Genomic DNA, 56,511 nt, shown 5'->3' with positions numbered 1-56,511 from the left:
TTTCGACCTGGCCAAGCGCTGGCAGGAGCACCTGGACCGCTTCGAGCAGGACCGCTTCACGGCTAAGTCTTTGGTGCGAATCTCGCCAGGCCTGGTCGGCCGCCTGGCCGATCTCTCCGCGACCCTGCTGCTGAAGGCGATCGCGGACACCGGCGCGGAGCCGGCCGAGGACGGCAGCATCACGGTCGCCGTGCCGATCGAGTCGATCGGCAACGCGGCGACCCAGCTGATCCGCTACGGCAAGTCGCTGGAGGTGCTGGAACCGCCCGAGCTCCGCGCCGAACTCAAACAGCTGGCCGAGGAAGTTGCCGGGCTCTATTCGTAATCAGTTCATGCGGTACTGCGTACTGCGTGTTGCCGCCGTAGCCGGTCACGGTCGACGCCATCGTCAAGGAATTGAGTAAGGCTTCTTCCACGGCTTCGATACAAGCCGTGAAGACCGCCTTCAAATCGTACTCCCGCATCGGCGCTGCCCGACTGGTGCTGAAAGCGATCGCGTAGTCACCGCTGCCCGGCGAGAAGTCCGACCCCACCCGCCCCAGCGCGAACACAGCCCGCCGAGCCACCCGCCCGAGCTGCCGGGCGTCCAACGGCAGGTCGGTGGCGACCACGATCATGCACGAGTTCCCCTCGGGAACAGGTGTCTCCGCAGGCGCTGGAATCGGCGCTCCGAGCACGGTCAACACCCCGGAGAAATTCGCCTGCACCAGCACCCCGACCACTCCATCCACACTCCTGCCACCAGCGGGCGCATCGACCGATCCCACCACGCGTGAGGCTGTGCCTATCCCGGCCTTGAAGCCGAGGGCGACCGTCCCGGTGCCTGCGCCGACGTTGCCTTCGGCGGGGAGGTCCGCGGAGGCCGTGTCGAGGGCGGCGAAGACGTGGGCGGGGGTGATCGGTCGGGCGCGGATGTCCGAGAGGTAGCCGTCGTTGGTTTCGCCGACTACTGGGTTGAGGCTGGTGGCCGACGGGTCGCGGTCGAGGAGCCAGGTGAGCAGGGCGTCGGCGACGCGGAAGACCGAGAGGGTGCCGGTCAGCAGGATCGGCGTCTCCAGCACGCCGAGCTCGTCCACCTGGGTCGACCCGACGAGCTTCCCGTAGCCGTTGCCGACCGCAATCGCCGCGGGCAGCCCGGCCTCGAACCCGGGCACCCCGGCCTCGAACCCGGGCGGCACGATCGCGGTGACACCGGTGTTCACCCCATCGCCGGTCAGTGTGGTCTGGCCGACCAGCACCCCCGGTACGTCGGTGATCGCATTCAGACGACCAGTCGGCAAGGTGCCCGGCGCCACTCCCAGGGAACGGATTCTCATACCGTCCATCCTCGGCCAGACCCGCCCGGCTTGTTACCGTTCGCCGCGGGCGCCGCCGAGACCGGGAGGGCAATGGACGCGCAACTCATCAGCAGCGCCTTCGACCTAGGTGCAGTGGACGGGGAGTTGACACCGGTACAGCACACCGTGAGCCGGACCTGGCGACTGAACACCGGTACTGGCTCATACCTGGTCAAGGAGTTGTGGCCGGCCGAGGCGCCGTTCTGGGCGGACTGGCTGAGTTTCGGAGTACAGCATCAGCGCGCCTGGGCCGACCCCGCAGCGGACGCACTGGGCGACATCCTGCGGCTGACCGAGGTCCTGACCACGGCGTACGAACAAGCGCCCGATCGGGTCATCACCCATGGCGACTTCATGCCGTCCAATGTCATCTACGGGATGCCCGGGCCGGTACTGATCGACTGGGACTCAGTGGGCGCGGAGTCAGCGCTCCACGAGACCGGCGACACGCTGTACCACTTCACCGACGGTGATGTCACAAGACTGCGCGAAACAGTCAAGGCCTACCTCGACGCGACCGGCTCGGAGGTCGGGGCGCGGCACGCGGAGCTGTTCGACAAGACGATCGGTACCCGGCTGGCCGGCCTGACCGAACTGCTGATCGCCGACGCAGCCGGGGGAGAGGTCACCGGGTGGAAGGCCAAGATCGGCGACCGGGAGGAACGGGTGGCGAGCGAGTTCCGGGCTTTGCCGTCCTTCGTCCAAGACCTGCGCCGGCTCAGCCGATCGATCCTCAGCGGCTGACCACCAGAGACCCCGGGAACGCGGCAGCCGCAGTACCGGAAAGTCCGTGGAGCGAGACCTGATCGCAACCGGCTCACGGCCGACCTTTAGGGTGGAGGCGCGATGAAGACCTTTGACGAACTCTTCGCCGAGCTGGGCGAGAAGGCGCTGACCCGACCGGAGGGCTCCGGCACGGTGGCCGCGCTGGATGCGGGCGTGCACACGATCGGCAAGAAGCTGGTCGAGGAGGCCGCCGAGTCCTGGATGGCCGCCGAGCACGAGGGCAAGGAACGGGCCGCGGAGGAGCTGAGCCAGCTGCTCTACCACGCGCAGGTGATGATGCATGCGCTCGGCCTGAGCCTCGACGACGTGTACCGACATCTGTAGGAGCGCCCCGACAGACCCGGTTCACCTCAACAGATTGGCCGTTCCATGCTGCGCGTCGCAGTACCCAACAAGGGCTCGCTGAGCGAGGCCGCCATCTCCATCCTGTCCGAGGCGGGCTACCGCCAGCGCCGGACCACCAAAGACCTGTCGCTGACCGACCCGGACAACGGCGTCGAGTTCTACTACCTCCGTCCGCGCGACATCGCCGTGTACGTCGGTGAGGGGACCCTCGACGTCGGTATCTCCGGCCGCGACCTGGTGCTCGACTCGCACGCCGACGCCGAGACCATCCTGGAGCTCGGCTTCGGCGGTTCGACCTTCCGGTTCGCCGGCCGCCCGGGCGTCGCCCAGTCGGTCAAGGACCTGCAGGGCAAGCGCATCGCCACTTCCTTCGCCGGTGTCCTCACCGACCACCTGGCCGAGAACGGCGTCGAGGCGTCCGTGGTCAAGCTGGACGGCGCGGTCGAGTCCGCGGTCCAGCTCGGCGTCGCCGACGTGATCGCCGACGTCGTCGAGACCGGTACGACATTGCGCCAGGCGGGCCTGGAGGTGTTCGGCGACGTGATCCTCAAGTCGCAGGCCGTGCTGATCACCCGGCACGGCGTCGACAAGCCGGCCGGGCTCGATCAGCTCGTCCGCCGGCTCGAGGGCGTTCTGGTCGCGCGCAACTACGTGATGATGGACTACGACATCCGCGCCGAGGCGGTGGAGGCCGCGAACGCGGTCGCGCCCGGGCTGGAGTCGCCGACGGTCTCGCCGCTTCATCGCGAAGGCTGGGTCGCCGTCCGGGTGATGGTGGTCCGGGCCGACGCACAGCGGATCATGGACCAGCTCTGGGAGGTCGGGGCGCGCGCGATCCTGACCACCGACATCCACGCCTGCCGGATCTGAGCGACGACCCGATGACCCCGAAGGCGCTGTGGACGTTCCATCCGTGGGCGATCGCGATGATGGCCGGTGTGATGGGCCTGTCGATCGTCGCCGTCTTCGGGGTGATCTGGTTCCGGCTGTCGGCCGACGCGCGTGACACGTTCACCCTGTTCCAGCGGCTCACGCTGCTGGCGTTCTTCGGGACCGTGCTCTACCTGCTCTACCGGATGGCGACGGTGCGCGTCACGGCGTACGAGGACAACTTGCGGGTGCGGAACGTTTTCCGCACCTACCGGTACGCCTGGAGCGACGTGAAGGCGCTCCGCTTCCGCGCGGGCGACCCGTGGCTGCAACTCTTCGATGCCGAGGGCAACAGACTCGGCGTACTGGCGGTGCAGGCGTCCGAAGGCGCCCGAGCAGGCCGGGCTGCCAAGGAACTGGCAGCCGTGGCCCGCTCGCACGGTGCAGGCTAGATACTGACCTTGAAGCTGGTGGTGTGGCTGTCACCGGGCTTCAGTACGACGAGGTCGTCGCCGCTGATGAACGCGTCCGGCGGGCAGGTCATCGGCTCGACGGCCAGACCGACGCGGCCGAGCGCGTTCGCCGTGTAGAGCTGCATCCACCTGGTATCGCTGGTGAGGCGTGCCGAGTTGCCCGTCGCCGGGTCGGTCAGGCGGACCTCCCAGGTCGGGGGCAGCTCGGTGAACGCGTTGTCGATGTCGAGATCCTGCAGCTTGCGCGCCTGCCCGAAGTCGTACTGCGAACCGGCGACCTGCGCCAGCCCGACGGGACTCAACCGATCCGGAGTGACCTCGAGCCAACTGCCGGCGGTGAACTCCAGCTCGCACTCGTCGATCTGCCGCCCGACGGTTAGGTACGGATGCGTGCCATACCCGTACGGCGCGTCGCCCGCGCCCACGTTGACCGCACCGGCCGTGACGGTGAGCCCATTGGTCGCATCGAGCCGGTAGCTGAGGGTCAGGTCGAGCTGATGCGGATACCCCGGCTGCCCGTGCAACCGGTACGCGACCTCGACGACCGACTCGTCGCTGCCGTCGTCCACCCGCTCCCAGTTGGCCCACCGGGTCAGCCCATGGATCGCGTTACTCCGCGCCGGCTCGGTCAGATAGAGCTGCTGCTCGACGCCCTGAAACCTGTACTTCCCATCGGTGATCCGGTTGGGCCACGGGAACAGATGCTGCCCGATCCCGGCCCGCGCGGGCGCGTTCTCGGCGTACCCGATCAGCACCTCGCGCCCGCCGTACGAGAGCCCCCGCAACCCACCTCCCACGCTCACGACGGTCCCGGAGTACTCCCCGGCGCGAATACTCCACTGCTCACCCGACGGCAACACGCTCATCCCTCCATCCTCACCCACCCCGGCGCGCAAACGGCACCCACCCCGGCGCGCAAAGGATCACTTTGTGCACGACCTGAGCGAATCCGCCGCGCCAGGATGCTCAGGTGGTGCACAAAGTGGCCCTCAGCAGGCGCCCTCAGCTGGCGCCCTCAGCTGGCGCCCTCAGCTGGCGCCCTCGGCTGGCGGGCTCGGCTGGGCTGGGCGGGCTGTGCTGGGCGGGCTCGGCTGGGCGGGCTGGGCTGGGCTGGTGGGTTTAGCTGGCGGCGGAGTTGTGGGGGAGGGTGAGGGACTTGGGGACGAGTTCGGTGGCTGGGTCGTGGGGGACGGCGGGGTTGCCGTCGACGATCAGGTTGGCTCGGGTGCGGGTGTTCTCGGTGGCGAAGTGGTCGCGTTCCCAGCGCATCCACTCGAGCCAGTGGTCGCGGAGGGCCTCGCCGTCGCGCTCGATGCCGCGGCCGAGGCGGACCTCGTTGGTCGTCTCGATCCAGATCTGCAGCGACTGCCACGCGTCGGCGTCGCGGTCGCAGGAGGTGACGCCCTCGACGATCAACAGCTCGACGGTCGCCGGTACCAGGTGGAGCTCGGCGTAGGCGCCGGCGCTCCAGTCGTAGCGGCGGTAGCGCCCTTCGCGGCCGTCGGCGAGCCGGGTCAGCACGTGGTCTCGCAGGAGCGCGAAACCACGGACGGCACCGTCCCAGCCGTCGTACAGGTCGTCCATGTGCAGGACCCGGGTCCGCAGGCCGCGCGCCTCCGCACGCGCGGCGAAGCGGTCGGCCAGGGTGCTCTTCCCGGATCCGGCCGGGCCGTCGATGCTGATCAGCCGGGTCTTGCCGAGCCGGGCGGGGGCCGCCTGGACGTGCTCGAGCAGGCTGTCGATGGTCAGCGGCCGGTCGGCCAGCGGCTGACTGGTCAGGGGTTGGCCGACCGGCGGTTGGTCGGTCAGGGGCTGGCTGGTCAGGGGCTCGCTGGTCAGGGGTTGGGTGCTCAGGGGGTCGCTGGTCAGGCGATTAGTTGATTCCATGGCGTTTCAGGATGTCCTCGATGTCGTCGAACTCCGACGATTCCTGACCCTTCGCCGCCTTGGCGGCCTTGGAGCGGCTCTGTGGAGTCCTGGTGGGCTGGCCGGCACTGGCCGGGGCGGGGCCGCCGGCGGTCAGTTCACCGATCGCGTCAGAGGCCGGCCGGCTGGCCGGCGCGGGCTTGGTTGCCTTCTCTCTGCTCCCACCCCGGCCCTTGGCCAGGCCGGAGACGACGTAGAGGACGACCGAGACGCCGAACAGCGCCACGCCGGCCCACACGGTCGGGGAGAAGATCAGATGCGTGACCCAGCTGCTGACGGACTTCACCACGTCCCAGAGCAACTCGAGCAGCCCGGTCATGTACAGCGAGACCGGGAGTAGCGACCAAGCCAGGCCGCGAACCCCGGAAGCGAGCCCCCGGCGCCGCCAGGCGGCCCAGGAGCCGATCAGGCCGAGCAGCGTGAGGCCGACACAGAACGGCAGCAGCGTCAGATCGTTGAAGTCAGGCACATACCCAGGCTCGCACAAGTCCGCCGGGAACCAAGGGGGGAAAGGCCCTGGTACCACCCTGAAACCCCACTCCGGGGAGGCTGAGCGGACAATGGGCTCCGTGCAACCAGAACGCCGCTTGGCCTTTACCGGATTCGACGACGATGACGGGTCTGCTGACCCCGCGCTCGCCGAGGCGTTGGCGCAGCGGGACCAGGGGGCGATTCTGGCTGCCCTGACCAAGGCGTCTAAAGGGGCGCGACTGCTGGTGCCGGTGGTGGCGATGCTGGGCGAGGTCGAGTACGACGAGCGTGGGCTCGCGCACGACAAGACCTCCGACATGGCGGTCGCGTTACTGCAGGGGCAGGACGGGCGGAAGGCGCTCCTCGCCTTCACGAGCACCGAGAACCTCCAGCGCTGGAGCCCCGAGGCGCGGCCGATGCCCGCCCAGGCGAACCTGGTCGCCACGGCCGCGATCCAGGAGGGTGCCGCCGCCATCGTCATCGACGTGGCCGGTCCGGCACCCGCTGTCATCGAGACAGACGACGTACGCCGGGTAGCCGCCGGCCTCCAGGTGGTCAGGCTGGAAGACGGCGGCTACGGGTGGATCTCCACCGGCGACTGAGGTCGTCGGCGGAGGCGGTCAGCCGAGAGGAGAGGCTGACCGCGGCGGTCACCCGGCAGGGGAGTTGACCGCGTCCATGGGCCTAGTACCCATGGCTAGGCGGCCCGCGATGCCGGTGACGGGCGGGACCAGCAGCAGGACGAGCACGATCCAGCCGAGCAGGACCCAGATCGGCCCGGACGGGATCGGCAGGCCGCGGGTGGCGATGGCGATCGGGAAGATGCTGAAACAGGCGGCGACCAGGCCCAGTACGAGCCCGAAGGCCGCGATCACCAGGTTCTCCAGGTAGAGCATCTTCGAGACCTGCTTGCGGGTCGAACCGGTCAGCCGCTGCAGCCCGAACTCCCGCCGCCGGTCCAGGACCGCGACGGCGATCGTGTTGATCGAGGCGATCGCGGTGTAGGCGATCGCGATCGCCGCGAGCAGGTAGCCGATCCAGGCGTCGATCCCGAGTCCGGCGTCGTACTCGGCCGAGAGCAGGTCGCGGTCGCCGATCGTTGTCCCCGGCCACTTCCCGAGATCGATTGCCTTCGGCGACGAAGTCTTCAGCAGGATCTGCGTCGGCAGCCCGGCCGTCGTGTGTGCCGCCAGCAGGGCCGAGGGCAACAAGATCGACTCGTACCCCGAAGTACCGTCGACCAGTGCGACGATCTTCAGCTTGACCAGCGCGTCGTCGCCCAGTCGTACGCCGAGCTGATCGCCGACACCGACCTTCAGCTTCTTGGCCGCTCCGGGTGGCAGAGCGACCGTGTCGCCGGTGAGCTGATCAAGTGAGCCCTCGCGGACTTTCCCCTTGTGAACAGGGCCGTTCAGACCGAGCTGGGCTCGTCCAGCCCGGCGGCGCAGTGCAGCAGCGTGCTCTTGCCGGAGCCGGACGGTCCCATCACCGCGGTGAAGGTGCCTTGGGCAAAGGAGTAGCTGACCCCGCCCAGCGCGGTGACCGCGCTGGGCCCGGTGCCGTAAACCTTCTGTACTTCGGTCAGCTGGAGGGGCACGCTCATCGGCTCGTCCCCGGATCCAGCTGGGACTTGCGGTGGTACGACTCGTGCGTCCACCACAGGATGCCGACCGCGAGGCCGAGGCCGACGTCGGACCACAGCCACCACGGCCAGTCGAGGTGCCCGAAGGCGGCGAGCGCGAGCCAGATCACGAACTGGATCACGCAGACCGCGAGCCAGCCGACTGCCGCGATCCGCAGCGCCAGGGTGAGCCCGGACGGCGGTACGGCGTCGTGCAGACCGGCCAGTACTTCGCGCAGATGGCCGCGCCGGTGGGACTCGTTGAGCACCCGGTGCCGGTCGGCGGCCTGCTGGGCGGACAATACTCCCAGCCGGGCCGCGCTCTCGATCTTCGCGTGCGCTGCCTGCTTGTCGGTGTAGCTGAGCTCCTGCTCGTCGGGGGAGACCAGCGGGCCGAGGGTGGCGTTCAGGGTGTTCATGAGGGATTCCTTCTTCTCCTGGGCCCGCTTGGCCGCGGTACCTGACGAGAAATAGCGTATGGGTTGAACAGTTTCATCTTGAAGGGTCCTGCAGCCCGTTTCGGGGGTAGGGCTAAGTCCCCCGCACCGGGGGTGGCAGGCCTTCCTGCGCTATCGGGCAAACGTGCGGAAGGATGGGGGCATGAGTGAGGAGCCGGCGCAGCTACCGCCCGGCCTCGCCCTGTCCTGGGGCGTCCAGCCGGTCCAGCGGCGCGGACCGAAGCCGGCCCTCACGGTCGACCAGATCGTCGCCACCGGGATCGAGTTCGGTGACGCCCAGGGTTTCGAGGCCATCTCGCTGCAGAAGATCGCGGCGCAGCTCGGCGTCTCCACCAATGCGATGTACCGCTACGTCAGCTCGAAGGACGAGCTGATCGTGCTGGTCGCGGAGACAGCTTGGGGGCGCGCTCCGGCCTACATCCTGGAGGCCGACGGCTGGCGTGCAGGCGCACGCGCGTGGGTGAAGGCCCAGGTCGACCAGTACGCCGAACGCCCGTGGCTGCTCGAGGTGCCCATCCGTGGCGCCCCGGTCACGCCCAACCTGCTGCACTGGGTGGAGACGCTGCTGGGGGTAATGGCCGATACCGGGTTGAGCCAGCACGACGCCCTCGGCTGTGCCGTCCTCTTCGACGGCTATGCCCGCAGCTACGCGAACCTTGCCCGCCAACTAGCAGCCAGCGACTCGGCCCCGGTCGAGTCGGCGGCGGTCGGCACGTTCCTGGTGCCGCGGCTGCAGTCGGCCGGCTATGACCGACTCCTGGCGATGTACACCAACCAGGAGTACGAAGACACTCTCGACGACGACTTCGACTTCGGCCTGGACCGCATCCTCGACGGTATCCAGGTTCTGATCGACGGTTTGGCTGTCCCGACCGACAGGACATAGTCCGCCGTTCGGTCAGGCGCCACGCTCACAGCGGCGATCGCCGTCTGCTGTACAGGCGCTATGTCCTGTCGTTAGGGACACGGATGCGGACCGGCCCGTTGGCGCGGGCTTCCACCCAGCTGCGGTGGAAGTCGCTGCCGGGGGACAACTCAGCGCGGCGGGATGGTTCGGTGCGCGGGTTGAGCGGCGCGTCGAGAACCGCGGCCGGTCGGGGGTGTACGCCGTTGGCGCGCACCTCCGCGATCACGTCGGCCAGGGCCTGGGCGGCGGGCTTGCGGTGGTGGTCGACGGTGAAGAGGCCGAGGTCGTACTCGCGGTCGGGGAAGTCGAGGAGGCGCCGGTCGATGTCGTGGGAGGACCACCAGGTGACACCCCAGAGGGCGGGGTTGTCGATGACCAGCTCGACGGTACGGCGGGTGAACTCCGCCTGCAGGTCCGTCGGGATATCCGGGCCCGGTACGCCGATCTCCTGCAGCCATACAGGTCGTGAACTATCCAGTGAAGTGGCGGCGGCGAGCTCGACCAGGTAGTCGGCGTGCGTCAGGGTTGCCGGACCGAGCGGGCCGTCCACCCGAGAGACCCCGTTGAAAACCCACGAGTGGACGGTGCTCAGATCACCCAGGTCGACAACGTCGGCCGGGAGAAAGGGGTGGTCTGGCTTGTACCAGGCATCGTCGAAGACCGAGTGCAGGGCGAGGACGTCGGGCGCGGCTTTCTTCAGCGTGAGCAACAAGTCGTGAGCCCAGCGGGTGGACGCCTCCGGGGTGGTCGAGCTGTCCGGCCAGAGGTTGTTCACCTCGTTGCCGAGGGTGATCGCGAAGACATTGGGCTTGGTCGCCACTGCGCGCGCCACGGCATCGACGTAGGCCGTCAGCCCGTCGCGGACCGTCCCGCTCTCGAACAGGCTGCTCTTGTGCCAGGTGAGCACCCACGCCGGCAGGAAGTCGAAGCTCGACAGGTGTCCCTGGATCAGGTCGACCGCCACTGTCAGGTCGTGCTCGGCGGCGGCGTCGATCAGATCGAGCAGGTCGTCGATCGCGCGCTCGCGGATGATCGCCCGGTTCGGCTGGATCCAGGGCCAGATCGGGAACACCCGGACGTGGTCCAGGCCGAGCCCGGCCAGGTCGGCGAAGTCCCGGCGGACCGCCGCCGGGTCGTAGTCGAGCCAGCTGTAGAACCACCCGGACGACGGGACGTAGTTCGCGCCGAACCTGGGCGTGGCGGGATCCGAGAGCATGACAGCGATGCTAAATCGGTTTAGCGAATTACGCCAGTTGCTCGGTCGGGGCTGGGTCAGGAGCTGGGCGGGGCGGTGGACTCGCGGACGGTCAGGACCGGGTCCGCGGTCCGGAGGTTGATCACCTTGGTGGGGTCGGCGATCACTTCGAGTAGCACTTCGGCCGCCTGCCGCCCGAATTCGAAGGTGTCCCGGGACAGCGCGGTCAGCGCGGGATGCATCAACTGGGTCAGGATCGAGTCGTCGAAGGCGACGATCGAGAGGTCGCCGGGGACCGAGACGCCCATCTCCATCGCGACGCCTAGGCCGGCCACCGCCATCACGTCGCTGTCGTAGACGATCGCAGTCGGCCGGTCCGGCTGGGAGAGCAGTTTGCGGGTGGTGGCGGCGCCCTCGGCGTCGCTGAAGTCGGTGGTCAGCGAGGGCGCGTCGATCAGGCCGAGCCGGGGTGCGGCGTCGCGGACGGCGCGGATCCGGCGCTGGGTGTGCTGGAAGTTCGGCGTACCGGCGACGTGGGCGATCCGGCGGTGCCCTAGCGCGGCCAGGTAGTCCACGATCGAGAGCATCGCGTCGCGGTCGTCGGCCCAGACGGAGGCGAGCGCACCCTTGCCACCGCGCCCACCGATCACCACCGCGGGCAGTTCGAGCGCCCGGAGCGCTTCGATCCGCGCGTCCTTCACGGTCAGGTCGACCAGGATCACGCCGTCCACGCGGTGTTCGGAGGCCCAGCGCTTGTAGACCTCGATCTCCGCCTCGGTGTTCTCGACGATCAGCAGTTGCAGCGAGATCGAGTGCGTGGACAGCCCGGACTGCAGACCGGACAGCAGATGCGCGAAGAACGGTTCGACGCCGAGCGTGCGGGCCGGACGGGCGATCACCAGCCCGACGGAGTCCACCCGGGAGGCGCCCAGCGCGCGGGCGGCGCTGTGCGGGCGCCAGCTCATCTGGTCGGCGATCTGCAGGATCCTGGCCCGGGTCGCGTCGCTCACGCCGGGCCGCCCGTTCAGCGCGAACGACACCGCGCCTTTGGAGACCCCCGCCTTGTCGGCGATGTCCGCAATGGTCGGTCGCGCCATCGGATCCCCTCCCTCACGTCACCGTGCCTGATCGATGTGGCCCTTGACAGCGGATTCTACGATGTGGATAGTGCAGGAGCTATACCGGTTTATCACCTCAGGAGAATTCCATGCGTAGTCGTCGTCTTTCCGGAGTGGCAGCTCTTGCCGTCGTGGCACTTACTCTCGCTGGTTGTGGCCTCGGTTCCTCGGACGACACGTCGTCCGGCAGCAAGCCCACCGTCGACGCGAACGCCCAGGTGACGGGCGAGGTCAGCTTCCAGACCTGGGCGCTCAAGCCTAAGTTCACGTCCTACGTCGAAGGCGTGATCAAAGCCTTCGAGGCGAAATACCCGGGTACCAAGGTGACCTGGCTCGACCAGCCGGGTGACGGCTACGACAAGAAGGTGCTGAGCCAGGCGTCCGCCGGTCAGCTGCCCGACGTGGTCAACCTGCCGCCGGACTTCGCGCTCCCGCTGGCCAAGCAGTCGATGCTGCTCGACGTCGGCGCGGCCGACCCGAAGATCGCCGAGGAGTACGTCGAGGGCGGCGTCGCCGCGTACAAGTACCAGGGCCAGGACGGCACCTTCGGCTACCCGTGGTACCTGAACACCGACATCGACTACTGGAACGCGACCAAGTTCGCCGCCGTCGGGCTCGACGTGAAGAACCCGCCGAAGACCTTCGACGAGTTGCTCGCCGCCGCCAAGGTGATGCACGACAAGTCGGGCGGCAAGGAGTACATGATGAGCCGGCTGCCCGGCATCGGTGACTTCACCAACGCCGGCGTCAAGATCCAGTCCGACGACGGCAAGTCCTTCACCTTCAACACCCCCGAGGCCGCCGCACTGCTGGACAAGTACGCCGCCGCTTACAAGGCCGGCTACCTGCCGCGCGACATCCTGACCCAGGAGTACCTGGGCAACTCCAAGCTCTTCACCCAGAACAAGGTCGCCTGGACCACCGGTGGTGGCGCCGCGATCCAGGACTTCACCAAGGACAACCCGTCGCTGAAGGGCAAGGTCGTCCCGTCGCCGGCGCTGGACACCCCGCCGCTGTACGTGCAGGGGCTATCGGTCTCGGCCAAGACCAAGAACCAGGCCGCCGCGATCGCGCTGGCGCGGTTCGTCACCAACGCCGAGAACCAGGCCGCGTTCGCGAAGATCGTCAACATCTTCCCGTCCACCAAGGCCTCGGCCCAGGACCCGTACTTCTCCAAGAGCGACGGGACTCCGGAGTCCGACGCCAAGGTGCTCGCGTTCGAGTCGCTGGCCAAGGCGAAGGTGCTGCAGCCGCCGGTGATCAGCGGTGCCACCCAGGACTTCATCAACCAGCAGATCTCGCTCGCGATCTCCGGCAAGGTGACCTCCAAGCAGGCCCTCGACGCCGCGGTGGCCAAGGCCAACCAGCTGCTCGCCTCCTGATCGATGCGCTACCACCGCTGGTTCACGCCGTGGGTGCTGGTGATCCCGGCCCTCACCTGGTTGCTGGTGTTCAACCTCTGGCCGTCGATCAACACCGTCATCTTGTCGTTCACCAACGCCAAGCCGATCGGCGGCGGTACCTTCGTCGGGCTGAAGAACTTCGAGGCCCTGCTGCACGACGAGCAGTTGCGCTGGGCGCTGCTCAACAGCGTCATCTACATGGTGGTCTGCCTGCCGTTCCTGACCATCCTGCCGCTGCTGCTCGCCGTGCTGGTGGAGAAGAAGCTGCCCGGGATCACCTTCTTCCGGACCGCTTTCTACACCCCTGTGGTCGCCTCCGCGGTGGTGGTGGCGCTGATCTGGCAGTGGATCCTGGACGATCGCGGCCTGGTCAACGGCCTGGCCGAGAAGCTCGGCGTGATCTCCGGGCCGCTGCCGTTCCTCAGCGACCAGTGGCTGTTGCTGCTCAGCGCCATCAGCCTGACGATCTGGAAGGGGCTCGGGTACTACATGATCATCTACCTGGCCGCCCTCGGGAACGTCGGCCGTGAGCTGCACGAGGCCGCCGCGGTCGACGGCGCGTCGGCCTTCCGCCGGTTCCTCAATGTGACGATCCCCGGCGTCCGGGGAACGATGATCCTGATCTCGATCCTGATCTCGGTATCGGCCCTGCGGGTCTTCTCCGAGCTGTTCATCCTCAGCGGTGGAAAGGGCGGTCCGGGTGGCCGGGACAACTCCGTGGTGATGCTGATCCAGCAGTACAGCCAGGGCTTCGAGGGCAACCTCGGTTACGCGTCCGCGCTGTCCATCGTGCTGTTCTTCGTCACCGTCGTCCCGATGCTCGTACTGGCCCGGCTGAACCGGAAGGCGGCGGACGCATGAGCGTCGTGACGGATCCGGCCCGACCGGTGGCGATACCGGATGCTTCCGGTACCGGCGACCGCGGGCGGCGCAAGCGGGGGACCTTCGGGTTCAATTCCTTGTCGCCGACGGAGAAGGTGGTCCGGTACCTGCTGCTGGTGTTCGTGCTGATCATCACGATCGGCCCGTTCCTGTGGCAGTTGTCCACCTCGCTGAAGGGGTCGGGGGAAGACATCTACACCCGGATCCCGCGGTTGCTGCCGTCCCAGCCGACCTTGTCGCACTACGCCGAGGTGGCCGACACCATCCCGGTCTGGGACTACATGCGCAACTCGCTCCAGGTCGCGGTACTGGTTGTCGGCGGCAACATCGTCGGGTCGTCGCTGGCCGGATTCGCCTTGTCCCGCTTGGAGTTCCGGTTCCGGCGGATCGTTCTCGGGCTGTTCCTGGCGACGCTGGTACTGCCTGGTGAGGTGACGATCATTTCGCAGTATGTGACGGTGCGCGAGCTCGGGCTGGCGAACACGCTGTTCGGGGTGGCGCTGCCCGGTATGGTCGGCGCGCTCAACGTGCTGCTGATGTACAACGCGTTCCGGTCGTTGCCGGTCGAGGTGGATCAGGCGGCGGTCGTGGACGGTGCGAACGTCTGGCAGCGGTTCGTCTACATCGGGCTGCCGTCGGTGCGGGGGACGATCAGCGTGGTGGCGATCTTCGCCTTCATCGGCGCCTGGGACGACTTCCTCTGGCCGCTGATCGTGCTGACCGACCCCGACAAGTACACCTTGACCGTCGGGCTGCAGTACCTGTCCGGCACCTTCAGCAACAACCCCCGGCTGATCGCCGCGGGCACTATGATCGCGTTCATCCCGATCGTGATCGTGTTCGCCGTCTGCCAGCGATTCTTCTTCAAAGGCGTCGAGGAAGGCGCCGTGAAGGGGTAGCCCACACCATTGCAATCCGCCCATTGCAAGGAGTTCCATCATGTTGCGTAAGGCAATCACCTTTGCGGCCGCTGCGCTGCTCGGCGCCGCGCTGCTGCCCGTCGGCACGGCGCAAGCCAGTACGACGGCAGACAGCAAGCGGGTCGTCGTGTACTACCAGACGCAGTACGTCAACGGTGTCTACGTCTCGCCGAAGGCGCTGACCGACAACACCACCGGCGTCACCAACGTGCTGGTCGGCGCGATCCACCTCGACCGGGATGTCGTGCACCTCAACGACGACCCGCCGGAGGCCGCGAAGTTCACCCAGATGTGGGCCGACCTGCACGCGATGCAGGCGGCCGGCGTCAAGGTCTCCGCGTTCGTCGGCGGCGCCGCGCAGGGGAGTTTCCAGCGGCTCGACACCGAGTTCGACAAGTACTACCCGCGGCTGAAGAGCCTCGTCACGACGTACGGGTTGGACGGTCTCGACCTGGACGTCGAGGAGTCCATGTCGCAGGCCGGGATCAACCGGCTGATCGACCAGCTGACCACCGACTTCGGCACCGGCTTCATCATCACGCTGGCGCCGGTCGCGCCCGCGCTGAGTGGTGGCGGCAACCTGTCCGGCTTCAACTACGAGACGCTCGAGCGCGATCGTGGCACGAAGATCGACTGGTACAACGCGCAGTTCTACTGCGGCTGGGGCTCGATGGCGAACACCAGCGGCTACGACAACATCATCAACCGCGGGCTGTTCACGCCGGCGAAGGTGGTGGCGGGCGTGGTGACGAACTCGGCCAACTGCGGCGGGTACGTCGCGCTGCCGACGCTGAAGAGCACGCTGGCGGCGCTGGTCGCGAAGTACCCGACCTTCGGCGGCGTCGACGGCTGGGAGTACTTCAACTCGGACCCGGGCGGTACCGCGGCGCCGTGGCAGTGGGCGCGTGAGATGACGTCGGCGATGTCGGGCGGCAGCGGTGGCCCGGCCAATCTTGCTCTGAACAAGCCGGCCACTGGCTCAGCCGCCTGCGCTTCCACGGAAGGCCCGGCGAAGGCCTTCAACGGCAGCGTCTCCGGCGGTAACGCCGACAAGTTCTGCTCACTGGTCGCCACGAAGTTCCTGCAGGTCGACCTCGGTACGTCGCAGGCGCTCGGCTCGGTCGAGATCTCCCACGCCTCGGCCGGTGGCGAGTCAGCCTCCTTCAACACCCGAGCCTTCACCCTGCAAACCTCCACCAACGGCACCACCTGGACCACCCGAGCCACCATCACCAACAACACCGCCGCCGTCACCACCCACTCGGTCACCGGCGTCTCGGCCCGCTACGTGCGCCTCAACATCACCACCCCGACCCAGGGCACCGACCCTGCGGCCCGCATCTACGAGCTCAAGGTCTTCGCGTAGATCCCTGATCCGAGAGCGGCCGCGCCCAATCCCCCCGGGCGGGCCGCTCTCTTGTCCGGATCAGGTCATTCGGCGCGGCAGTGCTTCGTGTCGGGATCGGCGTGCGTCTTCGATGGCCAGGGCGTATAGGTGCCCTTCTGATACTCCGCTTCCGGCTTGATACTGGCGACTCCCTTGGTCCCGAACAACTTGCCGAGGACGCCGCTGACTGTGCTGGAGACGTTGGCGCCGACGCCCCAGCTGACGGTGAAGCTCTCTGTCAGCGACGAGCAGGGCACCGCTCCCATCAAGCCCGCGTTGGCATAGCCGAGGGACACGATCGCCTTGACGTACGGTCCGGCGTTCATGCCCGGCAACCCCAGTCCGATCATGATCTTGACCTCGAACGCGGCCACGATTCCGAACGGCGCCATCGAGGCGGACGTCCACAGTTTGACCGGGTTGAGGCCGGCCGGCTTGACCGTCGTGGCTGCCGAGGTCCCGAGGTCGCCGCCGATCGTGTAGGCGATCGTCCCTGAGACGGTGGTGTTCTTGGAACTGAAGCCGAGCTTGATGATCAGCTTGAATTTGATCGACGGCTGGAAACCCAGCTCGGCGACCGGCGTCGCCTTGAGCGGGATGTCGAGCGGAATCTCGATCCGGCCCCGCGAGTTGTCGGCCAGGCCTTCACCGCTGCCCATCTTGAGGTCGACCGCGATCTGTTTGAGGCCGTTGAGGGCCACGGTCGAGTTCTGCACCCGGCCTCCCGCGATCGGCACCTTTGCCTTCGCGCGCAGGTTCTCGATGTCCATCCGGAGGGTGAATCCACCCTTGAGCCCGGGCTTCGCGTTCTTACTGCCCTTGCCGGCCGTCGCCCGCAGACCGAGTTCGGACTGCCGCGAGTTGGACCGGGAGTAGTACTCGAAGTCCCAGTTGCCGATCGATACCTTGACCTTGCCGTTGTCCTGCTGCATGTCGGGTGGCGGCAGCTGGCCGCCGGTCCCGGCCCGTGCTCCCGCTTGCTGTGCCGGAATCTTCAGCTCCGGAGCGATCACGATCTGCTCGGGCCCACTCTGCTTCTGCGAGCTCTGCCGAACCGCGGTCTGCCGTGCCAGGCTCTGCTTCAGCAGGCCCTGCTGCGGTAGTGAGGCACCCATCGGCGCGGATCCGCCACCCTCCTCGGGTCCGAAGACTCCGTCGAGATCGGTCTCCTCCGGCTCGGTGGGCTCCTCGGTCGCCGGGGGCGGGTCCGACTCCTCGGCAGCGGGTGGTTCGGTGGCCTCGTCCGTCGGCGTGGAGCTGGTCGGCTGCGGCTCAGTCGCCTCGGGTTCTGTCGCCTCGGGGTTCGTCGGCTCCGGCTCGGTCGGCTCGGTGGTGCCGTCGCTGTCGGGATCCTTCGGCAGGTCGGTATAGGCGCCCGGCGCGTCCGGGATCTGCTGTACGCCCGCGGCTCCGACGTCCAGCGGCTCGTCGAATTCGAGGGTGCCGTCCTTGATCAGGTCGGTCAGCTCGATCGGAGCCAGCAAGACGGCGACATCGTCCCCGGCCGGCTCGACCTTCACCACCTTGCCGAGTGCCTTCGAGCTGGCGTACATCACCTTGCCCGGGGCCAGGTCGGACATTCCGCTCGCCGACTTGTCCATGGTCCAGGTCAGCCCGTCGGAGCTGACGTGCCGGATCGCCTTCGGCCCGCCGCCGATGATGACGACGCCCGGCTGGTACGTCATGTCCTTCGGGCTCTTGACCGGGGCCTTCCCGTACCGCTGCTCCAGCGTGACTTTCCCGCTGGAGCTGGTGTCGGCGCTGTCCTTCGGCCCGCTGCCACAGGCGGTCAGTGTGGTGAGTGTGACGACCAGCATGGCGGCCAGACCGCGATGCAGCTTCATGAATGCTCCCCCAAGTCGGCGTGTCTGCCGATCACTGTCCGGGGTCGGCGTTTCACCGCGGTCTCACCGGTATCTCAGCAACGATGGCTGTGGATGAGATCAGGGAGCCGGCAGCGACAGGCGGCTTGGGGGAGCGAGCCGGTCAGCTCGAAGGCGTGAAGCGGGTTTGGGAGTCAGGGTGTCTGCCGAAGGCGAGCACCTTCACCGGCCGCACTTCGAAGACGGGGATCTCCATGTCGTGGTGGTCGTGATTGATGAAGACGCCGTCGCCGGCTGAGTAGTTCCAGTCGAGCTTCTTCTTCCAGAGGCGAGCCAGCGCGCGCAGCGTCTCCGTATCGGTGACCTGGCGGGCCTGTCCTTCCAGGACGACGCCAGTAGCTTGGTACTCCCGGGTAACGGTGGTGAGCGCGCAGTTCTGGTTGTGCTCGAGGTTCTTGGCCTTCTGCTCGGCCGGGCCGGTGCCGAAGTGCAACGCGCCGTCGAGCCAGATGGCGGGCAGCGGCGCCACGTGCGGCCGCCCGTCGCGGCGTACGGTCGACAGCCAGAACATCTCCGTGGTCTCGATCACCTCGAGGACGTCGGACCACTGCAGGGCCTCGGCCTTGTCGTCACTGAAGTTCTCGACCAGTTGCGGTTCCATCGACACTCCGCCTTCCGTGGCTCTTTGGTCGGCTCGGCGTGATGGTCGGGTGCGCAACCGTCTGCCGGCCAGGTCCCGTCCCGCCGTTCGGCGGGTGCAAAAGCCTATCGGCTCAGCCGGCTCAGCGGCGGGAAGCTGACGGGTGGACGGCGCCGGTGTATTTCTCGCCCGGGCCGGCGCCGGGCTCGTCCGGGATGGTCGAGGCTTCCTTGAAGGCCAGCTGCAGGGAGCGGAGGCCGTCGCGCAGGGGAGCGGCGTGGTGGTGGCCGAGTGACGGGGCGGAGGCGTCGAGGAGCCCGGCCAGGGAGTCGATCAGGGAGCGGGCCTCGTCGAGGTCGCGGTGTTCGGGCAGGTCCTCGGCCAGGCCGAGGTGGACGGCTGCCGCGCTCATCAGGTGCAGGGCGGCGGTCGAGATGATCTCCACGCTCGGTACTTCGGCGATGTCGCGCGAAACCGTCGACAGCGGATCGACCGATGACTGCTCGGCAGCCTCCGGCGCGGGGGTGGTGGCAGGCGGAGTGGAGACTTGGTCGCTCATGCTGTTACTCTTACATGGCGACCGACCCGGTCCGACGGTGACCCCTGAGCGGAATACTCGAGGGACTCCAGCGGTTCAGGTCTAAGCGGAGGGCCACCTCCCACCCAGCTGATGGACAGTCAGCGGGTCCCGGTCACGCTGCGGTTCCGAGGCTCCGGCCGAGGTGCCACGGCGAATCGTACGGCCTGTGTTCCCGGTGACGGGATTGCGGAGCCGTCGATCTGGGAATTGGGCCTTCGTGTGAACGCACGGGGGCCTTTTGTGATTTCTGGCCCCGGGCGGCACAGAGGTGGAACCATTGAACGAACAACCCAGGAGGACCCATCACCATTGAACTGCGCGTCAACGAGCGCATCCGCGTACCTGAGGTGCGCCTGGTCGGACCGAACGGTGAGCAGGTAGGCATCGTCCGGATCGAGGACGCACTTCGGTTGGCACAGGAAGCCGATCTCGACCTGGTCGAGGTTGCGGCCACGGCACGCCCGCCGGTCTGCAAGCTGATGGATTTCGGCAAGTACAAGTACGAAACCGCGCAGAAGGCGCGTGAGTCTCGCCGGAACCAGACCAACACCGTCATCAAAGAGATGAAGCTGCGGCCGAAGATCGACCCGCACGACTACGAGACCAAAAAGGGTCACGTCGTCCGGTTCCTGCGCGGCGGTGACAAGGTCAAGATCACCATCATGTTCCGCGGACGTGAGCAGTCCCGGCCCGAGCTCGGGTTCCGGTTGCTGCAGCGGCTGGCCGAAGATGTCAGCGAGCTCGGCTTCGTCGAGTCCTCGCCGCGTCAGGACGGCCGGAACATGATCATGGTGCTCGGACCGCACAAGAAGAAGTCCGAAGCACGCGTCGACGTCGAGGCCGAGAAGGCCAAGAAGGTCGCCGAGCACGAGGCCGAGCAAGAGGCTGAGCGTCAGGAGCGTGCTGCGCAGCTGAAGCAGTACGAGGCCGAGCAGGCCGCCGGCGCCACCAAGAAGCCGAAGGGTCCGGCAGACAACCTCGACCCGGAGTGAGGTGCTGCTCCGGTCGTGACGGCCGGAGCAGCACCCGATCGAGTCAACGAAGAAAACCAGGAGTTCATAGCCATGCCGAAGATGAAGACCCACTCGGGGATGAAGAAGCGCGTCCGGATCACGGGTTCGGGCAAGCTGCGTCGCGAGCAGACCGGCAAGCGTCACCTCGCCGAGGCGAAGTCGACCAAGCGCAAGCGTCGCCTGTCCGGCACCGTCGAGGTCGCCTCGTCGCACGTGAAGAAGGCCAAGAAGCTCCTCGGTATCTGAGTAGCCCACCCCCCGAACACCCCGCCGGGTGGACCACCTTCACCGGCGCAGATATACAAGGAGTAACACCTCATGGCACGCGTGAAGCGGGCAGTGAACGCCCACAAGAAGCGTCGCGTCGTACTCGAGCAGGCCAGCGGTTACCGCGGCCAGCGCTCGAGGCTGTACCGCAAGGCCAAGGAGCAGGTCACCCACTCGCTCGTCTACGCCTACCGCGACCGCAAGGCGCGCAAGGGTGACTTCCGCAAGCTGTGGATCCAGCGGATCAACGCCGCGTCCCGCGCGGAGGGCCTGACCTACAACCGTCTCATCCAGGGTCTTCGCCTGGCCGAGATCGAGGTCGACCGCAAGATCCTCGCCGACCTGGCTGTCAACGACCCGGCGGCCTTCTCGGCCCTGCTGGCGCTGGCGAAGGCGGCCCTGCCGGCCGACGTGAACGCGAAGAGCGACGCCGCAGCCTGAGCTGCGACGTTTAGCTAGAGCGATATCGCACCCGAAGTGGCGAGCCCAGGTCTGCTGACCGCGCAATCCGTGCGGATCAAGCAGGCCCGCAGGCTCGCCACTCGTGCGTTCCGGCGCAAGTCCGGCCGCTTCCTGGCCGAGGGCCCGCAGGCTGTCCGCGAAGCCCTCGAGCACCGCGAGCTGGTGGTCGAGGTGTATGCCGAGCCCGACGTCGCCACCCGGCACCGGGATCTGCGCGACCTGGCCCAGCTCGCCGACGTCCCCTGGTACGACGTGAACCGGGCCGCGATCGAGGAACTGAGCGAGACCGTCACATCGCAAGGCGTCGTCGCGGTCTGCCAGCTGGTCGACGTACCGCTGGCAGACGCCGTACTACCTACCGCGCGCCTGGTGGCCGTCGGCGTCCAGGTACGCGACCCGGGCAACGTCGGCACCTTGATTCGTACTGCCGACGCGGCCGGCGCCGATGCCGTCGTACTGTCGGCCGAGTCGGTCGATCCGCATAATCCCAAGGCCGTCCGGGCCAGTGTGGGCAGCCTTTTCCACCTGCCGATCGCGGTCGAGGCCGATGTCGTGACAGCCGCCAAGTCGTGGCGTGAGCAGGGGCTGCAGGTCCTCGCCGCTGATGGCTATGGCAGCTCCGACCTCGACGAGTGCATCGGCGACGGCACCCTCGCGAAGCCGTCCGTCTGGCTGTTCGGCAACGAGGCCCACGGCCTGCCCGACGGTTTCGACGCGATCGTCGACCGGTCGGTGAAGGTTCCGATCTACGGTCGTGCCGAGTCGCTCAATCTGGCCACCGCGGCCGCCGTCTGCCTCTACGCCTCCGCCCGCGCGCAGCGGCGTACCGAGTGACTGGCCGAGTGACTGATCTTCCTTTCGATCGGCCCGGCCGCTTCTGGCGGGGCAACCTGCATACGCACTCGAACGAGTCCGACGGCGCGTTGTCGCCCGCGGAGACGCTGCGGCACTACCGGGACGCCGGCTACGACTTCGTCGCGCTCACCGACCACTTCCGGGCGGAATTCAACTTTCCGCTGACGGATACCACGGCGTTGCGCTCGCCGGGCTTCACCACCTTGCTGGGGGCCGAGTTGCACGCGCCGCGGACCGAGGCCGGCCCGTCCTGGCACATCGTCGCGGTCGGGCTGCCGCTGGATTTCCGGCCGCCGGAGCCTGGTGAGAGTGGGCCCGAGCTGGCGCGCCGGGCGCGGGCCGCGGGGGCGTTCGTCGGGATGGCGCATCCGTCGGCGTCGCTGCTCACCGCTGCGGATGCCGAGAGTCTGGATGCTGCTCATTCGGTGGAGGTCTACAACGCGCTCGCGGATCGCGAGAACCGTGGCGACAGCTGGCACCTCACCGATGTGCTGCTCAACCGGGGGCGTCGGCTGACCGCCTACGCCGCCGATGACGCGCACTTCCAGCCGCAGGACCCGGCGCCTTGCGTCGCGTGGGTCCAGGTGCGGGCCGAATCGCTGGAGCCGGGGGCTCTACTCTCGGCGCTCAAGGCGGGTCACTTCTACTCAAGTACCGGTCCTGAGTTGCACGATGTCCGCCTCGACGACGGGCTGGTCACGGTGTGCTGCTCGCCTGCACGCAAGGTGCTCCTCACGGGTGGCGCGCCGGGTGCCCAGGTGGTTCAGGGCAGTTCGTTGACGGAGTGCTCGTTGCCTGTGGAGATGTTCGGCGACGGGTACTGCCGGGTCACGGTCGAGGACGCCGATGGCGGCCGGGCCTGGACCAACCCGATCCACCTGACCTGAGAGTCGGCCGCCGCTTCCAGGCGTCTCCTCGGCTCAACCTGGTACAGCGTGCGATATTGTCGTACGGTGTGTGAGTGACTAGTGCAACGTTCGAGTCAAACTCCACGGGACACCCGCGCCGCTGGTGGATCCTGCTGATTCTGTGTCTGAGCCTGATGGTGCTGGTGGTCGACAACACCGTCCTCAACCTCGCGATCCCGTCGCTGATGCGCGACCTGGCCGCGACTCCGGCGGATATCCAATGGGTGATCGACGCCTACATCCTGGCCTTCGCCGGTCTGCTGCTGACGGCCGGAAGCCTGTCCGACCGGTTCGGCCGGCGGAAGATGCTGCTACTGGGTCTGGTGGTCTTCGGCGCGGCATCGCTGCTCGCCACGCTCGCCTCGAATCCGGCGCAGCTGATCGCTTGCCGCGGCCTGATGGGCGTCGGGGGATCGCTGCTGATGCCGAGCACCTTGTCGTTGCTGTTCACCGTCTTCCCACCGGAGGAGCAGCGCAAGGCGATGGCCGGCTGGTCCGCGGTCGCGATGCTCGGCGTCATCGCCGGGCCGACCGTCGGCGGCGTCCTGCTCAACCACTTCTGGTGGGGCTCGATCTTCTGGTTGAACGTGCCGATCGCGATCCTGGCGATCATCGGCACGCTCGCGTTCATCCCCGAGTCGCGGGGTCCGGCGCGCGACGTTGACCCGGTCGGCGCGGTGCTGTCGATCATCGGGATGGCCGCGGTGGTCTGGGCGATCATCTCGATCCCGGGCGACGGGTTGGGCTCGGGTCGTGTGCTCGGCGGACTGGCGGTCGGGGTTGCCGGGCTGGTCGGCTTTGCTCTGTGGGAGAAGCGGAGTGCGCATCCGATGGTGCCGCTCGCGCTGTTCCGGGACCGCAATTTCAGTGGGACGAGCTTCTCGATCGTGCTGCTGTCCTTCACGGCCGGCGGGTTACTGCTCGCGCTGACGCAGTACCTGCAGTTCGTCTTGGGGTACAGCCCGTTGAAGGCCGGGCTCGCGCTCATCCCGTACGCCGTGGCCGCGACGGTGTTCAACGGGCTCGGGGCAACGCTGGGCAAGAAGCTGGCTGATCGGACGCTGATCGTGATCGGGCTGGCGGTCATCGCGGCGAGCTTCGGGATCTTGTCGCAGGTCTCGCCGTCGACCGGGTATGGGCTGCTGATCATCGGCTTGCTGGTGATGGGCGTCGGTGGCGGATTGGCCGGCCCGGCGGCGTACACGTTGCTGATGCAGGCAGTGCCGGCGGAGCATCGCGGGGTCGGGTCGGCGATGAACGACACCGTGCAGCAGACGGGTGCGGCGCTGTCGGTCGCAGTGCTGGGGAGTGTGCTGGCGGCGGCCTACACGGCCGCGTTGCCGGACTCAGTACCTTCGGCTGGGCGGGACTCCATTGCGTCGACGCTTGCTCTCGGGCCGTCCTTCGCGGGTGCCGCCCGCGAGGCGTTCACGGACGCGATGTCGATCGCGATGACCGTCGGGCTGGTGGGGGCATTGGCAGGTGCGGTGGTCGCGCTGCTCGTACTGCCGCGCAATGGACCGGCCGTCGCAGGCGGAGTAGCGGTGGCGGCAGGCGGAGTACCGGTGGCGGCTGACGGAGTACCGGGTGATGTTGACGGCGGCGAGCGTGGCGTGTCAGCGTAGGCGCAGCGCGCGCCAGGGCGCCTCCTCTCCGCGGCAAGCACCGAGTGCACCTGGATACTCTGTTGTGAGCGATGGCCGGTGACCCCTTCGGGACGGCCTGGTTCAGCGGAGCGGGCTGCCTGGAAGGATCCGTCGATGTCCACCGAACTGCCCACCAAAGCAAGCCTCAGCCAGCTCCGCACCCGCGCGAAGGACCTCCGCAAAGCCGTCGCCAAGTCCCGCCCGGACGCGATCGCGCGAGTGCGGGCGCACCACCCGGAGTACCGGGGCAACTCCGTCGACCCAACAGCCTTCACCCTCCGCGACGCGCAACTGACGATCGCCCGCGAACACGGGATGACAAGCTGGAGCGACCTGACGGAAAAGGTCGCCACCGAACTGATCGAGGGCCGCGAGCTCCACCGCTACTTCGGCGTCGAACTCAACAACGAGACCTGGGACCTGATGGACCAGATCGACGAAACCAGCCCGCTGGCCGACCAGGAACGCCTCCTGTACGGCGCCTACGCAGCCTGCCTCCACTGGCTGGAAGCCGGCAACGAGGCCAACCACGCCCGAGGCGAGTACATGATCGCCCGAGCGTCTCTCCGCATCGGCCGGGTCTCCCTCGGCTTGGAGCACGCTCAACGCTGCCTGGAACTGGTGCTCGCGCATCCCGACCAGATGGCCGACTGGGACGCCCCCTTCGCCCGGGAAGCCCTCGCCCGCGCGTTGGCCGCCACCGGCTCGCCGGGAGCCGCAGAGATCGAGCTTGAACGCGCGGCGGAGCTGAGCGCACTCGTCGCCGACCCAGGAGACCAGGAAGTACTGCAGCGTGAACTGGCCAAGGAACCCTGGTTCGGCCTCCGCAAGTAGTCCCGGACCGCCACCACACACCAACCCTGTGCTGCGAAGTGGTCATGAGCGTGGCTGCGCTCCGACGAGAGCCGTCGAGGCGGGTTGGTGTGTGGTGGAGCCCCGGCGGCCCGGCCTGTGGACGACCGATTCACGGTCCGGGGCCTGGGGTTCCTAGACTGCTTTGAGCAGTTTCAGGAATCAGCGACCCCGGGAAGAGAGCCATGTCCGGTCCCAACAAGAACTACGACCCCGTCGAGGTCACTCCTCTGCATGCCGATGAGGTCGGACGGGCGCGCGACGAGGCTCTTGACGCCTTCGTGAAGGCGGCCGATCTGGTGGCGTTGCAGGAGGCGAAGGTCGCTCATCTGGGTGAGCGGTCGCCGATCGCGCTGGCGAACCGGGAGATCGGTGCGTTGCCGCCGCAGGGGCGTAAGGAGGCCGGGCAGCGGATCGGGTCGGCGCGGAAGGCGATCAACGACGCGTTCGCGGGCAGGCTCGTAGTACTGGAGGCCGAGCACGAGGAGCGGATGCTCGCCACCGAGCGCGTCGACGTGACGCTGCCGTGGCACAGCCCGGAGCTCGGGGCCCGGCACCCGCTGTCGCTGATCTCGGAGCAGGTCGCTGACGTCTTCACGGCGCTCGGCTGGGATGTCGCCGAGGGGCCCGAGGTCGAGGCCGAGTGGCTGAACTTCGACGCGCTGAACTTCCAGCCCGACCACCCGGCGCGGCAGATGCAGGACACGTTCTTCGTCGACCCGCCCGGTTCCGGCACCGTACTGCGGACGCACACGTCGCCGGTGCAGGCGCGATCGATGCTGACCCGCAAGCCGCCGATCTACGTGATCTGTCCGGGCCGGGTGTTCCGTACCGACGAGCTGGACGCGACCCATACGCCGGTCTTCTACCAGGTCGAGGGCCTGGTCGTGGACGAGGGCATCACGCTCGCGCACCTCAAGGGCACGCTCGATCACTTCGTCGTCTCGATGTTCGGTGAGGGGCTCGAAGCACGCCTGAGGCCGAACTTCTTCCCGTTCACCGAGCCGTCGGCCGAGGTCGATCTGAAGTGCTTCGTCTGCCGGGGCGCCTCGGTCGGCAACCCCGATCGCCCGTGCCGCACGTGTGGCAGCGAGGGCTGGATCGAGTGGGGCGGCTGCGGCGTCGTCAACCCGCGGGTGCTGCAGGCCTGTGGGATCGACACCGACCGGTACTCCGGGTTCGCGTTCGGGATGGGGCTGGAGCGGACGCTGATGTTCCGTAACGGCGTCGAGGACATGCGCGACATGGTCGAGGGTGATGTGCGGTTCAGCCGCCAGTTCGGGATGGAGATCTGATGCGGGTCCCACTGTCATGGCTTCGGGAGTACGTCGAGCTGCCGGCCGGCGTGACCGGTCGCGACGTCGGCGAGAAGCTGGTCCGCGCCGGGCTCGAGGTGGAGACGGTCGACGAGGCGGGCGGCGGGCTGACCGGTCCGCTGGTGGTCGGCACGGTGCTCAGCTTCGAGCCGGAGCCGCAGAAGAACGGCAAGACCATCCGCTGGTGCTCGCTCGACATCGGCAAGGACGAGCCGCAATGGGTCGTCTGCGGCGCGAGCAACTTCGAGGTCGGCGACCTGGTCGTCGTCGTACTCCCGGGCGCGGTCCTGCCCGGCGGGTTCGCGATCTCCGCGCGGAAGACCTACGGGCACGTCTCCAGCGGGATGATCTGCTCGTCGTCGGAGCTGGGCCTGGGCGACGACGGCACCCACGGCATCGTCGTCCTCCAGCCGGGCGAGGCGGAGCCCGGCACGGACGCGATCGAGCTGCTCGGGCTGCGCGACGACGTGCTCGACATCGCGGTGACGCCGGATCGGGGCTACTGCCTGTCGATTCGTGGCGTCGCGCGCGAGGCGGCCACGGCGTACGGGGTGGAGCTGAAGGACCCGGCGGCGCTGACCGTCACCGGCAGCCAGGAAAACGGCTACCCGGTGCGTGTCGACGACGCCGAGGCTTGCAGCGTCTTCGTCACCAGGACGGTGACCGGGATCGACCCGGCGGCACCGTCGCCGCGCTGGTTGCAGCAGCGGCTCGTGATGTCCGGCATGCGGCCGATCTCGATCGGCGTCGACATCACCAACTACGTGATGCTCGAGCTGGGGCAGCCGATCCACGGCTACGACAAGGCCCGGCTGAGCGGCGAGATCGTCGTCCGCCGTGCAACCGCCGGCGAGAAGCTGATGACGCTGGACGACCAGACGCGTGAGCTGGATGTCGAGGACCTGCTGATCACCGACGACTCCGGCCCGATCGGCGTCGCCGGCGTGATGGGTGGCGCGTCCACCGAGATCTCCGCGTCGACCACCGAGGTGGTGATCGAGGCGGCGCACTTCCATCCGATCGTGATCGCGCGTTCGTCGCGCCGGCACAAGCTCTCCTCCGAGGCCTCTCGCCGGTTCGAGCGCGAGGTCGATCCCGAGCTTCCCCGGTACGCCGCGCAGCGCGTCGCCGACCTGCTCGCGGAGCTGGCCGGCGGCACCATCCTGACCGACGAGACCGTCATCGACACCCACCTCCTGCCGAAGCGCGTGACGATCCCCGCGGACCACGCGGCCCGGGTCGCCGGTGCGCCGATCTCGATCGAGGAAACAGTCGAGTACCTGCGCGCCGTCGGCTGCTATGTCGACGGCCCGAAGGACGGGACCCTGGTCGTCAGCCCGCCGTCGTGGCGGCCCGATCTGCGGGACCCCAATGACTATGCCGAAGAGGTCATCCGGCTGTTCGGGTTCGACAACGTGCCGTCGGTACTGCCGAAGGCGCCCGGTGGCAAGGGGCTGACCGTCGCGCAGCAGCGCCGGCGCCGGATCGCCACCGCGTTGGTGGGGGCCGGGCTGACCGAGGTCGTGTCCTACCCGTTCGTCGGCGACGCGGACTTCGACGCGATGGGCCTGCCGGCGGACGACTTCCGCCGTACGACGGTGAAGCTGGCCAACCCGTTGTCGGACGAGGAGCCGTCGATGCAGACGACGCTGCTGCCGACCCTGCTCCGGGTGGCCGAGCGCAACGTCGGTCGCGGCGCGGGAGATCTCGCGATCTTCCAGACCGGTCTGGTGTTCCTGCCTCGTGCGGACTCGAAGCCGGCGCCGCTGCCGTCCGTCGAGCAGCGCCCGAGCGACGAAGAGCTCCAGGCCCTGTACGACGCGCTCCCGGACCAGCCGCTCCATCTCGGAGTCGTGCTGACCGGCTCCCGCACCCCGGCCGGCTGGTGGGGCAAGGGCCAGCCCGCGGGTTGGGCGGACGCAGTACAGGTTGCTCGTTCTGTGGCCGCGGTGGTCGGGGTCGAGCCGGTACTACGGAACGTCGAGCTGGCGCCGTGGCATCCGGGCCGGTGTGCCGAGGTGTCGGTCGGTGGCAAGGTCATCGGTCATGCCGGTGAGTTGCACCCGAAGGTGTGTCAGGCATTCGGGCTCCCGGCCCGGTCGGGTGCGGTCGAGCTCGACCTGGAGGCGTTGATGGCGGCGGCTCCGTCGTCGGTCACGGCGCACGCGTTCTCGTCGTACCCGGTCGCGAAGGAGGACGTCGCGCTGATCGTCGGGGCCGAGCTCGCCGCGGCGGAGGTCGAGGCGGCGCTCGTCGAAGGTGCGGGGGAGCTGCTGGAGTCGATCCGGCTGTTCGACCTCTACACCGGCGAGCAGATCGGCGAGGGCAAGAAGTCGCTCGCGTTCGCCCTCCGCTTCCGCGCCCACGACCGAACGCTCACCGAGACGGAGGTCGGCGCCGCCCGCCAGGCAGCCGTCCAGGTCACCGTCGACCGCTTCGGCGCAGTCCAGCGCGTCGGCTGACCGTGGGCACCCCGAGGGTCGCGGTCCCCGCACCCAACACGAATGAGCGCGGGTCGGCCAATGGCTAATCCTCGAGTCGCGGTCGCGGCTCCTAACAAAGCTGCGGCCGAGGCCGGGGTTCGGTTGGCGGCGGAAGGTGGCAACGCGGTTGATGCTGCCATCGCCGCGATTCTGGTGACGATGGTGAACGAGATCGGCGTCGTGTCACCGGCCTCGGGTGGGTTCGTCACCTTGCAGGTCAAGGGTGGCGAAGCGGTCACCATCGACGGCTGGGTGGAGATGCCCGGGCGCGGGCTGCCGGAGCACAAGTTCGGGCAGGGCGTCTGGGACATCAGCACCGAGTACGGCGGCGGGACGACCACCGCCATCGGCCACGGGTCGGTGGCGACGCCCGGCGGGATGAAGGCGCTGGACGTTGCGCATCAGCGATCCGGCAAGGCGCCTTGGAGCGAGGTCGTGAGGCCTGCGATCGAGGTTGCGCGCCAGGGGTTCCCGCTCAGCCGCACCTCGGGGTACTACCTCGGGTACACCCACGACATCATCTTCGGCTGGCACCCGCCGAGCCATGGCGTCGTGCATGACGACGACGGCGTGGTGATCAAGGCCGGCAGTACTGTCGTGATCCCCGAGCTGGCCGAGGCGCTCGAGCTGATCGCGACGCAGGGCGCCGAGACCCTCTACACCGGCGAGCTCGCCGAGCTGCTCGTCCGCGACATGGCCGACAACGACGGCATCCTGACCGCCGAGGACCTGGCGGCGTACGAGGCGATCATCCGGCCGGCGTTGATCGTCCGGCAGAACGGCTGGCGCCTCGCGACCAACCCGCCACCGGCCGTCGGCGGAGTCGCCGTGGCCGCGATGCTCGCGCTGCTCGACGGCGTACCGAGCCAGGGCGCCTGGAATCCGGCCGAGCTCGAGCGACTGATCGAGGTACAGCACGCCGTGTTCGGTCGCCGCCTGGCCGAGCTGGACGAGGAAGACGTTCGCCAGCTCGAAGGCAAGAAGCTGCTCGACCTCGCCAGCGCCGGCGATCTGCGGGCACTCAGCTCACCCAGTACTGCGACCGTCTCGGTGGTCGACGACGAAGGCGACGCCTGCGCGATCACCGTCTCGTCCGGCTACGGCTCCGGCGTGATGACCCCGGGCACCGGCATCTGGCTCAACAACGCACTCGGCGAACAAGAGCTCATGCACGGCGGCCCGCACAGTCTCGCGCCCGGCACCAGGCTCACGTCGAACATGGCGCCGAGCGTCGCGCGCCGGGACCGCGACGGCGCCGTGCTGGCGATCAGCTCGCCCGGTTCCGACCGGATCCCGACCGCGATCGCGCAGGTCTACGCGCTCTACACCCACGGCGGACTGTCGCTCGAAGAGGCGGTGGAGCACCCGCGCCTGCACGTCCGCGTCCGCGAGGACGTCGTCGTCGACTACGAGGACGATCTCGCCGTGTCGGGCTTCGCCAGCAACCTGCCGACCCGCCCGATGCCACCCCATTCGATGTACTTCGGTGGCGTCGCCGCCGCCTTCTGGGACCCGGCCGACGGCCTGCTCGCAGTGGGCGACCCCCGCCGCACGGGCGCCGTCGCCGTCTCGCCACAAACCTGATCAGACCGGTACCGACCGGCAAATCCCCGGAATTCACCTGCTACTTTCTGGGGATGCCGGATCCCGAACTCTCCGTCGTCGTGCCGATGTACGACGAGGAAGAGGTACTGCCGATCTTCTTCGAGCGGATGCGACCCCTGCTGGACGGCCTCGGCATCAGCTACGAGGTGCTCGTCGTCGACGACGGCAGCCGGGACGCGACCGCCACGATGCTGCTCAAGGCCGCCGTCGACTGGCAGCAGCTCCGCGTCGTCCGCCTGCTCCGCAACTCCGGGCACCAGGCTGCCCAGTCAGCAGGATTCCGGCGCGCCCGTGGCCGGTACCTCGTCACGATCGACGCCGACCTGCAGGATCCGCCCGAGGTGATCGCCGAGCTGCTGGCCACTGCTCGCGACAAGGATGTCGACGTCGTGTACGGCGTACGGTCCGACCGTTCGAGCGACTCGTGGCCGAAGCGGACGACGGCCCGGATGTACTACCGGCTGATGTGCCGCCTGGTCGGCAAGGACATTCCCTTCGACGCGGCCGACTTCCGGCTCGTCTCGCGCCGGGTCGTCGACGCGGTGAACTCACTCCCCGAGGACGGCCGCGTCTTCCGGCTGGTGATCCCGTGGCTGGGCTTCCCGAGTGCCGAGGTCGCTTATGTGCGAGCGGAGCGGGCGGCCGGCGTGACGAAGTACAACTGGTCGAAGATGTTCCGGCTGGCCTTCGACAGCGTGACCGCGTTCTCGGCGGCGCCGCTGCGGCTGGCGACCTGGTTCGGATTGCTCGGCGGCCTGCTGTCCGGGATGTTCGCGGTCGGCGCGCTCGTGATCAAGCTGTCCGGCAACAGCGTCCCCGGCTGGACGTCGACGGTGCTCGCCGTCAGCATCATCGGCGCGATCCAGTTGCTGTGTCTCGGTCTACTGGGGGAGTACGTCGCTCGCCTGTTCCAGTCGAGCCAGCGGCGCCCGCAGTTCCTGGTCGGCTACGACAGCCTCGAGGACACCGGGCACCAGCCCCTCGACCAGACGCCCGACGAGACCTTCGATGAGGTCCCGGCTAGATGACGCGTTCCCTGCCACGGCTGCTGCCGTGGTTGCTTCCGTACGCCGTCACGGTCCTGGCGCTGAGCTCCCTCGACGTCCCCATCGCCCCGATCGCGAAGTACACCCTGTACTTCGCCCTGGCGGTCGCGTTGCCGGGGATCCTGCTCCTGCGCGCACTCTGGCGTAGTACAGGCAACTGGGCCGAGGACTTCGGACTCGGGTCGGCGGTCGGGGCGACGTACCAACTGGCCGGGTGGGCGATCTTCACGGCTCTCGGGTGGCAGCGGGCGCTGGTGATCTGGCCGGCCCTCGTGATCGTCGCCTTCGCCGCACTGCCGCGCCTCCGGAAGCACTGGCGGATCAGCGACCCCAAGCCGCTCCCGCTGCTGTGGACGTGGGGGATGGTGATCGCGTCAGCTGTCCTGCTCGGCGGGACGGTGCTCGGCGCGATGAAGTACCACCCGGCACCACCGGACGGTACGTCGTACTACCAGGACCTGCTGTACCACTTGTCGATGCTGAACGAGCTGACCCGCTCGGTGCCGCCGCAGTTGCCGCAGGTGTCCGGGGAGTCGCTGGAGTACCACTGGTTCGCGAATGCCGACATGGCCGCGGCAGTGGACATCACCAAGCTGTCGCCGATCACCGTGCTCTACCGGTTGTGGTTGTTGCCGCAACTGCTCGTGGCACTGCTGGTTTGCGCCACCCTGGCCAGGACGGTCAGCCGCGCGTGGTGGACCGGCGTACTGGCTGCTGCTGCGCTGGCTGGGCCGCAGCTGTTCCTGTTCGTCGACACTGCGGTGAACCTGTCGCCGCCGCTCAGTTTGCTCAGCCCGTCCCAGACATTCGGGATGGTCGCCGGTACTGCGGCCGCCGTGTTCCTGATCCACCTGCTCTTCAAAGGTGAGACCGGCAAGGGGTTGTGGCTGCTGGCCTTCACCGTCGCGGTAGTCGGAGGTGGATCGAAGCCGACGACGCTCCCGATCCTGGTTGGAGCGGTCGGGCTTCCGGCGCTCTTCCTGCTGATCCGCGACCGTCGGCTGCCTGCGCGGTTCCTTGCGGCCGGATCGCTGCTGGTCGCCGCTGCTGTCGGCACGATGGTCACGGTCGCGGGCAGCACGAGTGGTTCGGGGCTGCAGTTCCTTGCTGTGGTGAAGACGCAAGGTGGGTACACAGCCGCCACGCGCGACAAGACGTTGGCCGGCGAAGGCGGGTTGATCCTGCCCGCGCTGTCCGGCGGCCTGCTGTCCATCGGCGGAGTTCTCGTCGTCACAGCCCTGCTGCTGACTGGTCAACTGCTGGCGGTCGCGGGCTACGGCCTGGTCGGCAGACGGGAGTTGCGCCGTGATCCGATCGGCTGGTTCTTGCTCGGCGCGTTGATCGCAGGCTGGGCCGGATTCCTCCTCGTCGACCACCCCTCAATCAGCGAGGCCTATTTCGTCCACAGCGCTGTCCCCTTCAGCCTGGCCGCAGCAGGCTGGCTCGCCGCAACAATCGCCAGGTCGTACGCCGCCGCGCGCCCGGCATTGCGCGCCGGTCGCGCAAGCGAGGTTGAGGACGGCCCTGCCTCCACCCCCAACCGCGCGGTTTTGGCGGGGGTTGGCGTCGCGGCCGTGGTGCTTGGTGCGCTCTTTGCCTTCGTTCTGCTGACCACCGACGCGTTGCCCAGCGGTTCGCAACTGCGGCGGATTGCGTTGGTTGCGCGGCCTCTGCTTGTGGTCGTCGGCGTAGCTGCGGTGCTCATGCTTGTCTGGTTGTTGTTGGTGAAGCGAGTACCACGCTTGGCCGGTCTCGGTGGGCTGCTGGTTCTGCTGACCTTGCTGGTCGTGCCGTCGGCGAAGAGCTTCGAGCAGAACCTGCACCTCAACGGCGGCAAGCAGGCGAAGACCTTCACCTCCGCCACCTGGTGGGTCTATCCCGACGAGGAAGCCGCCGCGCTCTGGCTCGCGAAGAACTCCGAGCCGACTGACGTCGTCGTCAGCAACACCTGGTGCCGGCCGGCCGGCAAACAAGGCCCGGGCTGCGACGCCCGCGGCTACATCGTCAGCGGTATCGCCGGCCGCCGGACCTTCCTCGAAGGCTGGGGCTACACCTCGCAGGCAATGATCAACCACGGCGTCGGCGGCCTGCGCTACAACCAGCAGCCGTCGCCCTGGCCGGACCGCGTCGAGCTGACCAACCAGGCGATCTACGAGCCGACTCCCGAAGTGCTGCGGGTGCTGCGCGACCAGTACCACGTGCGCTGGGTGTACGCCGATCTGTTCGGCGGGCCGGTGTCGCCGGAGCTGGACAAGCTCGCCGTACTCCGACACAGCTGGCAGCGGGTCCGGATCTACGAACTCACCGGCTGATCCCGCGTAACATCGGACCGGCGTAGAGCGTTAGCTCTACGCTGGCCCGCTCGCCCCGAGGCCGACGCATGCGGAAACGTGAGTGCTCGGGAGGGCGTGGGAATGACGAGGTCCGGCCATCGGCTGCCCGCCGTCCTCGCTGGTATCAATCTGAGCCTCGCCGTCGTGGCCGTCACCGTCCTCACCGGGGTCGGCCCGGCAATCGCCTATCAGGTGCCGACGGCCCCCTTTGCCCAGGGCAACACCGCGACCGCGACGATGCCCGGGTCGGGGATCACCCAGACGATCGCGGTCACCGGCCAGACCGAGTTGCTCGACGCAACCACCGCCGGCGTCCGCGGCAGCACCGGCACGACCTACGAGCCGGCGATCGCGCGCACCACACCGGCGCAGGACCTGCTCGTCAACACCGGCAGCTGCGCCGCGATCGGCAGCTGCGGGACGCGCGGCACGCTCACGATCACCTTCTCGCAACCGGTCCGCAATCCGATCCTGCATCTGGCCGGCATCGGCGGCGCGGTCACCCAAACCACGAACGGCCGGGTCAGCGCCCAGTCCGAGCTGCACTCGGTCCTCAAGCTCACGACCGCCGGCCTCAGCCTGGCGAAGCTGGGTCAGGGCAACAACCTGGCCGTCAGCAGCGACACGATCACCGCGCTCAACCCCGACGCCGGCCCGAACTGCATCACCACCGACACCGGCGAAGGCCCGGACTCGGCAGTCACTGCGGCCTGCGGTTCGGTCAAGGTCAACGGGGTCGCGAAGTCGATCACCTTCGACCTCACCGCCGTCTTCACCAAGAACGCCAAGCTCCCCGCGTTCAACACCTCCTCCTCGGGCGACGCGTTCTCGCTCGTCGCCTCGGCCGGTGAAGACTTCGGCGACGCGCCCCCGTCGTACGGCGCAGCCTGGTCGGTGCTCGGCGACCTGCGGCTGGGCGACGACGCGACTGAGGACAACACGACCGTTGCCAACGGCACCGTCGGTCCGGCGACTCAGGACCAGGCCGACGACGGAGTCACCTTCAAGCCGCTCGCGACCATCGCGAAGAACTATTCGGCCACCGTCGCGCTCAGCGGAGCTAGCAAGTCCGGTCGCGTCTGCGGCTGGCTCGATCTGGACATGAACGGCAAGTTCGAGCCGGGGGAGCGGGCCTGTGCCACCTTTGCCTCCGGCCAGAGCGCCGCGACCCTCACCTGGCCGGCCTTGCCGAACCTGACCGCCGGTACGACGTACGCGCGAGTCAGGGCCGGGTACACGACGGCCCAGGTGGAGAAGCCGGTCGGCGCCGCGGACAGTGGCGAGGTCGAGGACCACCCGCTCGTGATCGCGCCGCCGCCTCCGCCGATCGCGCTCGACGACACCGCGACCACGCCGTACAACGCGGGCCTGACGACCGAGGTGCTCGGCAACGACCGGCCGGGCGATCCGGCCAGCCCGCTGAAGCCCGGTTCGCTGTGTCTGGTCGACGGCGGCAAGTGCGGCGTGATGGTCAACGTGGTGGCCGAGGGCAAGTATGTCGCGAAGTCCGACGGCGAGATCGATTTCGAGCCGGTCCCCGGGTTCGTCGGCGAGGGCAAGCCGGTCACCTACCGGATCGCCGACACCAACGGGACGACGGCGACCGCGAAGCTGACCATCACGGTGGCGCTCCCCGCGAAGCCAGTGGCCGCTCCCGACAAGGCGGCCACCCAGCAGAACGTCAGCATCGCGCTGACCCCGCTCGCCAACGACCGCCCGGCGCCCGGCGTGACGCTCGTCCCCGATTCCGTCGTACTGAGAGACCCGGCGGACGCGGCCCTCAAGACTGCGGCCGACACCTTCAAGAAGAAGGTGGTGGTGCCAGGCGAAGGTACGTACGTGGTGAAGCCCAACGGCACGGTCGACTTCATGCCGTTGCCGCAGTTCACCGGGGTCGCGACGACGCTGGGGTACCGCGTCACCGACAGCACCCGCCAGGTCGCCGAGTCGACGCTCGCCGTCACTGTCACACCGGTCACGCCGCGAGCCGCAGGCGACTCGATCAGCACGCCGTTCGACACCAACGTCGTGATCCCGGTCCTCGACAACGACCTGCCAGGCACGCCCGAGGCCCCGCTGAACCCGCTCACCCTCAAGCTGGTCGATCCGGCCGGCGGCAAGCTCGTCGACCAGGTGATCGTGCCGCGCCAAGGCAACTATCTGGTTGCTGAAGGCAAGGTGGCCTTCGAGCCGGTGCAGGGATTCCGGGGCGTCACCACACCGCTGACCTACCAGGTGCTCGACAAGAACGGCACGGCGACGCGAGCGCAGCTGACCGTCTCGGTGGACGAACCCGGCCCACCGGTCGCCAACCCCGACCACGCGGTACTGCTGCAGGGCGGCTCGATCTTCGTCCCGGTGCTCGACAACGACAAGCCCGGCCCGACGGGCTCGGCGATCGTGCCGGGCTCGCTCCGCCTGATCCCACCGGCCCCGGGGACGGTTTCGATCTCCTCGACAGCGAAACCGGCGCCGCTCCCGATGCCCGCAGTAGTCAAGGGCGAGCCGGCCACCAGCGTGGTCGTCGCCGGGCAGGGCAAGTACACGGTGAAACCCGACGGCCGGGTGCTGTTCGAGTCGGTCCCGGCCTTCAGCGGCAAGGCGACCCCGATCACCTACCAAGTGGCCGACGGCAACGGCGCGATCGGCAAGGCGACGCTGACCCTGGAGCTCACCAGGGTGCAGCCGGACGCGACGGACGACACCGCCAGTACGGCGTACGACCAGAACGTCACCGTGGACGTGCTCGCGAACGACAGCGCGGGTGACCCGGCCGTGCCGCTGGTGCCGAGCAGCGTCAAGCTGATCGACCCGATGACGGAGGAGTCGAAGACGACCGTCATTGTCGATGGCGAGGCGACGTTCAAGGTGCTGGCCGACGGCGATGTGCAGTTCGATCCGTTGCCGACCTACACCGGGGTTGCGACGGCGCTGACCTACACCGTCTCGGATGTGAACGGCACGCTCGCGACGGCGACGCTCACCGTGACTGTCGCCAAGCCGCCGCCACCGCTTGCCAAACCAGACACGGCGACCACCAAGCAGGACGATCCGATCACCCTCGACCCGCTCGCCAACGACGAGTCCGGGCAGGGCACCGGGCTCGACCCGCTGAGCGTCGTACTGATCGATCCGGCCGACGGCTCGCTGAAGAAGGTCGTCACGATCGCCGGCCAGGGCACGTACCACGTGAACCCCGACGGTACGGTCGGCTTCGATCCGCTGCCGGCCTTCACCGGGACGGCGACCACGCTCAAGTACCGCGTCTCCGACTGGTTCGACCAGGCGACCCGGTCGACCATCACGATCTCGGTGACGCCGATCGTTCCGACGGCCGAGGACGACACCGCCACCTCGCCGTACGGCGCGACCGCGACGGTCAAGGTGCTCGCCAACGACAAGCCGGGTGACCTGAGTGCGCCGCTCATCGTCGGCAGCCTGCTGGTGAAGGATCCGGCCGACGGGCTGTTCAAGACCGTGGTGACGATCAAGGACGAAGGCGTCTACACCGCGCGGGCCGGAGTCGTCGTGTTCGTACCGGTGCCGGGCTTCAGCGGGCCTGGTACCGCCCTGACCTACCAAGTTGCCGATGACAACGGGACGACGGCGACTGCCACGGTGTGGATCACCGTCGGACTGCCGCCGGTCGCGCAACCCGACAATGCTTCGACGCTGCAGAACGTCACCGTCACCGTGAACGTGTTGTCCAATGACAGCCCGGGCACCGGCGCGAAGCTCGACGCGTCGTCGGTGGTGATCAGCTCACCCGAGGTGCCCGCGGCGACCGGCTTCGGCAAGACGGTGACCGTTCCCGGGCAGGGCACATACACCGTGCAGAAGAGTGGCGCGATCCAGTTCGACCCGGTCCCGGCCTTCGAGGGGCACGGGCGGCTGATCCAGTACAAGGTGGCCGACTCGCAGCGCAATACCGCCTCGTCGACACTCGGTATCGAGGTCACCGGGGTCCAGCCGTTCACGGTCGACGACTCGGCGATCACGCCGTTCAACCAGCCGATCACGCTGAACGTGTTGACCAACGACAAGCCCGGCGATCCGAGTGCTCCGCTGGTACCGGCGAGTCTGCTGCTGCAGGACCCGGCCGACGCGACGAAGTACCAGAAGACGGTCACCCAGCCCGGTGAAGGCACCTACACGGCGAAGCCGGACGGGTCGATCACCTTCGTGCCGGTGAAGGACTACCAGGGCATGACCACGCCGGCGACGTACCGGGTCAGCGACAGCAACGGGACCCCGGCCGACGGTCTGCTCTTCCTCACCGTCGGCAAGGGGCCGCAGGCCAAGCCCGACACGGCCATGACGAAGCAGAACGTCGATGCCCTGGTCGATGCGCTCGGCAACGATCAGCCCGGCACCGACGCCGAGCTCGAGAAGACGTCGGTCCAGGTCTACGACGGCAAGGCGTGGGGCAGGACCGCGACGATCGCCGGGCAGGGAACGTACAAGGTCGACGGGGTGACGGGCAAGATCACCCTCGACCCGGTGCCGACGTTCAGCGGACCGAGCTCGATCGCCTACCAGGTGACGGACACGGCGAAGAACAAGGCGACGTCGACGGTCACCGTGACGGTGAACGCGATCGTCCCTGACGCTGTGAACGACGCGGCCACGACCGCCTTCGACACCCCGATCACCGTGCCGGTGCTGGCGAACGACCAGCCTGGCGATGCCAGTGCGCCACTCGTCGCGGCCAGTGTCCGGCTGATCGACTTCGCGACCGGCGACCCGGTGACGAGCCTTCGGGTCGTTGGCCAGGGCACCTATACCGTGCAACCCGACGGCGGCATCCGGTTGCTGCCGTGGGGCGGCTGGACCGGTCCGACGACAGCGGTGACGTATCAGGTCAGCGACGCCAACGGAAGCGCCGGTACTGCGAAGCTGGTGGTCACCGTGGGCGTGAAGCCGGTGGCGCTGCCGGATGTGGCGAAGACCAGGCAGCACGTCGCGGTCACCTTCGATCCGCTGGCCAACGACAAGCCGGGCGCCGGCGCGACCCTCGACCCGGCCACCCTCCTGCTGGTCGATGCCTCGGGCAACCTGGTCGACCGGGTGACCATTCTCGGGCAAGGCACCTACGTGGTTGCCAATGGCAAGGTCACCTTCGCGCCGGTAGCGGCCTTCGTGGGCAGCACGCGGCCGGCGGCATACGAGGTGAAGGACAGCAACCGGAACGCGGCCCGCTCGACCGTCTCGGTGACGGTGCTGCCGGTCAGGCCGATCGCGGTCGACGACAGCGTGAGTACGCAGTACGGGAAAGCTGTTGTCGTGCCGGTGCTCGGCAATGACAAGGCCGGCGATCCGTCGGCGCCCCTGGTCCCGGCGTCGGTCGTGTTGCGCGACCCGGCGGACGGGACCGACAAGACCACGGTGACGATCCAGGGCGAGGGCAGCTTCACGGCCCGGCCGGACGGCGCCGTCGGATACACCCCGGTGAAGGGTTTCGCCGGTACCACCAGATCGCTCACCTATCGGGTGACCGATGCGAACGGGACGTCGGACACGGCTCGCCTGGAGATCACCGTCGGTGCTCCCAGCGGGGCGAAGGCCATCCCGGACAGCGGTACCGGCAGCCCCGGAAACCCGGTGGTCGTCAACCCCCTCCTGAACGACGCCGCGACTCAGGGCGCGGCCTGGGACCTGGGCAGTGTCTGCCTGGTCACCGGGCCGGCCACCTGTGGGAAGCGGGTGGCCGTAGCGAACGTCGGAGTCTGGACGGTCGGTACGGACGCGACGATCAGGCTCGTTCCGGAGCGGGGTTTCATCGGTACGGCGAAGCAGTCGTACCGGGTCGCTGACACGGATGGCGTGACAGTGGACTCGCAGGTGAAGGTGACCATCGGAGCTCAACCGGCCGCGCAGACGAGCGTGGACAAGACCGCACTGCCGGATACCGGTGGTCCCTCGGTCCTGCTCCTCACGCTGGCCGTGCTGCTGGTCGCGTTGGGTCTGACACTGATGGGGCTAGCCCGCCGGGGCCGCCAATAGTGGGGAACCGTGGCGCCGGGTCCCGCTGCTTCGGGCGGGACCCGGCTCTACAGGTCGGTCACCAACATGAGTTCGTCGCGGTAGTCGTCAGGAGCGACCCGTACCGCGCGGGGGTGGCTGCCGACGATGCGGTAGCCGAGCTTGCCGTAGAACTCCTCGAGGCTGTTGCCGTCGCGGATGGTGAGCTGCAACTGCTCGAGCCCGAGGTCGATCGCTGACTGTCGCAACCCGTTCATCAGCAGGCTGCCGGTGCCACCACCCTGGTACTTCGGATGCACCATCACGCGCAGCACCGTGCGCCAGTGCAGGTTCAGCGCGCTGTCCTTGCCGACCAGCAGGCCCATCGCGACGTACCGGTCGCCGTTGTGCAGGACGCCGAGGAGATCCTTGCCCGCGGCAACTCGCTCGAGCGCGAGGTCGAGCGTCTCGGCGACCAGGTGCACCGGCGCCGGCACGGTGAACCCGACGCTGCCGCCCGCATCCGTGGCGGCGATCCAGGTATCCAGCAGATCGGCCCGCAACCCCGGATCCGAGACCGCCTCCGGGTCCATCACGACGTACTCCACAGCTACCTCTAAATGCGACTCGTTTGCAGGTGGCAGTCTATTGACATGGGTCGTTCGTTCGCATCGTCGACTTTCGGGTACCTCAGGGAGATCGAGGAAGGGAGTGGCGATGCCGAGCATGGCTCACCGGACGATCGACGTCGACGGAGTGCAGGTCTTCTACCGGGAGGCGGGACCGCCCGATGCGCCTGTGCTGCTTCTGCCGCACGGCTATCCCTCGTCGTCGTTCCAGTACCGCGGTTTGATGCCCGCGCTCGCGGACCGGTGGCGGGTGATCGCGCCGGACTTCCCCGGGTTCGGTTACAGCGAGGCGCCGGAGGACTTCGAGTACACCTTCGGTGGTTATGCCGAGCTCCTCGACAAGTTCGTTGCAGCGCTCGGGGTGAAGCGGTTCGTGCTCTACCTGTTCGACTACGGATCGCAGGTCGGGTTCCAGTTGGCACTGAAGGACCCGTCGCGGATCGCCGGGCTGGTGATCCAGAACGGCGACGCCTACGAGGAGACCCTCGGGCCGAAGTACGAGCCACTGCGGGCGTACTGGGAGTCGCCGACTGAGGAACACCTAGTCGAGCTCACGAAAGCGGTGAGTGCAGACGGGCTGCGGGAGGAGATCCTCGGCGAGGTCCCGCCGGAGACCGCCGTGCGGATCAGCCCGGACCTGTGGCAGCTGTCCTGGCCGCTGATGGAGCCGCACCGCGACATCATGGCCGGCTTCTTCCTGGAGATCCTGTCGAGCGTGCGGCTCTACCCGCGGTACCAGGCCTTTCTGCGGGAGTATCAACCCCCGACGTTGATCGTCTGGGGTCCCGAGGACGGATACATGCCGGCGGAATCGGCGCGTGCCTACCTGAAGGATCTGCCCGACGCCGAACTGCATCTGCTCGAGGGCGGCGGGCATTGGCTACTGGAGAGTCACCTGGACGAGACGGTCGCCCTGATCCGCCCGTTCCTCAGCCGGCTGACGTAGCGAAATTGCAGTTGCCGCCGGACCTGGTCGACGCGCTGCCACCCGGGCTCCTGGACTCGGGCACGGGGATCGCGTTCGGCGACCACGGCGAGGTCGAGGTCGGCGCGGGCTTCCGCGAGATCGAGTCGGCCTGGATGACCGGCGTCGCCGCGATGGCGCGGGCCGGCGCACGCATCATCTTCGACGACGTCTTCCTGAGCGGCGCCGCCTCACAGGAGCGAGTGCGCACCCAGTTGGCAGGCATCGAGGTGCTCTGGGTCGGCGTCCGGTGCGCCCCGGAGATCGCGGCCGGCCGCGAGATCGCCCGCGGCGACCGCACCGGCGGCATGGCGGAGTCGCAGGCGACGGCAGTGCACGAAGGAGTCACCTACGACGTACAGGTCGGCACCGGTACAACCGAGTCGATCGACTGCGCCCGCGCCATCGCGGCCGCCGTGAACTAAGGCTCAGGCAGCTCGCTGAGGCGGGGGATGGTGGTGAGCTTGTCGGGGTTGCGGATGATGTAGATCTGGCTGATCCGGCCGGCTTCGTCGAGTTCCAGGAAGCATGCGCTGTCGGGGGTTTCGCCGTCGTAGAAGACGAAGCCCTGGTCGCCGTTGAGGTCGGTCAGGCGGACCTCGAAGTTGTAGGCGTGCTGGCCGGGCGCGACCAGCGCGAGCAGCCAGCGGGCGATCTTGACCTGGCCCAGCAGCGGCCGGAGCGCGGCCTTCTTCTTACCGCCACCGTCGCTGACCAGCTCGACGTCCGGCGCGAGCAGCGAGACCATCTGGTCGAAGTCGCCCGACCACGCCGCCGTGAGGAACTGGCTGGTCACCTCGGTGTGCCGCGCCTTGTCGACCTGGTGCCTCGGCTGCCGCGCGTGCACGTGCTCGCGGGCCCGATGAGCGAGTTGCCGTACCGCGGGCTCCGACCGGCCAAGCGTGTCGGCGATCTCCCCGAACGGCAGGTCGAACACCTCCCGCAGTACGAAGGTTGCCCGCTCCAGCGGCGACAGCGTCTCCAGTACGACGAGCATCGCCATCGACACCGAGTCGGCGACCTCGGCCACCACGGCCGGGTCGTCTTTGCCAAGGTCGTGCGTGGAGCCGAGCGGCTCCGGCAGCCATGGCCCGACGTACTGCTCCCGCTGCGCCTTCTGCGCACGGAGCCGATTGAGCGCGAGCCGGGTCGTGATCCGGATCAGGTACGCCCGGACGTCACGCACCTCATCCCGATCCGCAGCCGCCCACCGCAACCACGTCTCCTGTACGACGTCCTCCGCGTCGACAACACTCCCCACCACCCGGTACGCCGCCCCGACGAGCACCCTCCGATGTTCATCGAACTCGACTGCCAGTTCCTCATCGGACGTCACGTCGACCATCCTGCCTCCATTGTCGAGACATCTCCCGCCCGACCCCCCCGGGTCGTGTCACCCCTCCGGACACGCGGCGGCAGACTGGTTGTGACGTGATGCCGGTCACGTCGTTTGCAGGAACCAGGTGCCGAAAAGGAGCGCTGCCGTCAGCGCGGTGGCGCCGAACCAGGCGAACAGACCGGTGGGTATGCCCCGGTCGCCCTTGCGGGCCGCCAGGGCAACGGCGATTCCACCGAAGACGAGTTGGCCGACCGCCAGCGGCGCGACGACCCCGAGTCCCCAGACGGCCGCGATGTCCTGGTCGCTCCAGCAGGTGTCGGCGCACCCGGATGGGTCCTGACCCGACCGCGTCAGCAGCACGACGAAGTACACCTCGGCTTCTACCAGCACGCATGCGAGCAATGCCCGCATACTGCGCAGTGTCAGCAATGCCCGCACACTGCGCCGTATCCGGCCGGGATTCGCCTCGGTCATCAGTGCGCCACCGCCAGGAAGGTGAGGACCAGTGCGACCACGATGAAGGTGATGAAGAAGGCGGTGCTGCCGGTGACGAAGGGGCTCCGGCGGCTGCGGTCGAACGACTTGGTCAGCAACAATCCGACGAGCACCTGGCCTCCTAGGACGAAGACCCCGAACGTCATCGCGAACAGCACCAGCAGCCCCTGGTCGCTGAAGCACAGGCCAGTACATCCCGAGTTGGGTTCATCGGAGGCGAACACCACCGCGAGTACATAGCCGGCCAGCTCCAGACCGACCCAGCCGAAGAAAACCCGATAGCTCATACGTTGATCCTGGCCATTCGGCCGGGTCTGCGCTTGAGTGGTTCTACGGAGCTTGAGGGTTGGATATTCATGCGGTATCTGACATACTCATTCACATGAGTTTGACGGTCGCGGTGGCTGGAGCCAGTGGGTATGCCGGGGGAGAGCTGCTTCGGCTGCTGTCGGTGCATCCAGAAGTCGAGATCGGCGCACTGACCGCAGGCGGCAGCGCCGGTACTGCGCTGGGCGTCCACCATCCACACCTGCTGCCCCTGGCCGGTCGCATCTTGGTCGAGACCTCCGCGGAGACACTCGCGGGTCACGACGTCGTGTTCCTGGCTCTTCCGCACGGGCAGTCCGCCGAGATCTCAGCGCAACTCGGCGCTCTTGACAACACAGTCACCGTGATCGACTGCGGCGCGGACTTCCGGTTGGTCGACGCAGAGGCGTGGGTGGAGTTCTACGGTGGCAAGCACGCCGGCCACTGGCCGTACGGTCTCCCGGAGCTGCCCGGTCAACGGGAGAAGCTCCGCGGTACGAACCGGGTCGCAGTACCGGGGTGTTACCCCACCGTGTCGACCCTTGCTCTGCTCCCCGCCGTCCAAGGCGGTCTCGTCGACCCGGGCCAACTGGTGGTGGTCGCGGTGAGCGGGACGTCGGGAGCGGGCAAGGGTCCCAAAACGCACCTGATGGGCGCGGAGGTGATGGGCTCGGCCACGGCGTACGGCGTCGGCGGCGTGCACCGGCACACTCCGGAGATCGAGCAGAATCTCGCGCCGGTCACCGACCAGGCGGTCTCGGTCTCGTTCACGCCGGTGCTCGCCCCGATGGCGCGCGGCATCCTCGCCACCTGCAGCGCACCCGTCACCGAGGGCACCACCGCAGCCCAGCTGCGGGGGGCCTACGAACAGGCCTACCAGGACGAGCCGTTCGTGTACCTGCTGCCGGAAGGTCAGTGGCCGCAGACCCAAGCCACGCTCGGCGCCAACACCGTCCAGCTGCAAGTCACGCTGGACCAGCGGACCGGCCGCGCCGTGATCGTGGCCGCGATGGACAACCTCACCAAGGGCACTGCCGGCGCCGCCGTGCAGTGCATGAACCTGGCCGCCGGTCTCGACGAGACGCTGGCCCTTCCCCTCGTAGGAGTAGCACCGTGACCGTAGCCGTGGAGCCACAGGTCGATCGGAGCGCCGGAGTCACCGCGCCGGCCGGCTTCCGCGCGGCCGGGGTGATCGCCGGGATCAAGCCGGCCGGCAAGCCGGACCTCACTGTCGTCGTCAACGACGGCCCGTACGACCTGGCGGCGGGCGTCTTCACCACGAACAAGGTGAAGGCGGCCCCGGTGCTCTGGTCGCAGCAGGTGCTGACCGCGGGCAAGCTGAAGGCCGTTGTGCTCAACTCGGGCGGCGCCAACGCGTGCACCGGCCCCGAAGGCTTCCAGGACACTCACAAGACCGCCGAAGAGCTGGCCGCGATCCTCGGCGTCGGCGCGGCCGAGATCGGCGTCTGCTCGACCGGCCTGATCGGTGAGCGACTCCCGATGGACAAGCTGCTGCCAGGCCTCAAGACCGTGGTCGATGCCTTGGGCAACACGGCGGAGCACAGCCTGTCCGCCGCGACTGCCGTGATGACGACGGACAGGGTGGCGAAGCAGGCCGTCCTCAAGCACGCCGACGGCTGGAGCATCGGCGGCTTCGCGAAGGGCGCCGGTATGTGCGCGCCGAACATGGCGACCATGCTGTCCGTCATCACCACCGACGCGATCGTCGACCAGCCGCACCTGGACCACGCACTGCGCAACGCGGTCGGCAAGACCTTCAACCGGCTGGACGTCGACGGTGGTACCTCGACCAACGACACCGTGCTGCTGCTCAGCTCGGGCGCCTCCGGTGTCACCGTCCCCGTCGACGAGTTCGAGGCCGCGCTCATCACCCTCGCCGGGGATCTGGTCAAGCAGTTGCAGGCCGATGCCGAGGGTGTCACCAAGCACGTCAGCATCACGGTGCAGAACGCGGCCACCGAGGCCGAGGCGGTCGCCGCCGCCAAGGTCGTTGCCGAGGACAACCTCTGCAAAACCGCCTTCTTCGCCTCCGACCCGAACTGGGGCCGGATCGCGATGGCCGTCGGCAACGCGCCGACCGCCTTCGACCCCGCGCTGCTCGACATCACCCTGAACGGCGCCGCGATCTGCATCGCCGGTGGCAAGGGCGTCGACCGCTCCGAGGCCGACATCAGTGGCCTGGAGATCGACGTGGTGATCGACCTGCACGCCGGCAACGCCTCGGCGACCGTGCTGACGACCGATCTGTCGCACGCGTACGTCGAAGAGAACTCGGCGTACTCCTCATGACGACGACCGCGCCGAAACCGGCGGTCACCGTGAACACGCACGCGAATGCGGTCGAGAAGGCCGCCGTGTTGACCGAGGCGCTGCCCTGGCTGAAGGAGTTCCACGGCAAGACGATCGTCGTCAAGTACGGCGGTAACGCGATGGTCGACGACGAGCTGAAGCAGGCGTTCGCCTCCGACATCGTGTTCCTGCGGCACTGTGGCGTCCGGGTGGTCGTCGTGCACGGTGGCGGACCGCAGATCAGCGACATGCTGCAGCGGCTCGGCATCGACAGCGAGTTCCGCGGCGGGCTGCGGGTGACGACGCCCGAGGCGATGGACGTGGTCGGCATGGTCCTGGTGGGCAAGGTCGGCCGTGAACTCGTGGGTCTGCTCAACGCGCACGGCCCGTTCGCCGTCGGCATGTCCGGCGAGGACGCGGGCCTGTTCACCGCCGAGCGGCGGGGCGCGATCATCGACGGTGAGTCGGTCGACATCGGCCTGGTCGGTGACGTCGTCGACGTTCGCCCGGAGGCTGTGATCGACCTGATCGACGCCGGCCGGATCCCGGTCGTCTCCACGATCGCGCCGGACGAGGACGGCCAGGCGCACAACGTGAACGCCGACACCGCCGCGTCCGCGCTCGCGGTCGCACTCGGCGCCTCGAAGCTCGTCGTACTGACCGATGTCGCCGGTCTCTACCGGAACTGGCCGGAGAGCGAGGAGATCATCACCCAGATCGACGCCGCCGAGCTGGCCGAGCTGCTGCCGTCGCTGGCGTCCGGGATGGTGCCGAAGATGGAGGCCTGCCTGCGCGCGGTCCAGTCCGGCGTCTCCCGGGCGACGGTCATCGACGGCCGGGTGCCGCACTCGCTGTTGCTCGAGATCTTCACCGACGCCGGAAGTGGAACCCAGGTGATCCCGTCATGACCGAACTGCTCACCGTCGACGGGACCCAGAGCGCGCTCACCGAGCGCTACTCGCAGTCCCTGATGAATACCTTCGGCGCACCCAAGCGCATCCTCGTCCGTGGCGAGGGCGCCTACCTGTGGGATGCCGACGGCAGGAAGTACCTCGACCTGCTCGGCGGGCTCGCGGTCAACTGCCTCGGTCACGCGCACCCGTTCGTGGTCTCGGCCGTGACTAGCCAGCTCGCCACCCTCGGCCACGTCTCCAACTTCTTCGCCTCGGCGCCGCAGGTCGCGCTGGCCGAGAAGTTGCTGTCGCTCTTCGATGCCGACGGCAAGGTGTTTTTCACCAACTCGGGCACCGAGGCGAACGAGGCCGCCTTCAAGATCACCCGCAAGACCGGCCGGACCAAGATCGTCTCCACCGTCGGCGCCTTCCACGGCCGCACGATGGGAGCGCTCGCGATCACCTGGAAGCCGGCCTACCGGGAGCAGTTCGCGCCGCTGCCGGGTGACGTCACCTTCGTCCCGTACGGCGATGTGGCCGCGCTCGCCGCCGCCGTGGACGACGAGACCGCCGCCGTGGTGCTCGAACCGATCCAGGGCGAGAACGGCGTCGTCGTACCGCCGGCCGGCTATCTCGCCGAGGCGCGCCGGATCACCTCGGAGCACGGCGCTCTGCTCTGGATCGACGAGATCCAAACGGGTGTCGGACGAACGGGTGACTGGTTCGCCTTCCAGGCCGACGGGATCTCTCCCGACATCGTCACCGTGGCGAAGGGGCTCGGCGCGGGGATCCCGATCGGCGCGTGCATCGGCTTCGGTGCGGCGGCCGACCTGCTCCAGCCGGGCAACCACGGGACGACGTTCGGTGGCAACCCGGTCGCGTCGATCGCGGGTCTCGCCGTCCTGACCGTGATCGAGCGGGACGGGCTGCTCGCCAATGTGAGTGCCGTCGGCAACCATCTCGTCTCCGCCGTCGAGGCGCTCGGCCACCCGCTGATCGCCGGCGTTCGGGGGCGTGGGCTGTTGCTGGCGATCGAGCTGACCAAGCCGGTGTCCGACCAGGTCGCGGCGCTCGCGCTGGAGGCCGGGTTCATCATCAACAACCCGATTCCCACCGCGTTGCGGTTGGCGCCGCCGTACATCCTGAGCAAGGCTGACGTCGACAGCTTCGTCGCGGCGCTGCCGGCGCTGCTCGACCAGGTGGAGGCCGGATGACCAGGCACTTCCTGCGGGACGACGACCTCAGCCCGGTCGAACAGGACGAGGTCCTGACGCTGGCGCAGCAGCTGACCACCGATCGGCACGGGCACCAACCGCTGAGCGGGCCGCAGACGGTCGCGGTCATCTTCGACAAGGCCTCGACCCGGACCAGGATCTCGTTCGCGGTCGGTATCGCCGAGCTCGGTGGCGTCCCGCTGATCATCGACGCGCAGTCCTCGCAGCTCGGCCGCGGCGAGCCGATCGCCGACACCGCGCGGATCCTCGACCGGCAGGTCGCAGCGATCGTCTGGCGGACCTCCGGGCAGACCCGGATCGAGGAGATGGCCGCTGCCTCGCGAGTGCCGGTGGTGAACGCGCTGACGGACGAGTTCCACCCGTGCCAGGTCCTCGCCGACCTGCTCACCGTCCGGCAGTACAAGGGCGGGACGGCGGGGCTCAAGCTCGTCTACCTCGGTGACGGCGGCAACAACATGGCGCACTCTTACCTTCTCGGCGGGGTGACTGCCGGGATGCACGTCGTCATCTCGTCTCCCGTTGAGTTCCAGCCGGATGCCGCCGTCCTCGCCAAGGCGGTGGAGATCGGCGCAGCCACCGGTGGTTCGGCGGCCTGGACCTCCGACCCGTTCGAGGCCGTCGTGGGCGCCGACGTCGTTGCCACCGACACCTGGGTGTCGATGGGCCAGGAGGCCGAGGCGGCGTTGCGCGAGGCTCCTTTCGTCCCGTATGCGGTGACGGGGCAACTGGTGTCCAAGGCGAAGGACGACGCGATCGTGCTGCACTGCTTGCCGGCGTATCGGGGCAAGGAGATCGAGGCCGCCGTGCTCGACGGCCCGCAGTCGGTCGTCTGGGACGAGGCGGAGAACAGGCTGCACGCGCAGAAGGCGCTGCTGTCGTGGCTGCTGGCAAGGAACTTCAGCTCATGAATCTTGCGGTACCGACCACCAAGACCGCGCGTCAGCAGCGGATCGTCGACCTGCTCGGCCGTCAGCCGGTCCGGTCTCAGACCGAGTTGGCCGATCTGCTCGCCGACGCCGGGCTCGTCGTCGGCCAGGCCACCTTGTCGCGCGACCTGGTGGAGATCGGCGCGGTGAAGGTTCGCGACTCGGCCGGCCAGCTCGTGTACGCCGTACCGGGTGAAGGCGGTGACCGTACGCCGCGGGCCGGTGAGGCTGCGGCCTTCGAGGCGCGATTGGGCCGGGTCGCTTCCGAGCTGCTCGTCTCGGCCGAGGGCAGCGCCAACCTGGTCATCCTGCGAACCCCGCCGGGTGCGGCCCAGTACTTCGCGTCGGCGATCGACCACGTGGGACTGGACGACGTACTCGGCACCATCGCCGGCGACGACACCGTGATGGTCGTGTCGCGCCATCCGTCCGGGGGAGAGGCCCTGGCAGCCAGGTTCCTCAGCCTCGCCGCCCGCAGCGAAGCCAAGTAGTGACGCTGTTGTGTACTTCTGCTTTTGAAAGGATGTTGTTGTGAGTTCTGGTGAAGGTGCGACCCTGTGGGGTAGCCGGTTCACGGGTGGACCGGCTGATGCGCTGGCGGCGCTGAGCAAGTCGACGCAGTTCGACTGGCGACTGGCGCCGTACGACATCGCCGGGTCGAAGGCGCACGCGAAGGTGCTGCACCGCGCGGGGCTGCTGACCGACGAGGATCTCACCAAGATGCTCGCCGGCCTCGACGTGCTGCTGGCGGACGTACTCTCCGGTGCTTTCGTCGCGGCCGAGGCTGACGAGGATGTGCATACCGCTCTCGAGCGCGGGCTGGTGGACCGGCTCGGGGCCGAGCTGGGCGGACGGTTGCGGGCGGGGCGGTCGCGGAACGACCAGGTCGCCACGCTGTTCAAGATCTTCCTGCGCGACCACGGCCGGATCATCAGCGGACTCGTGCTCGACCAGGTGCACACCCTCGCCGAGCAGGCCGAGAAGCACCTCGGTGTGGCGATGCCCGGCCGGACGCACTTCCAGCACGCGCAGCCGGTGCTGTTGTCGCATCACCTGCTGGCGCACGCCTGGCCGCTGATCCGCGACCTCGACCGGCTGGCCGACTGGGATCGCCGGGTCGCGGCCGATTCGCCGTACGGGTCGGGCGCGCTGGCCGGCAGCACGCTCGGGCTGGACCCGCAGTTCGTCGCGACCGAGCTGGGCTTCACGAACTCCTCGGCGAACTCGATCGACGGTACGGCGGCGCGCGACTTCGTCGCCGAGTTCGCCTTCGTCACCGCGCAGATCGGCGTCGACCTGTCCCGGCAGGCCGAAGAGGTGATCATCTGGGCGACGAAGGAGTTCGGCTTCGTCCAGCTGGACGACTCGTACTCGACCGGGTCGAGCATCATGCCGCAGAAGAAGAACCCCGATATCGCCGAGCTGGCCCGCGGTAAGGCCGGCCGCCTGATCGGCAACCTGACCGGGCTGCTCGCGACGCTGAAGGCGCAGCCGCTCGCGTACAACCGGGACCTGCAGGAGGACAAGGAGCCGGTCTTCGACTCCGTCGACACGCTCGAGGTGCTGCTGCCCGCGTTCACCGGGATGATCCGGACGCTGGTCTTCAACACCGAGCGGCTCGAGGAACTGGCGCCGCAGGGCTTCTCGCTGGCCACCGACATCGCCGAGTGGCTGGTGAAGCAGAAGGTGCCGTTCCGGGTGGCGCACGAGCTGGCCGGCGCTTGCGTGCAGGAGTGCGAGAAGCGCGGCATCGAGCTGTGGGACCTCTCCGACGAGGACCTCGCCGCCATCTCGCCGCTGCTGACGCCCGAGGTCAGGTCGGTGCTCAGCGTCGAGGGCTCGGTTGCCTCCCGCAACGGCCGCGGCGGTACCGCGGGAGACCGCGTCGCCGAGCAACTGATCGAGCTCCGGGGCCGGGCAGCCGAGCACGCGAAGCGGCTTGCCTAGTCCCGTGCGCCGCAGTGGTGCCCGACCTCTCCACGGGCGCCACTGCAGGCACGCAAGCTAGAAGGCGGCCTCGGCCGTCACCTTGTCGAACTTCTTGGTGTAGGTACCGTCCGGCAGGCAGCTCATCGTCTCGATCTGCCCCGCGGCGAGCTCGCCGGTGGTGCACATGACGTTCGCCATCACCTCGTCACCGCGCAGGAACTTCACCGTGACGACCATCGCGGAGGCGTCGTCACTGACGTTCTTCGCCTTACCCGTGATCGTCAGGCCGAATCCGGAGTCGCTGATCTTCCACCCGGCCAGGACCTGATGCTTGCCGAGCGCGAACGCTCCACCGACCGTCACGGTGCACGGCGCCGACCGGTCGTCCTGGTCGGCGCAGGCGACCGTCGACGCCGGCGGCGCGACCGAGGCCTTGGCCGACGTGGTGGGTTGCGGTGCGGTGGCTTTCGGCGCGGCGGCCTTTGTGGCAGCCGGGCCCGGTGCGGTGGCCGGATTGTTGGTCCCAGGGCTGGCGTTGTCGCCGCCGCTCGAGGCGACACTGATCCCGATCAGCACGACGAACACGGACCCGATCACGATCAGCACGGTGCGGGCGGTGTGCTTCTTCTTCGGTGGCTCCTGCGGCGGGTTGAACGGCGGCTGAGCCAGCTGTGGTGGTTGCGGCGGATGTGCCATCTGAGGAGCCCCCGTGAGTTTGATTCAGTCCGCTCGGACCGAATGGCCCCAGCTCGCTGATCCTCATCGGTCCCCAGCAGCCCGGCCAGGGTCTTTGGTCACTTTGTGGTAGGACCTCAGTCGCTGACCGCAATAGAGTTCGCCGCATGCCCGTACGACGTACACTCCTGGCCTCGCCTGTCCTGGAAGTAGCGCCGAAGTTGCTCGGCATGGTGCTGCGCAGGACGACGCAGGCCGGCCCGGTGGCGGTCCGGGTGACCGAGGTCGAGGCGTACGACGGGCCGAACGACCCCGGCTCGCACTCGTATCGGGGTGAGACGCCGCGCAACGCGGTGATGTTCGGCCCCGCCGGGCATCTGTACGTCTACTTCACCTACGGCATGCACTTCTGCATGAACGTGAGCGCCGGCCCCGCGGGCCAGCCCTCCGCCGTCCTTTTCCGCGCCGGCGAGGTGATCGAGGGCCTCGACCTGGCTCGCGAGCGTCGCTGGGGCTCTCTCCCGGCCAAGGCGCATCCCGATCGTGACCTCGCCCGCGGGCCGGCTCGCCTCTGCGTCGCCCTCGGCATCGAGCGCGAGGCCAACGGCGTCGACCTTCTGGACCGCAGGTCGGCTGTTCAACTTCTGCCGGGCGACGGCTTCGACGGCGAACCGGCCACCGGACCTCGGGTCGGTCTTCGCGAGGCCCCCGACTGGCCCTGGCGCTTCTGGATCCCGGGCGACCCCACCGTCTCGCCCTACAAACCACACGCCCCGAAGAAGCGGGGCTAGGGCACCGCTCGCGACTGCAGGGGATTGGGAGACACGCCCTAGCGGTTGGCGAGCTCGAGGACGTACTCGAGTTGGGGCAGGCCGTGCTCGACCTCGGGGTCCGGGAACAGGCCGATGTGGTGGACCCCGGCGGCTTCCAGCGCGTCGATGTGGGCCGCGGCATCGTCGAGGGTGCCGATCGGGCCTAGCTCGGCCCACCAGTCCTGCGGCATCGAGACGAGGCCGTCGATGCCCTTCTCGTCGAACAGCTTGGTGAGGTCGTCGTAGAAAGGCAACGCGGGGAGTGCCGGGTTCTTCTCCGCGATCAGCCCGGCAAGCCAGGGCGCTGTCCACTCGTACGCCGTCTTGCGGTCGCTGCGCACGCAGAAGGCGCTGAAGGCGGCGACCACGAAGCCCTCCGGCGAGCCGGCCGCCTCGACAGCGGCTCGCACGTACGACGGACTGGCGGGCTCCGCGAGCACGATGCCACCCGCGACGCGCCCGGCCAGTGCCAGCGACTTCGGCCCGCGGACGCCGAGCAGGATCGGTGGCGCCTGGGCTGGCGGCGCATCCAGCTGCACGTCCTCCAGTACGACGTATTGGCCCTGCATCGTCACCTTCTCGCCGGCCAGCAACCGGGTCACCGCTGTCGTCACCTCGTCGAGCGCGGTCAGCGGCGACTTGGGCCGCACGCCCATCTGGCCCATCCACTCCTGCACGCCGTGCCCGATACCCGGCAGGAACCGCCCGGGCGCCAGCGCGTCGAGAGTGGCGAATTCCATCGCGGTGACGGCCGCAGTACGGGCTACTGCCGGGACGATGCCGAGCCCACAGGTGAGCCGCTCGGTCGCTGTCAGCGCGGCCGCGACCAGGGAGGGGCCGGCGGTGTAGAAGCAGTCCTCGATCAGCCACAGCTCGTCCGCGCCGCCGGCGTCGAGACGACGGGCGACCTCTGTCACCAGGGCAGCCGGGAAGGTCCGTGGGAAGCACATTCCGAGAGCAGCGGCGGTCTGAGTCATATCGAGACTGTAAAGGTCGCCGGGGACAGTCCTCCCGGTGCGAGTACAGGCCCCGTCGGCGGGTAGGTTTCGGACATGGCCCGTCCGCACTACTCCTCCCGGCTGGAGGACTGGTTCAACGTCGGGGTCGGGGTCATCCTGCGCCGCCGCGGCTGGCGGGAACGGATCATCCCGCACGTCGGCTACGGCACCCAGGAGTTCACCCGGGTGCTGGCTCGCGTCGTGCTCAGCCGCGACCCGCGCAACCAGCCCCGGTACGACGAAGACCAGGTGGTGCGCGGCTGGCGGGTATTCGTCACCGCGCCGGCGACCGGAGTACAGGTGTCCGTCACTGTGTCCGGTCAGACCTTCGAGGCGACCACCGATCGCGGTGGCTTCGTAGACCTCACAGTGCCGGTGGCGCTGCCTCCTGGCTGGCATGAGATCGGCCTCGGCGTGCACGGCGAGCGGCAGGCGCGCGGGCAGGTGTATGTGCCCGACCCGGATGCCGCCTTCGGTCTGGTCAGCGACATCGACGACACGGTGATGCTGACGATGCTGCCGCGACCACTGATCGCGGCCTGGAACACCTTCCTCCGCGAGGAGCAGGCGCGCAGAGTGGTGCCCGGCATGGCCGAGATGTATGCCGAGCTGCTGGCCGACCACCCGGGCGCGCCCATGTTCTACCTGTCGACCGGTGCCTGGAACACGGCGCCGACGTTGACCAGATTCCTCGACCGGCACGGCTACCCGGCTGGGCCGCTGCTGATGACGGACTGGGGGCCGACCAACACCGGCTGGTTCCGCAGCGGGCAGGAGCACAAGCGCACTGCGCTGCGTCGCCTGGCTGTCGAGTTCCCGAACGTCAAGTGGGTGCTGGTGGGCGACGACGGCCAGCACGATCCCCAGTTGTACGGCGATTTCGCCCAGACGCACCCGGAGCACGTGCGGGCGATCGGAATCCGCCAGCTGACTCCCGCCGAGCAGGTGCTGTCCCACGGTCTGCCGGTGCCCAACCCGGACCCGGGTGCTCACGATCCCCATCGCCCGACGGCCGCAACGGTGCACGGGCCCGATGGACATGCTCTGGTCGCGCAGCTGCGCGCAGTACTGTCGCGGCCCGACGCAGGTTGACCCGGCGCCTGCCGGCCGGAGCTGGTACAGGACACTTGTCTTGATCTGACGTGACTCGAGGAGAGACCAAGTGACCGACAGCGGGACCGCAAGCCGCACCCAGGTGCTCGACGACCTGGAGAGCCGCGGCCTGATCGCGCACTCCACCGACCTGGACGCGCTCCGAGCGTCGATGGCCGCCGGACCGATCACTTCGTACGTCGGGTTCGACCCGACCGCACCGAGCCTGCACATGGGCAACCTGTTGCAGCTGCTGACGCTGCGGCGGCTCCAGCTGGCCGGCCACAATCCGATCGGGCTGGTCGGCGGTGCCACCGGGCTGATCGGTGACCCCAAGGAGTCGTCCGAGCGGGTGCTGAACCCGAAGGACCTCGTCGAGCAGTGGGTGGAGAAGGTCCGCGGCCAGGTGGAGCGGTTCGTCGACTTCGACCAGTCGCTGCCGAACCCGGCGCGGATGGTCAACAACTACGACTGGACCAAGGACCTCAACACGCTCGACTTCCTCCGGGACATCGGCAAGCACTTCCCGGTGAACCGGATGCTCGGCCGGGAAGTGGTGAAGGCCCGGCTGGAGCAGGGGATCAGCTACACGGAGTTCAGCTACGTACTGCTGCAGTCGCTGGACTACCTGGAGCTGTACCGGCGCCACGGGTGCACCTTGCAGACCGGTGGAAGCGACCAGTGGGGGAACCTGACGGCTGGGGTCGAGCTGATCCGGCGGTCGGACTCGGGCAAGGCGCACGCGCTGGCTACGCCACTGGTGACCAAGGCGGACGGGACCAAGTTCGGCAAGACCGAGTCGGGGACCGTGTGGCTGGATCGGGAGCTGACCTCGCCGTACGCGTTCTACCAGTTCTGGTTCAACACCGATGACCGCGATGTGATGCAGCTGGTGCGGTTCTACACGTTCCGCACGGCTGAGGAGATCGCTGCGCTCGAGGAAGCGACCACTGAGCGCCCACACGCCCGTGAGGCGCAACGGCTGCTCGCGGAGGACGTCACGACGCTGGTGCACGGCGCTGAGGAGACCGAGCAGGTGAAGCTGGCGGCGAAGGCGCTGTTCGGCCAGTCGGAGCTGAAGGCTCTGCAGGGCGGGACTCTGGTGGCCGCGTTGCGGGAGGCGCCGCACTACGAGCTCAAGCCGGACGAGCAGATGCCGACCATCACCGACCTGCTGGTGCTCTCGGAGCTGGTGGCCAGCAAGTCGGCCGCGCGCCGGACGATCGCCGAAGGTGGCGCGTACCTGAACAACGAGAAGGTGAGCGACCCTGAGTACGTCCCGGGTGGCGAGGACCTGCTGCCGGGTGGCGTGCTGGTCCTGAGGCGCGGGAAGCGTTCGTTCGCAGGGGTTCTGGCCTCGCCGGCCGCGGACTGACGTATCCCACGAGGTCGATGCCCGGGGCAAATTACGGCCCTGTGATTCGCCCCACCGGATACCGATTTGACCGGCTACCTCGAAGCCACGTAATGTTCTTCTTGTTGGAGCGAGTGCGGGACGCGAAAGCGGCCGGTCGCTCCGAACCCCCCAAAGCTAGCTGAGCCGCACCGCGTCGTCTGACTCGGGTCGGTAGCTCAGGCGCGGGGCGCGGATCGGAAAAACTCGGGCTTGACCCGGTGGATCTGGTCCGGTAAGGTAGCGCAGGTTGCCCCGGAGTCCTGGCCGAGAGGTCAAAGACGCGGTGTGCGCCCGATTCTTGAGAACTCAACAGCGTGCCGAAAGTCAATGCCGAAATTTAGCATTAACCCCCTTCATGGGTCTCGGTGTGAGTGGGCTTGCTTGCCTCTTCGAGGTTGGTAGGTCTGGTTCATCGTTGATTCGTGTTGGATTCCTTTGTAATTTTTCTGGATTCAAGTCAGTTTGATTTGTCTCTGATTGCAATGGATCGTTTTTCGTTTGTCTGTTATCCATCTTCGGGTGGTTGGCATATAGAATTCAACGGAGAGTTTGATCCTGGCTCAGGACGAACGCTGGCGGCGTGCTTAACACATGCAAGTCGAGCGGTAAGGCCCCTTCGGGGG

Annotated in this window: 53 protein-coding genes, 1 rRNA gene and 1 pseudogene (1 of these 55 only partly in view); 37 read left to right on the top strand and 18 right to left on the bottom strand. The window is 68.2% G+C overall.

Annotation, left to right across the window (positions count from 1 at the left end):
• On the top strand, positions 1-325 hold the 3' portion of the coding sequence (locus tag G3I17_RS42130; RefSeq protein WP_164598060.1) for a WYL domain-containing protein. The gene continues 671 nt to the left of window position 1, outside the view; only the last 325 of its 996 coding nucleotides appear in the window; its start codon lies beyond the left edge, outside the window; its stop codon occupies positions 323-325.
• On the opposite strand, the gene G3I17_RS18940 is transcribed toward G3I17_RS42130, so the two are convergent.
• Complete coding sequence (locus G3I17_RS18940; protein ID WP_164598058.1) at positions 285-1,316, bottom strand: P1 family peptidase; 1,032 nt, start codon at positions 1,314-1,316, stop codon at positions 285-287. The genes G3I17_RS42130 and G3I17_RS18940 overlap by 41 nt on opposite strands.
• Before the next feature lie 72 nt (positions 1,317-1,388).
• On the opposite strand from G3I17_RS18940, the gene G3I17_RS18935 reads away from it, so the two are divergent.
• From G3I17_RS18935 to G3I17_RS18920, 4 genes are all read left to right on the top strand, one after another.
• Positions 1,389-2,081: a phosphotransferase gene (locus G3I17_RS18935; protein WP_164598056.1), complete on the top strand. Its 693-nt coding sequence runs from the start codon at positions 1,389-1,391 to the stop codon at positions 2,079-2,081.
• A gap of 102 nt (positions 2,082-2,183) precedes the next feature.
• Positions 2,184-2,447, top strand: a complete 264-nt coding sequence (locus G3I17_RS18930; protein ID WP_020390973.1) for a phosphoribosyl-ATP diphosphatase — start codon at positions 2,184-2,186, stop codon at positions 2,445-2,447.
• 45 nt (positions 2,448-2,492) lie between these two features.
• On the top strand, positions 2,493-3,338 hold the full coding sequence (gene hisG / locus G3I17_RS18925; protein ID WP_164598053.1) for an ATP phosphoribosyltransferase: 846 nt from the start codon (positions 2,493-2,495) through the stop codon (positions 3,336-3,338).
• A gap of 11 nt (positions 3,339-3,349) precedes the next feature.
• Positions 3,350-3,790: a PH domain-containing protein gene (locus G3I17_RS18920; RefSeq protein ID WP_164598051.1), complete on the top strand. Its 441-nt coding sequence runs from the start codon at positions 3,350-3,352 to the stop codon at positions 3,788-3,790.
• Here the strand turns inward: G3I17_RS18920 and G3I17_RS18915 are convergent.
• The 3 genes from G3I17_RS18915 to G3I17_RS18905 form a co-directional block, all read right to left on the bottom strand.
• Entirely contained in the window at positions 3,787-4,677 is an 891-nt protein-coding gene (locus tag G3I17_RS18915) for an aldose 1-epimerase family protein (RefSeq protein ID WP_164598049.1), read from the bottom strand. The two genes, G3I17_RS18920 and G3I17_RS18915, sit on opposite strands and share 4 nt — an antisense overlap.
• A gap of 253 nt (positions 4,678-4,930) precedes the next feature.
• Positions 4,931-5,698 carry a (d)CMP kinase gene (locus tag G3I17_RS18910; RefSeq protein WP_164598047.1) on the bottom strand — a complete coding sequence of 256 codons (768 nt, stop codon included), beginning with the start codon at positions 5,696-5,698 and terminating at the stop codon, positions 4,931-4,933.
• Positions 5,685-6,206, bottom strand: coding sequence for a hypothetical protein (locus tag G3I17_RS18905; protein ID WP_164598045.1), 522 nt, complete (start codon positions 6,204-6,206; stop codon positions 5,685-5,687). The genes G3I17_RS18910 and G3I17_RS18905 overlap by 14 nt, the downstream gene beginning before the upstream one ends.
• 100 nt (positions 6,207-6,306) lie before the next feature.
• Here G3I17_RS18905 and G3I17_RS18900 point away from each other — a divergent pair, with 100 nt between their 5' ends.
• Positions 6,307-6,810, top strand: a complete 504-nt coding sequence (locus G3I17_RS18900) for an SseB family protein (RefSeq protein ID WP_343238348.1) — start codon at positions 6,307-6,309, stop codon at positions 6,808-6,810.
• Between the two features lie 48 nt (positions 6,811-6,858).
• Here the strand turns inward: G3I17_RS18900 and G3I17_RS18895 are convergent, their stop codons facing one another.
• The 3 genes and pseudogenes from G3I17_RS18895 to G3I17_RS18885 all read right to left on the bottom strand — a co-directional run bounded on the left by G3I17_RS18895 (position 6,859) and on the right by G3I17_RS18885 (position 8,248).
• Positions 6,859-7,419, bottom strand: coding sequence for an ABC transporter permease (locus G3I17_RS18895; RefSeq protein WP_203590438.1), 561 nt, complete (start codon positions 7,417-7,419; stop codon positions 6,859-6,861).
• Between the two features lie 206 nt (positions 7,420-7,625).
• Positions 7,626-7,865, bottom strand: a pseudogene (locus tag G3I17_RS40845) (ATP-binding cassette domain-containing protein); the annotation flags it as partial.
• On the bottom strand, positions 7,808-8,248 hold the full coding sequence (locus G3I17_RS18885; protein WP_164598041.1) for a hypothetical protein: 441 nt from the start codon (positions 8,246-8,248) through the stop codon (positions 7,808-7,810). The gene G3I17_RS18885 and the pseudogene G3I17_RS40845, both read right to left, overlap by 58 nt.
• 181 nt (positions 8,249-8,429) lie before the next feature.
• Between G3I17_RS18885 and G3I17_RS18880 the strand changes: the two genes are divergently transcribed.
• Complete coding sequence (locus tag G3I17_RS18880; RefSeq protein WP_164598039.1) at positions 8,430-9,173, top strand: TetR/AcrR family transcriptional regulator; 744 nt, start codon at positions 8,430-8,432, stop codon at positions 9,171-9,173.
• A 58-nt stretch (positions 9,174-9,231) separates the two neighbouring features.
• Here G3I17_RS18880 and G3I17_RS18875 read toward each other — a convergent pair whose 3' ends face one another.
• Complete coding sequence (locus G3I17_RS18875; protein WP_164598037.1) at positions 9,232-10,410, bottom strand: glycosyl hydrolase; 1,179 nt, start codon at positions 10,408-10,410, stop codon at positions 9,232-9,234.
• Between the two features lie 56 nt (positions 10,411-10,466).
• Entirely contained in the window at positions 10,467-11,486 is a 1,020-nt protein-coding gene (locus tag G3I17_RS18870) for a LacI family DNA-binding transcriptional regulator (RefSeq protein WP_164598035.1), read from the bottom strand.
• Between the two features lie 110 nt (positions 11,487-11,596).
• On the opposite strand from G3I17_RS18870, the gene G3I17_RS18865 reads away from it, so the two are divergent.
• Genes G3I17_RS18865 through G3I17_RS18850 form a run of 4 tightly spaced genes read left to right on the top strand, consistent with a single transcriptional unit; the run spans position 11,597 to position 16,078 of the window.
• The gene (locus G3I17_RS18865) at positions 11,597-12,889 is read left to right on the top strand and encodes an extracellular solute-binding protein (protein ID WP_164598033.1); all 1,293 of its coding nucleotides are present in this window, start codon (positions 11,597-11,599) and stop codon (positions 12,887-12,889) included.
• Between the two features lie 3 nt (positions 12,890-12,892).
• Positions 12,893-13,771 carry a sugar ABC transporter permease gene (locus G3I17_RS18860; protein ID WP_164598031.1) on the top strand — a complete coding sequence of 293 codons (879 nt, stop codon included), beginning with the start codon at positions 12,893-12,895 and terminating at the stop codon, positions 13,769-13,771.
• Positions 13,768-14,691, top strand: coding sequence for a carbohydrate ABC transporter permease (locus G3I17_RS18855; protein WP_203590436.1), 924 nt, complete (start codon positions 13,768-13,770; stop codon positions 14,689-14,691). The genes G3I17_RS18860 and G3I17_RS18855 overlap by 4 nt, the downstream gene beginning before the upstream one ends.
• Before the next feature lie 40 nt (positions 14,692-14,731).
• Positions 14,732-16,078, top strand: coding sequence for a discoidin domain-containing protein (locus G3I17_RS18850; RefSeq protein WP_164598029.1), 1,347 nt, complete (start codon positions 14,732-14,734; stop codon positions 16,076-16,078).
• Between the two features lie 65 nt (positions 16,079-16,143).
• Here G3I17_RS18850 and G3I17_RS18845 read toward each other — a convergent pair whose 3' ends face one another.
• The 3 genes from G3I17_RS18845 to G3I17_RS18835 form a co-directional block, all read right to left on the bottom strand.
• A complete protein-coding gene (locus tag G3I17_RS18845) occupies positions 16,144-17,943 on the bottom strand; it encodes a hypothetical protein (protein ID WP_164598027.1) in 1,800 nt (599 codons plus the stop codon).
• 142 nt (positions 17,944-18,085) lie between these two features.
• Entirely contained in the window at positions 18,086-18,583 is a 498-nt protein-coding gene (locus G3I17_RS18840) for a pyridoxamine 5'-phosphate oxidase family protein (protein ID WP_203590435.1), read from the bottom strand.
• A 121-nt stretch (positions 18,584-18,704) separates the two neighbouring features.
• Positions 18,705-19,121, bottom strand: a complete 417-nt coding sequence (locus tag G3I17_RS18835; RefSeq protein WP_164598022.1) for a DUF1844 domain-containing protein — start codon at positions 19,119-19,121, stop codon at positions 18,705-18,707.
• Positions 19,122-19,444: 323 nt separating this feature from the next.
• Here G3I17_RS18835 and infC point away from each other — a divergent pair, with 323 nt between their 5' ends.
• The 13 genes from infC to G3I17_RS18770 all read left to right on the top strand — a co-directional run bounded on the left by infC (position 19,445) and on the right by G3I17_RS18770 (position 39,931).
• Complete coding sequence (gene infC, locus G3I17_RS18830) at positions 19,445-20,134, top strand: translation initiation factor IF-3 (RefSeq protein WP_164598507.1); 690 nt, start codon at positions 19,445-19,447, stop codon at positions 20,132-20,134.
• 72 nt (positions 20,135-20,206) lie between these two features.
• Positions 20,207-20,401 (top strand): 50S ribosomal protein L35, encoded by a 195-nt coding sequence (gene rpmI / locus G3I17_RS18825; RefSeq protein WP_164598020.1) that lies wholly within the window; start codon positions 20,207-20,209, stop codon positions 20,399-20,401.
• Positions 20,402-20,473: 72 nt separating this feature from the next.
• The gene (gene rplT / locus G3I17_RS18820; RefSeq protein WP_164598018.1) at positions 20,474-20,863 is read left to right on the top strand and encodes a 50S ribosomal protein L20; all 390 of its coding nucleotides are present in this window, start codon (positions 20,474-20,476) and stop codon (positions 20,861-20,863) included.
• Between the two features lie 36 nt (positions 20,864-20,899).
• Positions 20,900-21,718, top strand: coding sequence for an RNA methyltransferase (locus G3I17_RS18815; RefSeq protein WP_164598016.1), 819 nt, complete (start codon positions 20,900-20,902; stop codon positions 21,716-21,718).
• 8 nt (positions 21,719-21,726) lie between these two features.
• Positions 21,727-22,626 carry a CehA/McbA family metallohydrolase gene (locus tag G3I17_RS18810; protein ID WP_164598014.1) on the top strand — a complete coding sequence of 300 codons (900 nt, stop codon included), beginning with the start codon at positions 21,727-21,729 and terminating at the stop codon, positions 22,624-22,626.
• A gap of 74 nt (positions 22,627-22,700) precedes the next feature.
• Entirely contained in the window at positions 22,701-24,272 is a 1,572-nt protein-coding gene (locus G3I17_RS18805; RefSeq protein ID WP_343238347.1) for an MFS transporter, read from the top strand.
• A gap of 135 nt (positions 24,273-24,407) precedes the next feature.
• On the top strand, positions 24,408-25,127 hold the full coding sequence (locus G3I17_RS18800) for a hypothetical protein (RefSeq protein ID WP_164598012.1): 720 nt from the start codon (positions 24,408-24,410) through the stop codon (positions 25,125-25,127).
• A gap of 203 nt (positions 25,128-25,330) precedes the next feature.
• The gene (pheS, locus tag G3I17_RS18795) at positions 25,331-26,440 is read left to right on the top strand and encodes a phenylalanine--tRNA ligase subunit alpha (RefSeq protein WP_164598010.1); all 1,110 of its coding nucleotides are present in this window, start codon (positions 25,331-25,333) and stop codon (positions 26,438-26,440) included.
• Positions 26,440-28,923 (top strand): phenylalanine--tRNA ligase subunit beta, encoded by a 2,484-nt coding sequence (gene pheT, locus G3I17_RS18790; protein ID WP_164598008.1) that lies wholly within the window; start codon positions 26,440-26,442, stop codon positions 28,921-28,923. Before pheS ends, pheT begins: the two co-directional genes overlap by 1 nt.
• Before the next feature lie 60 nt (positions 28,924-28,983).
• Positions 28,984-30,528: a gamma-glutamyltransferase gene (locus G3I17_RS18785; protein ID WP_164598006.1), complete on the top strand. Its 1,545-nt coding sequence runs from the start codon at positions 28,984-28,986 to the stop codon at positions 30,526-30,528.
• Between the two features lie 53 nt (positions 30,529-30,581).
• Positions 30,582-31,577 carry a glycosyltransferase family 2 protein gene (locus G3I17_RS18780; RefSeq protein ID WP_164598004.1) on the top strand — a complete coding sequence of 332 codons (996 nt, stop codon included), beginning with the start codon at positions 30,582-30,584 and terminating at the stop codon, positions 31,575-31,577.
• Positions 31,574-33,907, top strand: coding sequence for a hypothetical protein (locus G3I17_RS18775; protein WP_164598002.1), 2,334 nt, complete (start codon positions 31,574-31,576; stop codon positions 33,905-33,907). The genes G3I17_RS18780 and G3I17_RS18775 overlap by 4 nt, the downstream gene beginning before the upstream one ends.
• Before the next feature lie 102 nt (positions 33,908-34,009).
• Entirely contained in the window at positions 34,010-39,931 is a 5,922-nt protein-coding gene (locus G3I17_RS18770) for an Ig-like domain-containing protein (protein ID WP_164598001.1), read from the top strand.
• Positions 39,932-39,978: 47 nt separating this feature from the next.
• On the opposite strand, the gene G3I17_RS42125 is transcribed toward G3I17_RS18770, so the two are convergent.
• Entirely contained in the window at positions 39,979-40,497 is a 519-nt protein-coding gene (locus tag G3I17_RS42125) for a GNAT family N-acetyltransferase (RefSeq protein ID WP_164597999.1), read from the bottom strand.
• Between the two features lie 109 nt (positions 40,498-40,606).
• Here G3I17_RS42125 and G3I17_RS18760 point away from each other — a divergent pair, with 109 nt between their 5' ends.
• Positions 40,607-41,464 carry an alpha/beta hydrolase gene (locus tag G3I17_RS18760; RefSeq protein WP_164597997.1) on the top strand — a complete coding sequence of 286 codons (858 nt, stop codon included), beginning with the start codon at positions 40,607-40,609 and terminating at the stop codon, positions 41,462-41,464.
• A gap of 5 nt (positions 41,465-41,469) precedes the next feature.
• Positions 41,470-41,907 (top strand): chloramphenicol phosphotransferase CPT family protein, encoded by a 438-nt coding sequence (locus G3I17_RS18755; RefSeq protein ID WP_239062691.1) that lies wholly within the window; start codon positions 41,470-41,472, stop codon positions 41,905-41,907.
• Here the strand turns inward: G3I17_RS18755 and G3I17_RS18750 are convergent.
• The 3 genes from G3I17_RS18750 to G3I17_RS18740 all read right to left on the bottom strand — a co-directional run bounded on the left by G3I17_RS18750 (position 41,904) and on the right by G3I17_RS18740 (position 43,603).
• Positions 41,904-42,827 (bottom strand): RNA polymerase sigma-70 factor, encoded by a 924-nt coding sequence (locus G3I17_RS18750; protein WP_203590434.1) that lies wholly within the window; start codon positions 42,825-42,827, stop codon positions 41,904-41,906. The genes G3I17_RS18755 and G3I17_RS18750 overlap by 4 nt on opposite strands.
• A 96-nt stretch (positions 42,828-42,923) precedes the next feature.
• Positions 42,924-43,295, bottom strand: a complete 372-nt coding sequence (locus tag G3I17_RS18745) for a hypothetical protein (RefSeq protein ID WP_164597994.1) — start codon at positions 43,293-43,295, stop codon at positions 42,924-42,926.
• Entirely contained in the window at positions 43,295-43,603 is a 309-nt protein-coding gene (locus tag G3I17_RS18740; protein WP_164597992.1) for a hypothetical protein, read from the bottom strand. Before G3I17_RS18740 ends, G3I17_RS18745 begins: the two co-directional genes overlap by 1 nt.
• 95 nt (positions 43,604-43,698) lie before the next feature.
• Here G3I17_RS18740 and argC point away from each other — a divergent pair, with 95 nt between their 5' ends.
• From argC to argH, 7 genes are read left to right on the top strand one after another with little or no spacing between them, the layout of a single operon-like run.
• Positions 43,699-44,739, top strand: coding sequence for an N-acetyl-gamma-glutamyl-phosphate reductase (gene argC, locus G3I17_RS18735; RefSeq protein WP_164597991.1), 1,041 nt, complete (start codon positions 43,699-43,701; stop codon positions 44,737-44,739).
• Positions 44,736-45,932 carry a bifunctional glutamate N-acetyltransferase/amino-acid acetyltransferase ArgJ gene (gene argJ / locus G3I17_RS18730; RefSeq protein ID WP_164597989.1) on the top strand — a complete coding sequence of 399 codons (1,197 nt, stop codon included), beginning with the start codon at positions 44,736-44,738 and terminating at the stop codon, positions 45,930-45,932. Before argC ends, argJ begins: the two co-directional genes overlap by 4 nt.
• The gene (gene argB / locus G3I17_RS18725; RefSeq protein ID WP_164597987.1) at positions 45,929-46,840 is read left to right on the top strand and encodes an acetylglutamate kinase; all 912 of its coding nucleotides are present in this window, start codon (positions 45,929-45,931) and stop codon (positions 46,838-46,840) included. Before argJ ends, argB begins: the two co-directional genes overlap by 4 nt.
• Positions 46,837-48,039: an acetylornithine transaminase gene (locus tag G3I17_RS18720; RefSeq protein ID WP_164597985.1), complete on the top strand. Its 1,203-nt coding sequence runs from the start codon at positions 46,837-46,839 to the stop codon at positions 48,037-48,039. Before argB ends, G3I17_RS18720 begins: the two co-directional genes overlap by 4 nt.
• Positions 48,036-48,968: an ornithine carbamoyltransferase gene (gene argF, locus G3I17_RS18715; protein WP_164597983.1), complete on the top strand. Its 933-nt coding sequence runs from the start codon at positions 48,036-48,038 to the stop codon at positions 48,966-48,968. The genes G3I17_RS18720 and argF overlap by 4 nt, the downstream gene beginning before the upstream one ends.
• On the top strand, positions 48,965-49,477 hold the full coding sequence (locus tag G3I17_RS18710; protein ID WP_164597981.1) for an arginine repressor: 513 nt from the start codon (positions 48,965-48,967) through the stop codon (positions 49,475-49,477). The genes argF and G3I17_RS18710 overlap by 4 nt, the downstream gene beginning before the upstream one ends.
• 40 nt (positions 49,478-49,517) lie before the next feature.
• Positions 49,518-50,933, top strand: coding sequence for an argininosuccinate lyase (argH, locus tag G3I17_RS18705; protein ID WP_164597979.1), 1,416 nt, complete (start codon positions 49,518-49,520; stop codon positions 50,931-50,933).
• A gap of 57 nt (positions 50,934-50,990) precedes the next feature.
• On the opposite strand, the gene G3I17_RS18700 is transcribed toward argH, so the two are convergent.
• A complete protein-coding gene (locus G3I17_RS18700; protein WP_164597977.1) occupies positions 50,991-51,611 on the bottom strand; it encodes a hypothetical protein in 621 nt (206 codons plus the stop codon).
• Positions 51,612-51,757: 146 nt separating this feature from the next.
• Between G3I17_RS18700 and G3I17_RS18695 the strand changes: the two genes are divergently transcribed.
• Positions 51,758-52,381, top strand: a complete 624-nt coding sequence (locus G3I17_RS18695; RefSeq protein ID WP_164597975.1) for a DNA-3-methyladenine glycosylase — start codon at positions 51,758-51,760, stop codon at positions 52,379-52,381.
• A gap of 38 nt (positions 52,382-52,419) precedes the next feature.
• Here the strand turns inward: G3I17_RS18695 and G3I17_RS18690 are convergent, their stop codons facing one another.
• Positions 52,420-53,379, bottom strand: coding sequence for an LLM class flavin-dependent oxidoreductase (locus G3I17_RS18690; RefSeq protein ID WP_203590433.1), 960 nt, complete (start codon positions 53,377-53,379; stop codon positions 52,420-52,422).
• Positions 53,380-53,454: 75 nt separating this feature from the next.
• Between G3I17_RS18690 and G3I17_RS18685 the strand changes: the two genes are divergently transcribed.
• The 3 genes from G3I17_RS18685 to G3I17_RS18675 all read left to right on the top strand — a co-directional run.
• Complete coding sequence (locus tag G3I17_RS18685; protein ID WP_164597973.1) at positions 53,455-54,492, top strand: phosphatase domain-containing protein; 1,038 nt, start codon at positions 53,455-53,457, stop codon at positions 54,490-54,492.
• Between the two features lie 70 nt (positions 54,493-54,562).
• Positions 54,563-55,867 (top strand): tyrosine--tRNA ligase, encoded by a 1,305-nt coding sequence (gene tyrS / locus G3I17_RS18680; RefSeq protein WP_164597971.1) that lies wholly within the window; start codon positions 54,563-54,565, stop codon positions 55,865-55,867.
• A gap of 558 nt (positions 55,868-56,425) precedes the next feature.
• Positions 56,426-56,511 (top strand): 16S ribosomal RNA (locus tag G3I17_RS18675); the annotation flags it as partial.

Source organism: Streptomyces sp. SID13031 (genome assembly GCF_010548305.1).
GTDB lineage: Bacteria > Actinomycetota > Actinomycetes > Propionibacteriales > Kribbellaceae > Kribbella.
Note: the sequence above shows the minus strand (reverse complement) of the source record. Positions and strands in the feature narration are given on the sequence as shown.

Excerpts from the sequence above, each read along its gene's own strand:
- G3I17_RS18855 (WP_203590436.1), top strand. The coding sequence starts at position 13,768 with ATGAGCGTCGTGACGGATCCGGCCCGACCGGTGGCGATACCGGATGCT.
- G3I17_RS18740 (WP_164597992.1), bottom strand. The coding sequence starts at position 43,603 with ATGAGCTATCGGGTTTTCTTCGGCTGGGTCGGTCTGGAGCTGGCCGGC.
- G3I17_RS18910 (WP_164598047.1), bottom strand. The coding sequence starts at position 5,698 with ATGGAATCAACTAATCGCCTGACCAGCGACCCCCTGAGCACCCAACCC.
- G3I17_RS18720 (WP_164597985.1), top strand. The coding sequence starts at position 46,837 with ATGACCGAACTGCTCACCGTCGACGGGACCCAGAGCGCGCTCACCGAG.
- G3I17_RS18800 (WP_164598012.1), top strand. The coding sequence starts at position 24,408 with ATGTCCACCGAACTGCCCACCAAAGCAAGCCTCAGCCAGCTCCGCACC.
- pheT (WP_164598008.1), top strand. The coding sequence starts at position 26,440 with ATGCGGGTCCCACTGTCATGGCTTCGGGAGTACGTCGAGCTGCCGGCC.
- argB (WP_164597987.1), top strand. The coding sequence starts at position 45,929 with ATGACGACGACCGCGCCGAAACCGGCGGTCACCGTGAACACGCACGCG.
- G3I17_RS18785 (WP_164598006.1), top strand. The coding sequence starts at position 28,984 with ATGGCTAATCCTCGAGTCGCGGTCGCGGCTCCTAACAAAGCTGCGGCC.
- G3I17_RS18915 (WP_164598049.1), bottom strand. The coding sequence starts at position 4,677 with ATGAGCGTGTTGCCGTCGGGTGAGCAGTGGAGTATTCGCGCCGGGGAG.
- argC (WP_164597991.1), top strand. The coding sequence starts at position 43,699 with ATGAGTTTGACGGTCGCGGTGGCTGGAGCCAGTGGGTATGCCGGGGGA.
- G3I17_RS18860 (WP_164598031.1), top strand. The coding sequence starts at position 12,893 with ATGCGCTACCACCGCTGGTTCACGCCGTGGGTGCTGGTGATCCCGGCC.
- G3I17_RS18835 (WP_164598022.1), bottom strand. The coding sequence starts at position 19,121 with ATGAGCGACCAAGTCTCCACTCCGCCTGCCACCACCCCCGCGCCGGAG.
- G3I17_RS18760 (WP_164597997.1), top strand. The coding sequence starts at position 40,607 with ATGCCGAGCATGGCTCACCGGACGATCGACGTCGACGGAGTGCAGGTC.
- rplT (WP_164598018.1), top strand. The coding sequence starts at position 20,474 with ATGGCACGCGTGAAGCGGGCAGTGAACGCCCACAAGAAGCGTCGCGTC.
- G3I17_RS18885 (WP_164598041.1), bottom strand. The coding sequence starts at position 8,248 with ATGAACACCCTGAACGCCACCCTCGGCCCGCTGGTCTCCCCCGACGAG.
- G3I17_RS18840 (WP_203590435.1), bottom strand. The coding sequence starts at position 18,583 with ATGGAACCGCAACTGGTCGAGAACTTCAGTGACGACAAGGCCGAGGCC.
- G3I17_RS18750 (WP_203590434.1), bottom strand. The coding sequence starts at position 42,827 with ATGGTCGACGTGACGTCCGATGAGGAACTGGCAGTCGAGTTCGATGAA.
- G3I17_RS18920 (WP_164598051.1), top strand. The coding sequence starts at position 3,350 with ATGACCCCGAAGGCGCTGTGGACGTTCCATCCGTGGGCGATCGCGATG.
- G3I17_RS18745 (WP_164597994.1), bottom strand. The coding sequence starts at position 43,295 with ATGACCGAGGCGAATCCCGGCCGGATACGGCGCAGTGTGCGGGCATTG.
- G3I17_RS18700 (WP_164597977.1), bottom strand. The coding sequence starts at position 51,611 with ATGGCACATCCGCCGCAACCACCACAGCTGGCTCAGCCGCCGTTCAAC.
- G3I17_RS18845 (WP_164598027.1), bottom strand. The coding sequence starts at position 17,943 with ATGAAGCTGCATCGCGGTCTGGCCGCCATGCTGGTCGTCACACTCACC.
- G3I17_RS18685 (WP_164597973.1), top strand. The coding sequence starts at position 53,455 with ATGGCCCGTCCGCACTACTCCTCCCGGCTGGAGGACTGGTTCAACGTC.
- G3I17_RS18930 (WP_020390973.1), top strand. The coding sequence starts at position 2,184 with ATGAAGACCTTTGACGAACTCTTCGCCGAGCTGGGCGAGAAGGCGCTG.
- G3I17_RS18865 (WP_164598033.1), top strand. The coding sequence starts at position 11,597 with ATGCGTAGTCGTCGTCTTTCCGGAGTGGCAGCTCTTGCCGTCGTGGCA.
- G3I17_RS18870 (WP_164598035.1), bottom strand. The coding sequence starts at position 11,486 with ATGGCGCGACCGACCATTGCGGACATCGCCGACAAGGCGGGGGTCTCC.
- G3I17_RS18940 (WP_164598058.1), bottom strand. The coding sequence starts at position 1,316 with ATGAGAATCCGTTCCCTGGGAGTGGCGCCGGGCACCTTGCCGACTGGT.
- G3I17_RS18875 (WP_164598037.1), bottom strand. The coding sequence starts at position 10,410 with ATGCTCTCGGATCCCGCCACGCCCAGGTTCGGCGCGAACTACGTCCCG.
- G3I17_RS18770 (WP_164598001.1), top strand. The coding sequence starts at position 34,010 with ATGACGAGGTCCGGCCATCGGCTGCCCGCCGTCCTCGCTGGTATCAAT.
- rpmI (WP_164598020.1), top strand. The coding sequence starts at position 20,207 with ATGCCGAAGATGAAGACCCACTCGGGGATGAAGAAGCGCGTCCGGATC.
- G3I17_RS18935 (WP_164598056.1), top strand. The coding sequence starts at position 1,389 with ATGGACGCGCAACTCATCAGCAGCGCCTTCGACCTAGGTGCAGTGGAC.
- G3I17_RS18850 (WP_164598029.1), top strand. The coding sequence starts at position 14,732 with ATGTTGCGTAAGGCAATCACCTTTGCGGCCGCTGCGCTGCTCGGCGCC.
- G3I17_RS18780 (WP_164598004.1), top strand. The coding sequence starts at position 30,582 with ATGCCGGATCCCGAACTCTCCGTCGTCGTGCCGATGTACGACGAGGAA.
- G3I17_RS18695 (WP_164597975.1), top strand. The coding sequence starts at position 51,758 with ATGCCCGTACGACGTACACTCCTGGCCTCGCCTGTCCTGGAAGTAGCG.
- G3I17_RS18690 (WP_203590433.1), bottom strand. The coding sequence starts at position 53,379 with ATGACTCAGACCGCCGCTGCTCTCGGAATGTGCTTCCCACGGACCTTC.
- argF (WP_164597983.1), top strand. The coding sequence starts at position 48,036 with ATGACCAGGCACTTCCTGCGGGACGACGACCTCAGCCCGGTCGAACAG.
- G3I17_RS18880 (WP_164598039.1), top strand. The coding sequence starts at position 8,430 with ATGAGTGAGGAGCCGGCGCAGCTACCGCCCGGCCTCGCCCTGTCCTGG.
- G3I17_RS18775 (WP_164598002.1), top strand. The coding sequence starts at position 31,574 with ATGACGCGTTCCCTGCCACGGCTGCTGCCGTGGTTGCTTCCGTACGCC.
- hisG (WP_164598053.1), top strand. The coding sequence starts at position 2,493 with ATGCTGCGCGTCGCAGTACCCAACAAGGGCTCGCTGAGCGAGGCCGCC.
- pheS (WP_164598010.1), top strand. The coding sequence starts at position 25,331 with ATGTCCGGTCCCAACAAGAACTACGACCCCGTCGAGGTCACTCCTCTG.
- G3I17_RS18710 (WP_164597981.1), top strand. The coding sequence starts at position 48,965 with ATGAATCTTGCGGTACCGACCACCAAGACCGCGCGTCAGCAGCGGATC.